The organism is Collinsella sp. HCP28S3_E9 (genome assembly GCF_052065455.1).
In the GTDB taxonomy this organism is placed as follows: domain Bacteria; phylum Actinomycetota; class Coriobacteriia; order Coriobacteriales; family Coriobacteriaceae; genus Collinsella.
Genome location: NZ_JBQHTZ010000016.1, coordinates 1 through 45,167 on the forward strand (window position 1 = coordinate 1; position 45,167 = coordinate 45,167).

A 45,167-nucleotide genomic window follows, 5' to 3' on the forward strand; every position below is an offset into this window, starting at 1 on the left:
GCGGCTTCTACGAGCATACGAGGCGCCAGATGATCGATCGTCCCCAGCCCTTCTGGGACTATTGGCAACGGCAGGGAGCGGCTACGTCAATGCTGGTCTAACAGAGAGTTGCGTAAAAAGCCGCGAGCGCGTTTGTAAACAATCTGTTGCGCCGTCCCTCTGGGGCGGCGTTTTTTATGCGTCGCCTTTAAAGTTATGCCCTGCACTTTAGAGTATGAAAGTGCTTGCTGCTAAAACTTTACTGGAGGGCATCTATGGCACCAGCTCTGTCCGATTTTCAACCACAACCAGCGCTTCAGACCTCAGCGGCGGCGCAAGCCGCCATTGGCGACGGTCTGGTCAAAGAGGCTCAGGCTTTTGCCGATGAGCTTGCCGCATGGCGTCACGATCTGCATCGGATGCCCGAACTCGGTAACGACCTCCCACAGACCTCTGCGTATATCCAAGCGCGCCTGAACGAGATGGACATCCCATTTTCCACGCTCGTCGATGGTTCCTGCGTTGTGGGCCTTGTCGGTGCCGGTGCCGCCGCGGCCCAGGGCAATGGCGTCTGCACGGACGAACAGGCCGGTACGGTCGTTATGCTGCGCGGCGACATGGATGCCCTGCCCGTTGTCGAGGAATCCGGCGAGCCCTTTGCATCTACCAATGGCTGCATGCATGCTTGCGGTCATGATATGCACGCGACGGCGCTGCTTGGTGCGGCGCGCCTGCTCAAGGCTCGCGAGGCCGCGCTTGTCGACGCCAATGCCACCGTCAAGCTGTTGTTCCAGCCGGGCGAGGAGACCTTTGAGGGGGCACGTGCTGCCATCGCCGACGGCTTGCTCGAGAACCCGCGTCCTCAGGCGGCTTTTGCCATGCATGTCAACAGCCAGTCGCCGCTTGGCCTGGTGCTCTACGGCAGCCCGGCGCTTTCGGGCGTGTACGGTTTCCGCATTACGCTGCAGGGCAAGGGCGGCCACGGTTCGAGCCCCGAGATCTGCATCGACCCCATCACGGCAGGCGTGCATGTGCACCTGGCGCTCCAGGAGCTTATCGCTCGCGAGGTGCCGGCGGCCAAGGAGGTCGCGCTCACCGTGGGTAAGTTTGCCGGTGGCCAAGCGGCCAATGTGATTCCCGACACCTGCGTGCTCGAGGGAACATTGCGCGGCTTTGACGTTGAGCTCATGGAGCACCTCAAGACCCGCATTGCGGAGGTCGTCAAAGGCGTTGCCACGACTTATCGTACGCCGGCGACTATCGAGACGCTCTCGGATGTTCCCCCGCTCGTGCTCGATGACGATATGACCCAGGCTTCGTTTGGCTATGTGGGTGCGACGTTGCCCAAGGCCGCCTTCCTGCCTCTGTTCCATGCCATGGCGAGCGAGGACTTTGCGCTTATCTCGAGCGAGATACCGAGCGCGTACTTTACGTTCGGTGCGGCTGTGACCGATACGGACGAGCACTTTGCCCAGCACCATCCCAAGGCACGCTTTAGCGATGCCGAGTTGCCGCTCGGCGCCGCGGCTTATGCGGCGGTCGCCCTGGGCTATATCGCCGACCACAAGGAGTAATCCATGTCCCAGCAGCATAAATTCTTCCCCGGTTGGCTCGTCGTGGCCTCCGGCTTTGTCATCATGGCCACGTGTTACACGATTTTCGTTAACTGCATGAGCCTGTTTCAGCCGCTTATCGTGAGCGACTTGTGCATTTCCCTTGCTCAGTACAACATCTCCAACGCCATCTCAACCGTGGTGAGCGTTGTCGGCTCGCTTGTCATTGGCCATGTTGCCGACAAAGTGAGCGGTCGCATCTTGGGTTCCCTTACCGTTATCGCCACCTCTGCCGTTCTTGCCGGGATGAGCTTTGTCGGTGAGCTGTGGCAGGTCTACGTGCTCTTTGCCGTCTCGGGCTGCTTTGCCGTCGCCTCGACCCGCCTGCTCATTAGCCTTGTGACCGCCAACTGGTTTACGGCCAAGCGAGGTCTTGCGATCTCCATAGCACTTTCGGGCTCGGGCTTTGGAGGCGCTGTTCTGTCTCCCACCGTGAGCTCGCTTATCGTGAGCGTTGGCTGGCGTTCCGCCTTCCTGGTGCTCGCGGCTATCTGCATGGTGGCGGCGCTGCCCATCACGGCCTATTCCTTCCGCACCAAGCCTTCTGAGATAGGCCTTAAGCCGCTCGGCGAGAACCCGGGCGATCCGTCCGTCTCGACAGCTGGCGACAAGGACGAGCACACGGCTCCCGAGGTTAACGTCGGTTGGTCTCGCATCAAGAAGAGCCCGGCGTTTTGGCTGCTTGTCGTCGCCTTTCTCTTTATGGGCCTCGTTAACGGTGCCATCTTGCCCAACCAGATCACCAACATGACGAGCGTTACCGTCAACGGCGCCAAGATTGTCACGGGCGGTCACGACCCCGTGTGGGCGGGCACTGTGCTTTCGGCCTATATGGTCACCGTCGTTATCGCCAAGATTTCGCTCGGCGTCATTTACGATCGCTTTGGCCTACGTTTTGGCAACGTGTTGGGATCCGTTGCGTGCATTATCGCCTGCGTAGCCCTGTGCTTCCCCGCGACCGATCTTGGTCCCATCGTGGCTGCCGTGAGCTTTGGTGTCGGAACGTGCATGGGCACCATCACGCCCACTATCGCCGCGTCCAAGCAGTTTGGCATGGCCGATCTGGGCAAGGTCACGGGCGCCATTACCTCGCTCGAGATGGTCGGCGGCACCGTGGGTGCCATTGTCTCGGGCGTGCTGTTCGATGCCACGGGCTCCTTTGCGAGCACCTGGATCGTGTGCCTGGTGTGTTCTGTGGTCATGCTCGTATTCCTGCTGGCATCCGAGCCCATCGCCGCTAAGCTGCGTGCGAGCGTGGCGGGGGAGTAGACGTCCGTCGCTCTTTTCTGTTCGCCCCGTGTTCTGTCCGTGGCCGCCTTGGAAGCCGAATGGATGCTCGTACCATCATTCGGTTTCCAAGGCGGCCACGGACATACAAAATGATCCGTTTTCCTCTGTCCCCAACAGATCGTGTGATTCGAAGGGGGCGGAGGAAAGCGGATCGGCTGCAGCGGCGGCACGTCTGGCCGAACGAGCTCCCATACCCTCGTTCGGTCAGACGCGTCGCCGCGTTTTGTTTTTGTGCCGTATAATGACCACTACCTATGACGCGATACTAAAAGAAAGGTGTTTGCCCATGCAGGCACAGAAGGCGGAGGGAACCCGCGACCTTATCGGCGCCGAGATGCGCGCCTGGCAAAAGATGCAGCGGATCGCTGCCGGCGTGTTCGAGCCGTTTGGCTTTAAGCCCATCGAGACGCCCGCGATCGAGCAGGTGGACGTGTTTGTCCACGGCATCGGCCAGTCGACCGATGTCGTGCGCAAGGAGATGTTCCGCGTGTTTAGCGGCGCCAACCTGGAACGTGTCTTTACCGAGGGCACCGATGCCAAGCTCAAGCCCAAACAGCGCTTGGCGCTTCGTCCCGAGGGCACTGCCGGCGTGGTGCGCGCCGTCGTGGAGAACAACCTGGTGCCCCAGGGCTCCACGCCGTTTAAGGCCTACTATGCCGAGGCCATGTTCCGCGGCGAGCGCCCCCAGAAGGGCCGCCTGCGTCAGTTCCATCAGGTGGGCATTGAGTGGCTCGGTGCTCCCGATCCGGCTGCGGACGCCGAGTGCATCATTATGCTCATGGAGTTCTACAAGCGTCTGGGCTTCGATCTTTCCAAGCTCCGTCTGCTCATTAACTCGATGGGTGATGCCCAGTGCCGTCCGGCCTATCGCGAGCAGGTCAAGCAGTTCATTCTCGATCACGCCGACGAGATGTGCGATGAGTGCCGCGAGCGCGCCGAGCTCAACCCGCTGCGCGCCTTCGACTGCAAGAACGACCATTGCCGCGAGATCATGGCCGAGGCCCCGCTGATGGGCGACAACCTGTGCGACGAGTGCCGCGAGCACTACGAGCAGGTCAAGCGCTATCTGGATGCCGCCGGCATCGAGTATGTCGAGGACCCCACCCTGGTGCGCGGCCTGGACTACTACACCCGTACCGTCTTTGAGGTCGAGGCCCCCGGCGCCGGCGTCGGCTCCATCGGTGGCGGCGGCCGCTACGACGGCCTGGTCGAGCTCGAGGGCGGCAAGCCCACGGCCGGTGTCGGCTTCGCCGTCGGTTTTGAGCGCGCCCTGCTGGCCCTGCAGGCCTTTGGCAGCGACCTGGGTGCCGATGAGGCTCCGTGTGTCTACGTTGCCAACGCCGGCAAGGAACTGCGTCAGAACGTTTTTGCCATTACGCAGAAGCTTCGCGCCGCAGGCATCGTGACCGAGGCAGACTATCAGGGTCGTTCGCTCAAGGCTCAGTTTAAGCAGGCCGACAAGGTGGGCGCCAAGCTCATTTTGGTTTTGGGCGGCGACGAGCTTGCCGCCGGCAAGGTCAAGGTGCGCGACATGCAGAGCCATGACGAGGTGCTGGTCGATCTGGCCAACGTTGTCGAGGCGGTTCGCGAGCGTCTGTAGGGCATCATTTTGAGCTGCGGGTCCGCTAACGCGTCCCGCTCGCGGCGAACGATTGTTACGGGGGTGTTTCGCTTTTATGCGGAATGTCCCCGTTTGCATATGCCGCCCACCGAGAAATACGACCATTTGGGGCAAAAAGCCTTGCAATGCAGAAAATACTTTTGTGTGGTAAAGCGCAATCAGTGTCGAAAGTATTTCTCAAGTGCCTATAATGAATACCGCATGTTACGTGCATAGAAGGAGGAATGGGAGGAAACGTGGCTGAGAACCTAAGCAACCAGTCTGTACCCGAAGCCGCGGCGCGCGTCGCTGCCGTGGTCAACCGCCTCGTTAACCGAATCGGCTCGAATGCCGAGTCCAGGGAGCGTCTCGCCGAGATTGAGATTCCCGAGGAGCTGCGCGACAACCTTGCGCTGTTCCTGCGCCTGGAGCGCCGTGTGCTTAGCGAGTATGATCCCGAGATCGCGGACCTGTTCGACAAGATTCTGTCGGCCGAGATCGTGGCCAATGCCGGCAACCCCGGTAGCCGTGCCGCCGACGAGGCCGTCGACGAGCAGGGCGTGCCCACCGCCGACGAGCCCACTGCTGTGGCGTTTCGCGAGGTCGTCGATTTGATCGACAGCCTGCCGCTCGATAAGCAGCAGGTTATCGTCCGTGCCTTTACGAGCTTCTTCCATCTGGCAAACCTGTCGGAGGAGAACTACCGTGTGACGCAGCTGCGCGAGCGTGAGGCCGGTGCATCGACCGATACCGAGGTCGATCCCGCCAACGAACTCACCGTCGCCTATCACCAGCTGGTGGATGAGATGGGTGTCGAGGGCGCCAACGAGCTGCTCGGCAAGCTTGAGTTCCATCCCGTCTTTACCGCGCATCCCACCGAGGCCCGTCGCAAGGCCGTCGAGGGCAAGATTCGCCGTATCTCTAACCTGCTGGAGGAGCGTCCGCGTCTGGGCGGCTCCGACCTGGTGGAGAACGAGCGCCATATGCTGCAGGAGATCGACGCCCTGGTGCGTACGAGCCCCATCGCGCTCAAGAAGCCCACGCCGGTCGAGGAAGCCGATACCATCATCGACATCTTCGATAACACGCTGTTCGACGTCATCCCCGTCATCTATCGTCGCTTTGACGACTGGGTGCTGGGTGACAAGGCCGGTACCGTGCCGCCGCTGTGCCCGGCGTTCTTCCATCCCGGCAGCTGGATCGGTTCCGACCGCGACGGTAACCCCAACGTCACCGCCAAGGTGAGCCGTGAGGTCGCCGCCAAGTACTTCACCCACATGGTGCTCAAGCTCGAGGACAAGTGCCGCCGCATCGGCCGCAACCTCACGCTCGAGGCCACCTACAGCAAGCCGTCTGCCGAGCTCATCAACCTGTGGAACCATCAGGTCGAGATGAGTGCCCATTACACGGCCCGCGCCGAGCTTATCTCCGAGCACGAGCCGCATCGCGCCGTCATGCTCGTCATGGCCGACCGTCTGAACGCCACCGTACGCCGTATCACCGACACCATGTATCACAGCGCCGACGAGTTCCTGGATGACCTGCGCGTCGTCCAGCGTTCGCTGGCTGCCTGCGGTGCCGTCCGTGCCGCCTACGGCCCGGTGCAGACCATCATCTGGCAGGTCGAGTCCTTCGGCTTCCATATGGTCGAGATGGAGTTCCGTCAGCACTCCGTGGTGCATGCCCGCGCCCTCAAGGACATCCACGAAAACGGTATCCATGGCGACCTGCAGCCCATGACGCGCGAGGTCATCGACACCTTCCGCGCTATCGGCTCCATCCAAAAGCGCTACGGCAAGAAGATGGCACACCGCTACATCATCTCGTTTACCAAGAGTGCCCAGCATGTGGCCGACGTCTTTGAGCTGGCCCACCTGTCCTTCGCACACGAGGAGGACGTTCCCGAGCTCGACGTGATCCCGCTGTTCGAGCAGCTCGAGGACCTCGAGGGCTGTGTTGACGTGCTCGACCAGATGCTTACGCTGCCCGTGGTGCAGAAGCGTCTTGCCCAGACCAACCGCCGCATGGAGGTTATGCTGGGTTACTCCGACTCCTCCAAGGATGCCGGTCCTACCACGGCCATGCTTGCGCTGCACTCCGCGCAGGAGCGCATCGCCAAGTGGGCCGAGAAGAACGATATCGACCTGGTGCTCATGCACGGTCGCGGCGGCGCCGTGGGCCGTGGTGGCGGCCCGGCCAACAAGGCCGTACTGGCGCAGCCCAAGGGTTCGGTCAACTGCTTCTTTAAGCTCACCGAGCAGGGTGAGGTCATCTTTGCCCGTTACGGCAACCGCACGCTGGCTCAGCGCCATGTTGAGTCCGTTGCCGCCGCAACGCTTTTGCAGTCGGCCCCGAGCGTCGAGAAGACCAACACCGAGACCACGCAGAAGTTCTGGGATATGGCCGAGAAACTCAACGCCGCAAGCCACGAGCGCTATCTGGACCTGCTGAACACCGAGGACTTTACACCGTGGTTCTCGACCGTGACGCCGCTGACCGAGGTCGGTCTGCTGCCGATCGGCTCGCGTCCCGCCAAGCGCGGCTTGGGTGCCAAGTCGCTCGACGACCTGCGTACCATTCCGTGGATTTTCAGCTGGAGCCAGGCACGCATTAACCTGGCCGCTTGGTACGGCCTGGGCACCGCCTGCGAGCAGCTGGGCGATCTTGACCAGCTCAAGGCTGCCTACCAGGAGTGGCCGTTCTTCCGCACCTTTATCGATAACATCGAGATGTCGATTGCTAAGACCGATCAGCGCATTGCCAAGATGTATCTGCATCTGGGCGACCGCGATGATCTGTCCAAGAAGGTCTTTACCGAGATGCAGCTCACCCGTAAGTGGGTCCTTGCCATCGTTGGTGACGAGTGGCCGCTGCAGCGTCGTCGCGTGCTCGGCTGTGCCGTTCGCGTGCGTAACCCCTACGTCGACGCCCTGTCCATCGCCCAGGTCCGCGCCCTTCGCGAGGTGCGTATGAACCAGGACGAGATGGCCGAGGAGAAGAAGGCCGAGTACATGAGCCTGATTCTTTCGACTGTGACCGGCGTCTCGGCAGGTCTGCAGAACACGGGGTAATCGATAGCCCTGTGGCTCTCACCGGGGCCCGACGGGTTTCCCTCTGAATGCGTCCTCGCACTTGAAGCCCCCTTATCCTGCTCCTTCGGAGCTGCGGATAAGGGGGCTTCGTGCTGCGGAATGCATTCAGAGGGAAACCCGTCGGGCCCCTTCGTCCTCGGTCCTCTGGAATTAAAGCTGAGGAGAAGAATGGCGCGCTTCGCGCATAGCGTGGAGTGCGGCGAGGGCTTCTTGCGTCCTGCGGAGTGTGCCTAAAAGTAAACTGATGGCGGGCCCTGCGATGTCCGGTCTTCGGCGGATTACTGCTGGGGGAATAATGGCGCGCTTCGCGCGTTTGGAATGGGCTTCGTGCTGCGGAATGCATTCAGAGGGAAACCCGTCGGGCCCCTTCGTCCTCGGTCCTCTGGAATTAAAGCTGAGGAGAAGAATGGCGCGCTTCGCGCATAGCGTGGAGTGCGGCGAGGGCTTCTTGCGTCCTGCGGAGTGTGCCTAAAAGTAAACTGATGGCGGGCCCTGCGATGTCCAGCTTCGGCGGAAGGCCGCTGGGTGAGGGTGGTGCCTGGGGCGACGTGCAAAAAACGGAGTTTTCAGCAGCCAAAGATCGATGCATAAGGCCATAGCCGGCCCTCGCTGCTTTTGTTGATGATTTTGCAAGACAATTGGGCCTTGGCGATGCTCGTATATGGCTGGTTTCTCGCCGCATGTTATCCAGATGGGACGAGTCATGAGGACGATCTACCTTTTGAAAGACTTTTGACACGAAAATCTTATCTTGCGATGCTGAATACTCGCAAAAATGCACGCTCCGGAGGGGGCTACCATGTTGCGGTTCGAAACCCAATGCGTCATTCTATGCAGTATATTGACCTATTTATGCAAGATAGCTTACACGCGCATGCCACAGGATTGATGTTTGCCTCGGCGCTGCGTAATCCACCCTGCCCATAGCTTCTTTGACAGGAGACCGCGGTCCCGTTTGGGATCGCGTCCGTTTTGTTGTGGGACAAATATGAACGTTGTGTTAACGACTCGGTGGACGGTGGCGTTTTTCGGTGAGCGGCGTATCCTTCCAACGGTTTATCTAGTGTGTCAGTTGAAAGGAAGAGGGCGCTCGTCATTGTTTGAATGTGAACTGCCGTTTGACCACAAGACATTGCATCTGGAGCTCGAGGATAAGAACTTCGCGGGTGTGATGGAAGGTCATCAAAACGAGTTTAAGACTGCAAAATCGCAGGAAGAGCTGGTAGAGGAGTCGCTTGCCAACCCTTATGGATCGCCTTCGCTCGAGGAGCTTTGCGCTGGCAAGAAGGATATTGTCATCATTAGCTCCGACCATACGCGCCCCGTTCCCTCGCGTGTGACGATGCCTATTCTGCTGCATCACATCCACTCCGCTGCGCCTGAGGCGCGCGTTCGCATTCTGGTTGCTACGGGTATGCATCGTCCATCGACACACGAGGAACTCGTCAACAAGTATGGCGAGGAGATCGTTGCCAACGAGGAAATTGTCATGCACGTCGCGACCGACGACAGCATGATGGAAAAGATTGGCACCCTGCCTTCTGGTGGCGAGTGCATCATCAACAAGATTGCCGCCGATTGCGATCTACTGCTTGCCGAGGGCTTTATTGAGCCGCACTTCTTTGCCGGTTTTTCTGGCAGCCGCAAGTCCGTGCTGCCCGGCATCGCCAGCTACAAGACCATCATGTACAACCACAACGGCCAGTTTGTGAACGATTCCCATTCGCGCGCCGGCAACCTGTGCCACAACCACGTGAGCGAGGACATGTTTGCCGCTGCCGAGATGGCTCACCTTGCCTTTGTGCTCAACGTGGTGCTCAACGGCAAGCACGAGGTCATCGGCTCCTTTGCCGGCGACATTCACAAGGCGCACGAGGCCGGCTGCGAGTTTGTGAAGAGCCTTGCCGGCGTTGAGCCCGTCGAGTGCGAGATTGCCATCACCACCAACGGTGGCTATCCGCTCGATCAGAACGTCTATCAGGCCGTGAAGGGCATGTGCGCTGCCGAGGCCACACTTCCCGAGGGCGGCGTGATCATCGATGTCGCCGGTTGCGCCGATGGTCACGGTGGCGAGGGCTTCTATCACAACATCGCTGACAACGATCCGGCAGAGTTTGAGCGCGCCTGCATCGACCGTCCTAAGGACGAGACCCTGCCCGACCAGTGGACGAGCCAGATCTTTGCCCGCATCCTGGCGCATCACCCTGTGATCATGGTCACCGACCTGTGCGATCACCAGATGCTCAAGGATATGCATATGACGCCGGTCAACACCCTCGAGGAGGCGCTCAAGCTCGCCTTTGAAATGAAGGGTGCCGATGCCAAGGTAGCCGTCATTCCCGATGGCCTGGGCGTTGTCGTCGCTCAGCACTAGCGCGCGGCCTAAACGAATCGTTTGTAACCGACAAGAAAGATAAGGTTTTATGCTTACCAAACTCCTCTGCGAATTCGGTGCAACGGCCCTCATGATCATCTTTGGCGTGGGCGTACACTGCGATACCGTGCTTAAGGGCACCAAGTATCAGGGCTCCGGCCACATGTTTGCCATCACCACCTGGTCTTTTGGCATCTCGGTCTGCCTGTTTGTCTTTGGCGGCGCCGTGTGCATGAACCCGGCTATGGTGCTTGCCCAGTGCATCGTCGGTCTGGTGCCGTGGAGTAGCTGCATCCCCTTCATGATTGCCGATATGCTCGGCGGCTTTGTGGGCGCCGTAATCGCTTGGTTTATGTATACCGATGAGTTCAAGGCTTCCGAGGGCGTCGTCGACCCCATTGCCCAGCGCAACATCTTCTCGACCAACCCCACCACCGAGGGCACGAACTATGCCCGCAACTTCTTCTGTGAGGCTATCTGCACCTTTGTGTTCATCAGCGCCATCCTTGCTGCCGCTAGCCGCGCCGGCGAGAACGTTCTGATGCTCGCTATCTGCGTCGGCCTGATCGTTTGGGCCGTTGGCATGGGCATGGGTGGCATCACCGGCTTCGCCATGAACCAGGCACGCGACCTTGGTCCTCGCATGGCCTATCAGGTGCTGCCGATCAAGAACAAGGCTGACAACAACTGGAAGTACGGCCTGCTCGTTCCTGGCATCGCGCCGTTTATCGGTGCCGCTCTGGCCGCGCTGTTTGTGCACGGTTTCTTGGGCATGTTCTAGTCCAAGGCCGCATAGTTGTCCGCTGGCCGCATGGGGTAACTTCCCAGCGCGTCCTCGGACATGAAAGAACCCCTGCTGCGCACTTCGTGCGGCGGGGGTTCTTTCGTCCTGTGGAATGCGCTGGGAAGTCACCCCATGCGGACAGCTGAGGGGTCTTTGTTGCGTTTGTACAAGCAACCCAACATATTTCTGAATTTGGATGGGAGGGGCTTGTCGCTGTTGGGGGGCGTTGAAGTGCGAGTGACACGTTGGGATGCGCGGGCGCCTTGGGTTGGGGCAATGCTCTGGGATGAGCCTCTTACTTAGGTGAAGAGGGGTTTTATGGCTGATAGGTAGTCTTTGGCTACGTCGGCCTTGTCGGCTTGGAAGTTGTGCCAGGCCCACCATTGGACGGTGGCTACGAAGCTTGAGGCTATGTGGTGGAGGAGGAAGTTGCGATTCATGGTGCTGGCGGGGCCTGTGGGGTCGACAGGGACGGTTTCGGCTGCGCGCGACATGATGGTCTTGCGGAGACAGTCGGCGAAGACGCGCGAGCCGGCGCCGGCTACGAGGGCGCGTACGCCCTGACGACGATCCCAGAGGTTGTTGAGGATATGCTCGACCTGTACGAGCGGGTCATTGAGGGGTGTACCGTCATCGTCGAGGGCATGGGTGCAGATATCGCACACGAACTCAGCGAGCAGGTCATCTTTGCTCTTAAAGAGGCCGTAGAACGTTGCCCGACCTACATGGGCGCGAGCGATGATGTCGCCGACGGTAATCTTGCCGTAGTCCTCTTCGCGCAGGAGCTCGGAGAACGCCGCAACGATGGCAGCGCGGCTTTTTGCCTTGCGGGCATCCATGGCTATGCGTCCGCGTGAACGAGCAGACAGCGGAGCGTGCCGGAGCAACCCTCGTAGGGGCGTTTGCCGGCGCCGTAGCCGACGGCTTCGATGTGGTAGCGTGAGGGCAGTTGGTCGGACGTGCGCAGCGCGGTGACGATGGCGGCGCCCGTTGGCGTCACGAGCTCGCCGGCGACCGGTGCAGGCGTGAGGGCGATATTGCCTGCCTGGCACAGGTTGACGACAGCGGGGACGGGAATGGGCATGAGGCCGTGGGCGCAGCGGATGGTTCCGTGGCCCTCGGAGAGCGACTCGACCACAACATCCTCAATGCCCAGGTCGTCGAGGCAGATGGCGACAGAGCAGACGTCGACGATGGAGTCGACAGCGCCCACCTCGTGGAACATGACGGTGTCGGGCGTTTTGCCGTGAGCTTTGGCCTCGGCAGCAGCGAGTGCGGTAAAGATGGCGAGGGCACGACGCTTGGCGCCATCGCTTAGCTGTGAGCCGTCGATGATGGCGGTGACGTCCGCCAAAGAACGGTGGTGATGGTGGTGGGCGTGGTGATGGTCCTCGTGGCCATGGCCGTGAGCCTCATGGTCATGCTCGTGCGTATGCTCGTGGCAGTGCTCGTGTTCATGTCCGCCATGGTCATGATGGTGGTGCTCATGCTCGTGCGTGTGCTCGGCAGCTGCTTCGTTGCCAAAGAGCCAGGCCATATCGTGATCATGGTTCTCGAGCTCCTCTGCCAGCTGAACGTCAAAGTCGCAGGCGTCGATGCCATGCTTGTTTACGCGTGTAACGGCAATCTCAAAGCCGTCGACCGGCAGCGTGGCGAGCTGTTCGCGCAGGTGCTCCTCGCTGGCACCCAGGTCGAGCAGGGCCGCGACGGTCATATCGCCGCTGATGCCCGAGGTGCCGTCGATGATAAGCGTATGCTGATGGTTGGACATGGAATGCTCCTTAACGGGCGCAGGGTGTTCCGGCGCTCAGATGATTGATAAGACTTGCCTGGTAGGCGGCACCAAAGCCATTGTCGATATTGACGACCGAAACGCCGCTGGCGCAGGAGTTGAGCATGGCGAGCAGCGCGGCTATGCCACCAAAGCTCGCGCCGTAGCCCACGCTGGTGGGAACGGCGATGACCGGACAGCTTACCAGACCGCCGATAACGCTCGCCAGCGCGCCCTCCATGCCGGCGATGGCGATGACCACCTGTGCCTGGGCAAGTTCCTCGGCATGCGCGAGCAGACGGTGCAGGCCGGCGACACCTACGTCGTAGAGGCGGTCGACCTCGTTGCCGAAGAACTCGGCCGTCAACGCGGCTTCTTCGGCGACGGGCAAGTCGCTCGTGCCGGCGCAGGCGACAACGATGCGTCCGTTACCGGTAGGGGAGGGCTTGCCGCCCACGAGGGCGAGCTGGGCGTTCGGGACATATCCCAGGTCGATCCCGTTGTCGAGAAGCTCCGAGGTGCGGGCTGCTTTTTCGGCATCCAGGCGCGTAACCAGGGTGCGCTCCTGACCGGCATCGCGCAGCGCTTTGATAATGGCGGCAATCTGCTCGGCGGTTTTACCGGCGCCGTAGACAACCTCACCGGCTCCCTGGCGCACCCCGCGCGAAAGATCGAGCTGCGCAAAACCCAGATCGGCGGTTGGCGCCGTTTGGATGCGCGTAAGGGCGACTGCCGGGGTGACTGCTCCGTCGGCAACATCGCTCAGTAACTGCTCAAGATCTCGCTTATCCATATATCTTCCCTTCGACGGCGCAAAGTCTAGCACTCAAAGGGTATGTTTCCGAACACTAAGACAAAATTGTTCGGAAACTAGATATAGGGGATTTGATTCTGTTGTTAGATGGATCGGCTAGTCACGCAGGATGATGTCCATGGCGAGCATCAGGTTGCGCTCGTCGATGGCAAACGGAGCGGCCTCGCGCGTCTTGGGCTTGGCGCAAAATGCGATGCCCGTGCCCGCGGCCTGAATCATGGGGATGTCGTTGGCGCCGTCGCCGATCGCCACGGTATGGGCCATATCGACACCGCACTCAACCGCCCAATCCAGTAGCTGGATGAGCTTGGATTCCTTGGTCACAATGTCTGCCGCCAGCTTGCCCGTGAGCTTGCCGTCTACGACCTCCAGCCGGTTGGCCAGGCAAAAATCGATGCCCGCAGCGGCCACGATCTTGTCGGCGACCTCGTGGAAGCCGCCGCTTACCACGCCGACCTTCCAGCCTTTGCTGTGCGCCGAGCGCACAAGCTCCAGTGCGCCGGGGGTAAACGTCACGCGCTCAAAGGTGCGCTCGAAAACGCTCTCGTCCAGGCCGGCAAGCAGGCCCACGCGCTCCTCGAGCGCCTGCTTAAAGTCGAGCTCGCCGCGCATGGCGCGTTCGGTGATCCGCGCAACTTGCCCGCCCACGCCTGCTTCCTCGCCCAACAGGTCGATGACCTCCTGGTTGATGAGCGTGGAATCGATATCCATAACGATGAGGCGTGCAGTCATGGTGGGCCTTTCCGAGTGCGGTTGTATTGTAGGCACATTGTCGCACGTGACAAGCGCGGGCGGGCAGTGCGGTGCGCCAATTGTTTCGTCTCCGTCAAGTCTTTGAGCGGGAGCCACTTTTTCGCGGTACATCGGCGCGGGTGCGATAAGATAGAACGCCATGTCCGGCTGCGCGGTTTACGCAGGCTGGGCAAATCTGTACGACGCCGCCCGGAACGACACGGGGCGGCACAGATCCATAAAGGAGGATCACTGGTATGAGCCAGACCCGTCCCATCGACGAGCATGCCATGCACACCCATACCTGCGGCGAGCTTCGCCGCGAGAACGTGGGCGAAGAGGTCACCCTCACCGGTTGGGTGAGCCGTCGCCGCGACCACGGCGGCCTTATCTTCTGCGACCTTCGCGACCGCGAGGGCATCACGCAGCTCACCTTCGACCCCGAGCACTCCGACGGCGATGCCTTTAAGATCGCCGAGACCATGCGTCCCGAGTGGCCCATCAAGATTCACGGCGTCGTGCGCGCTCGTGGCGAGGAGACCACCAACGCCAAGCTCGCGACCGGCGAGATCGAGGTCCTGACCGACCACGCCGAGGTGCTCAACACGTCCGTCACCCCGCCATTCCAGATCGAGGACGGCATCGAGACCAGCGAGGACACCCGTCTGCGCTATCGCTATCTGGACCTCCGTCGTCCCGAGATGATGGCCAACCTCAAGCTGCGCTCCGACTTCACCTTTGCCATTCGCGAGGCGCTTCACAACCGTGAGTTCATGGAGGTCGAGACGCCCTCCCTGTTCAAGTCCACGCCCGAGGGCGCCCGCGACTTCATCGTTCCCAGCCGTATTCAGCCGGGTAACTTCTACGCCCTGCCGCAGTCCCCGCAGCTCCTAAAGCAGCTGCTCATGGTCGGTGGCGTCGAGCGCTACTACCAGGTTGCCAAGTGCTTCCGCGACGAGGACTTGCGTGCCGACCGTCAGCCCGAGTTCACCCAGGTCGATATCGAGATGTCCTTCGTGGACCAGAACGACGTCATGAGCGCACTCGAAGAGGTCCTGGCCGACGCCTTCGGTCGCATGGGTGTCGAGATGCCCACGCCGCTGCGTCGCATGGACTACTGGGAGGCCATGGACACCTATGGCTCCGACAAGCCCGATACCCGCTATGGCATGCATCTGGTCGATCTGACCGACATCTTTGCCAACTCCAAGTTCAAGGTCTTTGCGACTGCCGCAAACGAGGAGGGCTCTGTCGTCAAGGCCATCAACGCCAAGGGCGCCGGTGCCTGGGCACGTGCCAAGATCGATAAGCTCGCCGGCGTGGCCTCCACGTTTGGCGCCAAGGGTCTGGCCTGGATCGCTTTCCGCGAGGACGGCTCCATCAACAGCCCCATCGTCAAGTTCTTCTCGGACGAGGAGATGGCGGCTCTGCGCGAGCGCATGAACGTCGAGCCTGGCGACCTCGTGATGTTCGCCGCCGGCCCGCGCCTGCTCTCTGACGAGATCCTGGGCGGCATGCGCTCTCACATGGCCAACGCACTCGAGATCAAACGCGAGGGTCACGACTTCCTGTGGGTCGTCAACTTCCCGCTGTTCCACTGGGATGAGGACCGCAAGGCCTATGCAGCCGAGCACCAGCCGTTCACTCTGCCGACCGAGACCGACATCGCCAAGATCGAGGCCGACCCGTTGGCTGCCGGTTCCTGCACCTACGACTTTGTCATGGACGGTTTTGAGGCCGGCGGCGGTGGCATGCGCATCCATAACGCCGAGATGCAGATGTCCATGCTCAAGCTCCTGGGCTTTACCGAGGAGCGCGCCGAGTCGCAGTTTGGCTTCCTCATGGAGGCGCTCAAGTTTGGTGCGCCCCCGATGGGTGGTTTTGCCCTGGGTCTGGACCGCGTGTGCATGCTGCTTACCGGCTCCGATTCTATCCGCGACGTCATGGCGTTCCCCAAGACGGCCAGCGGCTCCGACCTTATGTCGGGCGCCCCGAGTGCCGTTTCCGGCGCCCAGCTCAAGGACGTCAGCCTGCGCTTGATGTAGGCGAGCGGCTACATATTGTCTCTAACGAGGGAAGGACGCGTGCCTTCCCTCGTTTTTTATGCGCGGGCGTTGCGAGGGCATAGGGTGACCGGACGTCGCGGAAAGTGCGTCCCGGAATCTGCGTCCAGAATGGGCCGCGCTTTCCCAAAGGGGGTCCTCTGGGAAAGCGCGGCCCAGAATTCGACAAAATAATGGGGCACAGTTTCCGGTTGAGCCTTCTGGCGGAAACTGTGCCCCATCGTTGACACTCGAAGTGGGATGTGGTTTCCGTCCCGCTCTCGACAAGCATCTAACGCTACAATAACTACCACGTGGCTGGGTTTGGCCGGCCAAATGTGCAATGCTGCGGGAGGGGACATGGTCGAGTTTACAAAGACGATTAAAGATCCGTTGGGACTACATGCCCGCCCGGTTGCGCTTCTCTATGACATTATCGCCAAACATCGTAGTGACGTGTCGGTCAGCATCGGCGATCGCCACACGGATGGCCGCGATATCATGGGACTCATGGCCCTCTATGGTGAGTGCGGTGAGAGCGTCGTCTTTCATGTTTCGGGCGCGGATGAGGCCTCGTGCGTCACGTCGATCAGAAACCTCTCGCTCTAAGCGTAACAATGTGAAAAAGGGAGAGTTCCCTCTGTTTCATACATTGGTATGACAAGGCACCGCAAAGAGACCGTCTTTGCGATGCCTTTGTTTAATATGGGAAACTTTTTCGAAAACTGAATAGAGACCCTTTCCAAAAAGTTAACCACGTGTTAGTTTACTATAGCAAACATAGACGCGGTTAACTTTTATCGCGTCGATGTTGAGGACGAACCGATGTTAGGAGCTCACTCATGTCTTGCGGACCGCAGATGCCGGCCATGCCGCTTTCGATGGTAAAAGCGGGCGAAACCGTGCACGTTTCTCGTGTAAAGGGCGATGAGGACATAAAGCACCGTCTCAAGGACCTCGGCTTTATCGAGGGCAGCGAGATCCACGTGGTGAGCTCGAGTGGCGCCAATATCATCGTCACGGTGCTGGGCGCACGCTTTGGCATCGATTCCAAGGTTGCCATGCACATCATGACCGTCGGTTAATCCGCAGCATTTCATAAAAACCGAAAGGGGGACAAGAGGATGAAGACGTTGGGTGACGTTAAGGTGGGCGAGAGCTCTACCATCGTCAAGCTTCACGGTGAGGGCGCGCTTCGCCGCCACCTTATGGACCTGGGGCTCATCAAGGGCACTTCGTTTAAGGTCGTGAAGGTTGCACCGCTCGGTGATCCGGTCGAGATCAACGTGCGCGGCTACGAGCTTTCCATCCGCAAGGAGGAGGCGGCCGTCGTCGAGGTCCAGTAAGGGCCCACGACGTATATTTCTGCAGATTAAGTTAGATATTTCTAACTTAATGCAGTAACTTTGAAGCACATTATCCATCCTGCGCGGAGAAAGCAGCGCGGGCAAACAAGGAAGAAGGATTGAATGGCGGATTCTCAGATCCATGTCGCGCTGGCGGGTAACCCCAACTGCGGCAAGACCACGCTTTTCAACCTGATCACCGGCGCCAACGGCTACGTTGGCAACTGGCCCGGCGTCACGGTTGAGAAAAAGGAGGCCAAGCTCCTGAGCGACAAGAACGTTACCATCACGGACCTCCCCGGCATCTACTCGCTTTCCCCCTACAGCCCCGAGGAGCAATGCTCGCGCGATTACCTCATGAGCGGCGAGCCCGATGTGGTCGTCCAGGTGGTCGACGCCACCAACCTCGAGCGCAACCTGTACCTGGCGCTTCAGGTTATCGAGACCGGCCTACCCGTGGTCGTTGCCCTTAACATGGCCGACTTGGTCGAGAAGAACGGCGACAAGATCGACACGGACAAGCTCTCCAAGAAGCTCGGCTGCCCGGTCATGATGATTTCGGCCCTTAAGAACAAGGGTATTAAGGAACTGTTCGAGCAGGTTAAGAAGTCCGCTGCTTCCAAGGGCCAGGTGCCGGAGCACAAGTTCGATTCCTCCATCGAGGACGTTCTGGACCACATCGAAAACAACCTGCCGGCGAGCGTTCCCGCCAACAAGCGTCGCTACTACGCGGTTAAGCTGTTCGAGCGTGATGCGGACGCCTGCAAGCTCATCAACCTCACCAAGGAGAAGGCCGCTCGCGTGGAAGAGCTGGTCGCCCAGTGCGAGCAGGACTGTGATGACGACGCCGAGTCCATCATCACCGGTGAGCGCTATGGCGTCATCGCGCACATCATCGACGAGTGCCTCACCAAGGCTCCGGCCAAGATGAGCACCTCCGAGAAGATCGACCGTGTGGTTACCAACCGTATCCTGGGCCTGCCGATCTTTGTGGTCATCATGTTCTGCGTGTACTACATCGCCGTTTCCACCTTAGGTGGCACGGTGACCGACTTCACCAACGACCAGCTCTTTGGCACCGACGGTTGGTATGTGCTCGGTCAGGGCCGCGACGCCTACGATGCAGCCGTCGAGGCTGCGGGCGACGATGCCGACTCGGTTGACCCGGCGCAGTACGGCCCCTATGTCCCGGGTATCACCACCGTGGTGCACGATGCCCTTGTGGCGGGTGGCACCGAGGACGGCGGCCTGGTCGATTCGCTGGTCTGCGACGGCATCGTCGGCGGTTTGGGCGCCATCTTTGGCTTTGTGCCGCAGATGTTCCTGCTGTTCGTCATGCTGTCCTTCCTGGAGGATTGCGGCTATATGGCCCGCGTTGCCTTTATCATGGACCGCGTGTTCCGCCGCTTTGGCCTGTCCGGTAAGTCCTTTATCCCCATGCTCGTGTCCTCGGGCTGTGGCGTCCCCGGCGTCATGGCCACCAAGACCATCGAGAACGAGAAGGACCGCCGCATGACGGTCATGACCACCACGTTTATTCCCTGTGGCGCCAAGCTGCCGATCATCGCCCTGCTCATGGGTTCCATCATCGGCGATTCTTCCACCACCGCGGCGTGGATCAGCCCGCTCTTCTACTTCCTGGGCGTCTTCGCCGTCATCGCCTCGGGCCTTATGCTCAAGAAGACCAAGCTCTTCGCCGGTCGCCCGACGCCGTTCGTTATGGAGCTTCCTGCCTACCACTTCCCGGCGATCCGCTCTTGGGCACTGCACGTGTGGGAGCGCTGCTGGGCCTTTATCAAGAAGGCCGGCACGGTCATCTTCGCATCCACCGTCGTGGTTTGGTTCCTCTCCAACTTTGGAAGCTACAACGGTTCCTTTGGCTTCCTGCCTGCAATGGACGGCATCTCCGAGGAGTTCATGGACTACTCCGTGCTTGCCATGCTCGGTAACCTGGTCGCTTGGATCTTCGCTCCGCTCGGCTTTAGCACCTGGCAGGCAACTGCGCTGACTGTCTCTGGCCTTGTGGCTAAGGAGAACGTCGTCGCCACCGCCGGCTCGCTGCTGTCCGTGGCTGATGCCGCCGAGACCGACCCGAGCCTGTGGACTGCGTTTGCCGGTATGTTCCCCACCATGGGCGCTTGCGTTGCCTTTGGCGCGTTCAACCTGCTGTGCGCTCCGTGTTTTGCCGCCATGGGTACTATCCGCAACCAGATGGACTCCGGCAAGTGGACCGCGATTGCCATCGGTTACGAGTGCGCCTTCGCTTGGGTGATCGGCCTGTTCATCAACCAGTTCTACAACCTGTTTGTGTTGGGACAGTTTGGTATCTGGACGATTGTGGCCATCGTTCTGCTGGTTGCGATGCTCTTCCAGATCTTTCGCCCTATCCCTGCGCATGCATGGACCGACGAGGACGAGACCAACACTGCTTCCGCCGCAGTTTCCGCTTAAGTCCGAATAAGGATTAGCCCCTTTCCACGAGCCCGGGTGTCCCAGCGACACTCGGGCTTTTTGGCGGTGGGGGAGATGTGGCGTTTCCGCAGATAAAACCGACCAAAATAAACCTGTCCCTTTTTGGTAGGTGGAAAATAGGATAAAGTAAGTGGTGGTTAACTAGAGGAGGCTTGCTATGGCACCAATCGATATTGTTGTACTGGCTGTTATCGGTATTGCGTTTGTCGCGGTATGCGTGCGCATCTACCGCAAGGGCACCTGCGCCGACTGTGCTCAGGGTGGCGTTTGCACAGGACATTGCTCCAACAAAAAGACGTGCGCCGCACTTAAGGGCGTGGACAAAATCGCCGAAGACCTGGGCCGCGGTATTCATTAGCCGAACAGCGCTTGGGCATGTATGACTGCAGATACGGCAGTTGCTGATACGATAGGTGTGTTAGCAACTGCCGCCGAGCGGCTTAAACGAAAGGAAGCCTGTATGGAGTCCTGTGCCTACCCGATGCTCTTTAGCCCGATCAAGGTCGGTACGACCGAGGTCAAGAACCGCGTCTTTATGCCGCCGGTATCTACCAACCTAGCCGATCACGGCTATGTGACCGACGACTTGGTCGATCATTATCGTGCCCGTGCCAAGGGCGGCGTGGGCCTCATCATTACCGAGGTCGTGACGGTTGAGCCCACCTATACCTATCTGCCGGGTGACATGTGCTGCTACGACGACACGTTTATCCCCGGCTGGGAAAAGCTCGCCGCGGCCGTCCACGAGTATGGCTGCAAGATCATGCCGCAGCTCTTCCACCCCGCCTACATGGCCTTTAACATTCCGGGTACGCCGCGCCTGATCGCTCCGTCCTTTGTGGGCCCGTCCTATGCCCGCGAGGCACCGCGCCCTATCACGGTCGATGAGATTCACGAGCTCACGCATCAGTTTGGCGACGCTGCCGTACGTATGCAGAGGGCCGGTGTCGATGGCGTCGAGGTCCATGCGGCACACGCCCACGGCATGCTCGGCGGCTTTTTGACTCCGCTCTACAACAAGCGTACCGACGAGTACGGCGGCTCGCTCGACGCCCGTATGCGCTTCTTGCTCGAGGTCATCGCCGAGATTCGCGAGCGCTGCGGCAAGGACTTTATCATCGACGTCCGCATCTCGGGCGATGAGTACACCGATGGCGGCCTGACCCTCAACGACATGATCTACGTCTCGCGTCGCCTGGAAAAGGCCGGCGTCGACATGATTCACGTGTCGGGCGGCACCACCATCAAGCGTGGCTCCGCGATTCCCGCCGCCGGCACGCAGCAGGCCTCGCACGCCGCCTGCTCGCGCGAGATTAAAAAGCACGTCAACATTCCCGTCGCCACCGTCGGACGCATTAACGAGGCCTGGATCGCCGAGGAGCTGATCGAGGACGGCGCGGCCGACATCTGTATGATGGGCCGCGCCAATCTGTGCGATGCCGAGTTCTGCAACAAGGCAGCCGCTGGCAACGCCGACGAGATCCGTCCCTGCATCGGTTGCCTGCGTTGCCTGAACGGCATTATGTTTGGCAAGCGCATCTCCTGCACCGTCAACCCGGACGTGGAGCGCGACGAGGCTGGCTACGAACCCGCCGCCGAGGCCAAGAACGTACTGGTTGTGGGCGCCGGTCCCGCGGGCATGGAGGCAGCCTACATTGCCGCCAAACGCGGTCATAACGTGGTGCTCGTGGATAAGCAGGACGAGCCGGGCGGCGAGATGCGCATCGCAGCCGTTCCGCCGGCAAAGCAGGAACTCACCCGCGTGATCAAGTATCAGTACCGTCGCCTGGCCGAGGCCGGCGTAAAGTGCGTCTTTGGCACCGAGCTTACTGCCGAGGACATTCAGCGTGACTACGCCGGCTACGAGGTTGTCCTGGCCTATGGCGCCGAGCCTATCGCTCCGGCCTTCATGCAGGGCTTTAAGCAGGTTATGACGGCTGACGACCTGCTGGGCGGCAAGGCTTTCCCGGGCAAGAAGATCGTCATCGTGGGTGGCGGCACCGTTGGCTGCGAGACGGCCGATTACCTGGCCCCATTGGTCAACGACCTGTCGCCGGCCAACCGCGACGTCACCGTCATCGAGATGACCAAGACGCTCGCCGCCAACGAGGGTGGTGCTGGTCGCGCGGTGCTCATCACGCGCATGCTCTCAAAGGGCGTTCACGTGCTGACCGAGGCCAAGGTGACCGAGATTACCGAGGACACTATCAGCTACGAGAAGGATGGCGAGATCCACACCATCGCCGGTGCCGATACGCTGGTGCTTGCTATGGGCTATCGTCCCAATACCAAGCTGGCCGACGACCTGGCGGCAGCCGGCGTTACCACTCACGTGCTGGGCGATGCCAACAAGTGCGGCAACATTCGCGACGCCATCGGCGATGGCTACAAGGTCGCCTGCGAGCTCTAGTCAACCCCTTGTTGCATGGGGACAGGTTGCTTTGCACCAACTTGGTGCATGTGAACCTGACCCCATTGCACCATTTGATAAAACGCAAGCGGCGGCCGTCCCGTGTTTGGGCGGCCGCCGCTTGCGTTTTATCAAAGAAAGATCATTGCCGAGCCTTAAATGCCTTTTGTCTGTGTGCCTTCCACAATCATGTTGCGGTTGTAGGCCAGGTGCAGATACATCGTATCGTGAGCGGCGGTGGGGTTGTGCGCCTCGATGGCGTCGGCCGCAACGTGGTGCGTGTGGATGGTCTCCTCGACGAGCTTTTTTGCCCGTTACGTCGATAAAAAGGGGAACGGACGCCTTGAACACACCCATCAGACGGGTAACGACGAGGTTGCCGCCATCCCAGGGCGGCTTCATGGAGTAGCGCCCGTACGCATCGAATTTATCCTCTCATACATGTGCGGCATCAAGAGCCCCGAGTTCATACGAGCTCAGGGCTCTTTTCGTTTGGATTGCAGACGTATTGACAGACGAAAACAGTCTGCGTCCGGTATTGAGCCATACGAAAGCGAAATTATGCGTCTTAATTCCGTACGCAAATCAAGACGAAAACCGTTTGCGTCTCGGATAAATCAGTACGCAAACGGTTTTCGTCTTATATCTTGAAGGCCTACAGGCGAAACGATTCGGCACCGGTGGAGGTCGACCGGTTTGAGTATGGCAGGCTGACGCTCGAAGGCAGCAACGTAACGTTCGACGCGCTCACGTCGGCTCGCCAGGACTTGAGTTTTCACACGCTCGAGCATAAGTGTGTTGAACATCTCGGCATTTCTGAGCTAACGCCGGATATTATGCGCACGCTTCGCTTGCTCGGCAAGGACGGCTATACCAACGCTGCGGCGATTTTGGCGGATAAGAATGATTTTCCGGGCATCGACTGCGTCCGTTTTGGTGATACCGAGGATGTGATCTTGGATCGCGAGGCGGCGACAAATATATCCGCAATTGATCAGGTGGACAGGGCGGTGGCTATGTTTGCACGCTACTACCGTTATGAACGTATCGAAGGGATGGAGCGCGTCCAAACCGATCGAATTCCTCTCGAGGCGTTTCGCGAAGCTGTCGCAAACGCTTTGGTGCATCGGACGTGGGACGTTCGAGCTATAGCAACCCGCATAGCGCGCCTTGATCATCAACCGTCCGTATTTCGCAGCAACTTATAACAGGCTCGGGGTGCCAATTTGGGGTGCAGTAGTGCTGCGCCACGAAAAGGGCCTATCTACTACGTTTAAGCCGCAGGGGTCAACCATAGTCGGCTTTTTCGAAAATCGACAAGCTGCCTACCTGCGGTTTTGTTTTCACGGTTTTTGGTATGGCCGAGGCTATCCGTGTTAACGTAGTAGATGGGCCACTTTTGTGGCAAGGGGCCGATCTGCGGGCTAGGGTAGCTAAAAGAGCCCCGTCCCAAAAAGACTGATTGGGAGCTGGGGCGTGTCGATGCGATAGTATTGCATGGTGGTATTTGACTAACCGAGGGTTTATCCGAGGGCTTTATGGAACAGCACCAGCATAATCAAAGCTTGCAAGATCAGGCATACAATGCACTGCGCTCCAAGATCATCTATGCCGAGCTCAAGCCCGGCACGCGCCTTTCGGCGATTGGTCTGGAAAAGGAGACGGGAATCGGGCGTACGCCCATTCGCGAGTCCTTTGTGCGCCTGCGTGAGCAGGAGCTGGTGGAAACGCGTCCCAAAAGCGGCACCTACGTCTCTAAGATCAGCATGGAGCGCGCCGAGAACGCCTGTTTCTTGCGCGAGAAACTCGAGCGAAGCGTACTCATTAAATGCTGCTCGGTCGCCACGCCCGAGCAAAAGCATCGGCTCGATCAGATTCTTGCCGAGTCCGAGTCGCTCGACCATGGCGAAACGCGTCGTTTCTTTGACCTGGACAACCTGTTCCATGAGACGTGTTTTGAGATTGCCGGCCGTCATATGTTGTGGGATTGGATGAAGAGCGTCAATACGCATTTTGAGCGATACAACTGGTTGCGTATGGTGTCGCAGGATCTAGATTGGGAGCCGATTCGTCGGCAGCATCGCCGGATTCTCGAGGCCATTAAGAGGGGCGATACCGACGCGGCGAGCTATCTGGCCGAGACACACCTGCACCTGATGCCCGAAGAGCAAGGTCCGGTTATCGCCTTACATCCCGATTATTTTGAGCTGTCCAAAGACTCGGCTATCTAGCCCATTATCGCATCTGCTCGAGACGCAAAAACGATGCTGCTCACCTACAGCGTTTTGCAACCGAGAATTTTAAAAAATGCCTAAAATGGCTCAGACTGCCGACAATGGGGAAACGGGGTGCGCTATGGCGCAGATGAGAATCAAGGACATTGCCGTCGAGGCGGGTGTGAGCCCGGCCACGGTCTCGCGCTATCTCAATAACCGCCCCGGGCAAATGACTGAGGAAACCCGTGCTCGCATTGCGGAGGTTATCGAGCGTACCGGCTATCGCCCACGTGCCGCCGCGCGCAATCTGCGCAGCTCGCGTACCAACCTCATCGGCGTGATCTTGGCCGACATCGCCAACCCGTTCTCTAGCGCCATGCTCGAGGGCCTTTCCGCCAGCGCCGCCGCGCGCGGCTGCTCGCTCATGACAGCCATTAGCGGCAACGATCCCGCCAAGGAGGCCGAGTCGCTCACCAGGCTTATCGACGCTGGCGTGGACGGCCTGGTCGTCAATACCTGCGGTGGTAACGACGAGGCGATCGTCGCGGCAGCGGGACGCCTGCCCGTTGTGCTGCTCGACCGCGACGTTGCCGACGGCGGTGTCGATCTGGTGACATCTAACAACCGTGAGCTGGTCGCCGGCCTGGTAGACGCCTTGACCGCCGCTGGCAGCGAGCACCTGTGCCTGCTCACCGAGGCAAGCGACGACAGCCCCGTCCGTCGCGAGCGCGCCGAGGCCTTTACCGACGAGCTTTCGCGCCGCGGCCTTTCCGGCGAGGTCGTCACCCTGGCCGACGGGGGCGCCACGGGCGTCGGCCGCCTGGACAAGACCATCCGCGGCTATGCAGGAAAAGAGCTCGGCCTCATTACCGTCAACGGCCTGGTTTTCCTGCGCCTTACCGAGGCGCTGGCGCAGCTTGGTCCCTCGCTGCCGGCGGGGCTCAAGATCGCGACGTTTGACGACTGTCCCTGGAACCATGTGCTCTTTGGCGGAGTCACCACGGCCGCGCAGGACACCCTCACCATCGCCGAGCGCGTGGTCGATCGCCTCTCCGAGCGTATCGACGTTGTTACCACCACCGTGGGCGATGCCGCAAAGCTGGCGCCCGAACGCATCGAGGTTCCCGGCCACATCGAACACCGCGCTTCGACCTCGCGCTAGCCGCTCGTTCGTAACTGCCTGTTCGAGCACGTTTTTTGGGCGCTTGATACGCTTTAACCCTGCGGAAACATTTTTCTGCGATAGTATCTGCGATATAGACCAGTCGAAACCCGCCCGAAAGAAAGGGGAGCGACATGAACCAGCAGAACATCGATTACGTACTCCGTTCCGTAGAGCAGCGTGACATCCGCTTTGTGCGTCTGTGGTTTGTCGACATTCTCGGCCGCCTCAAGAACTTTGCCATTAGCCCCGAAGACCTCGAGGTCGCTTTTGAGGAGGGTATTGGCTTTGACGGCTCCGCCATCGAGGGCTTTGCCACGCCCGAGGAAGCCGACATGCTCGCGTTCCCTGACGCCTCGACCTTCCAGATCCTGCCGTGGCGCCCGAGCCATAACGGCGTCGCCCGCGTGTTCTGCGATGTGTGTACTCCCGATCGCAAGCCGTTTGCCGGCGACCCGCGCGACGCCCTGCGCCGCATGTTCTATAAGGCCGAGAAGGCCGGCTACCTGCTCAACGTGGGTGCCGCGCTGGAGTATTACTACTTCCCCGACGAGCACACCCCCGAGCCGCTCGACAACGTGGGCTACTTCGACCTTTCGGTGAGCGATGCCGCTCGCGACCTGCGCCGCAATACGGTGCTCACGCTCGAGAAGATGTCCGTGCCCGTGGAGTACACCTTCCACGCCGCCGGCCGCTCGCAGCACGGCATTAGCTTGCGTCACGCCGAGGCCCTGAGCATGTCCGACGCCATCACCACGGCCAAACTCATCATTAAGCAGCAGGCCTACGAGAGCGGTTGCCACGCCTCCTTTATGCCCAAGCCGCTGGCGGGCGAGGACGGCAGCGCCATGTTTTTGCATCAGTCGCTGTTCGACCACGACGGCAACAACGTCTTTTGGGGCGAGGACGACGAGAAGTACCACCTCTCCGATATCGCCAAGCACTATATGGCCGGCATTCTGGCACACGCGCGCGAGATCAGCGCCATCACCAACCCCACGGTCAACTCGTACAAGCGCATCACCACGGGCGGCGACTCCGTGCCACAGTACGCTACGTGGGGCCTGCGCAACCGCGCGAGCATGGTCCGCATCCCGGTCTACAAGCCCGGCAAGCAGCTGTCCACACGCATCGAGCTGCGCAGTCCCGATCCCATGGCCAATCCGTACTTGGTCAACGTCGTCACGCTGGCGGCTGGTCTGGACGGCATCGAGCGCAAGCTGGAACTCCCGCCCGAGGCAACGGCCGAGACGCTCAAGCTTACCGACCGTCAGATGGTCGAGGCCGGCTATACGCCGCTGCCGCGCTCGCTCAAAGAGGCGCTCGACGTGTTTGAGGACTCGCAGTTTATGAAGGATGCCCTCGGCGAGCACATCCACAGCTTCTTCCTCAAAAAGAAGCGCGACGAGTGGCATAAGTTTGAGTCCACGATTACCGAGTGGGAGATCAAGCATTATCTGGCGAACTCCTAATCGCGCTGGTTCGTTCCAGTACGATTGAGCTCATTTCCTTGGAGGTCGATATGTCCGAAAAGAGTGCCCTGTTCATGGCGCGCACGACGCGCTTCCACGAGTTTGCCCGCAGCTTGACGACCACCCTGGGTGTCGAGGTGAGCCTGGCAACCCCCGATTCGCCGACTGCGGCGCATGACTTTGACCTGCTGATCCTCGATTCCGATGGCATCCGCAGCGACCGCATCGATCAGATTGCCAAATGGCTCGACGACCGCGGCGGCGTTCCCATGTTGGTAATCGTCGACGACGAGGCGCTCGGCACCCTGCGCCTGCCCAATCACGCGCATGCCGACTTTGTATGCCCCACGGCGACACCCAACGAGCTTAAGGCTCGTGCGCAGCGCCTGATGGGCGAGGAGGAGACCATCACCGCCGACGATGTGCTCAACATCGATAACCTCGAGATTAACCTGGCTACCTACCAGGTGACACTCGACGACGAGCCCATCGACCTGACGCTGATGGAGTACTCGCTGCTGAGCTTTTTGGCGACGCACCCCAACCGCGCCTACAGCCGCGAGGTGCTGCTGCACCGCGTGTGGGGCTTTGAGTACTGCGGCGGCACGCGCACCGTCGACGTGCACATTCGACGCATCCGCTCTAAGGTGGGCCCGCAGATCGCGGCGCACATTACCACCGTCCGCGGCGTGGGCTATCTGTTTAAGGACTAGCTTTTCACCGCAAAGGGGGCAGGCGCCTTCGTGGTGGTTTTGCCGCATGCGTGGATCCCTTTCGAGTTTGCAGCAGAACTTAAGCATTCCTTAAAGATTGCGTTCTCATACACGTTCGCCCGCATATTGGGGTACAACTCAACGTGAACAATGATGGCCCGCCACATGTTTGGCGGGCCTTTGGTTATTAGACGAAAGGATCGCAGCTATGAGCGAGAACGATTCCCAGCGTCCCCAGGATGCGGGCAACGCCGGCGAGACCCAGCAGCAGCCGCGCGTGCAGGTGGAGTCGACGCCTGCCGACGGCAACATTCCCTACGTGCAGGCCTACGACACACGGACCGGCCAGCCGCTGGGCGGTCAGCAGGTTGTAAACAAGCACACGGTGGTCAAGACCAAGACCAAAAAGCTGCCGATCTTTATTACGGCGCTCGCCGGCTGCGCCTGCGGCGCCCTGCTGGTCATCGCGCTCATTATGAGTGGCACGCTCAACATTGGCGGCGGAAAGAATGTCGTGACGGCGGGTGCTTCGGGTTCATCGACGCAAAAGATTACGATTGACTCCGAGGACACCACGCTTGCCGAGGCCGTTTCTGCCAAGGCCCTGCCCTCCGTCGTTTCCATCACCGCCACTTCGAGCGGTAGCCAGAATGGCTCGCTTTCGCAGTCTGCCGACGAGTCGGATGGTTCGGGCAGCGTCGGTTCGGGCGTGGTGCTCGATACCGAGGGCCACATCCTCACCAACAACCATGTGGTCGATGGTTACGATCAGTACGTGGTTACCATGGACGACGGTACCACCTACGAGGCCGAGTTCGTGGGCAACGACGCCTCGAGCGACCTGGCCGTCATCAAGCTCAAGGATGCTGACGCCTCCAAGCTCACGCCGATCGAGATTGGTGATTCCTCCAAGCTTAACGTGGGCGAGTGGGTCATGGCGATCGGCTCGCCGTTCGGCAACGAGCAGTCTGTCTCCACGGGCATTGTGTCGGCGCTGTATCGCTCCACGGCCATGAGTTCTACCAGCGGCAACACCATCTACGCCAACATGATCCAGACCGATGCCGCCATCAACCCGGGCAACTCCGGCGGCGCGCTCGTTAACGACAATGGCGAACTCGTGGGTATTAACTCTCTTATCGAGAGCTACTCGGGCTCCAGCTCGGGCGTGGGCTTTGCCATTCCGGTCAACTATGCCAAGAACATCGCCGACCAGATCATCGACGGCAAGACGCCGGTTCATCCGTACCTGGGCGCCACGCTTTCGAGCGTCAACGCGCTCAACGCCCGCACTAACAATCTCGGCACCGATAGCGGCGCGTATGTGGCAAGTGTCGTCGAGGACGGTCCTGCCGCCAAGGCTGGCATCCAAGAGGGCGATGTCATCACCAAGCTGGGTGACGATGAGATTACGAGCGCCGATGGCCTGATTATCGCGCTGCGCAGCCACGAGGTGGGCGAGAAGGTCGAGATCACGCTCGTGCGCGGCAAGGAAGAGAAAAAGGTCACGGTCGAGCTGGGTTCTGATGAGGAGCTGCAGAACCAGCAGCAGGACGACAGCGCGACCGACACCGGCAACGGCGGCATTACCGACGAGCAACTGCGCCAGTACCTGGAAGAACTGCTGGGCCAACAGGGTCAGGGGCAAGGCTACGGTCAGGGTTTCTAACGAGCTGTATCGCACATATCGAAGCCAGAGGGGCTGTTCCGCCAGCGCGGGACAGCCCCTCTTCTCTTATTGATCCGTTGGGGATGGAGGAAAACGGATCATTTAGAAATGGCAAGGGCATGGTTCGGAAGGGCTTGGACAGTTAGTTCAGATTTGTATATAACGGGTGCGGTCTGAGGCGTGTTTTGAGCGGTTTTGAAATGAAAGACGGGCCGAGATGGGTGTCTCGAAGACGGAAGCAAACCTAATTTGCCGTTCAGAACGATTGATTGGGGCGAAAAGCCGATATTTCAGCTCGATTCGGCGCGCGTAATTATACAAATCTGAACTAACTGTCCAACCCTGGTCCGGTCGCTGCCAATTCGGTGCGGTTTGAGACTGCTATTCGGCCCCATCGCGACCGGTGGTACTCTTGTATCCGTTTGAAATCGAGCGAAGGAGTGCCGCTATGGAGCAATCGAGCCTGTTTGGTGACGGCGTGGACATCGATACCGAAACGCCAGCGAGCACGGATACCGCCGCGCCGGCCGATACCCGTGCCCAGGCGGCAGCGCGCGCGGCTGAGTTGCGCCACGAGCTCGATTACCACGCCTACCGCTACTACATGCTCGATGCGCCCGAGATCACGGACGCTGCCTTTGACAAAATGCTCGTTGAACTGCAAGAAATCGAGGCTACCTACCCTGACCTGGTGACGCCCGACAGCTATACCCAGCGCGTGGGCGGCTACGTGAGCGAGCAGTTTACGCCGGTCAAGCACATGGCGCGCATGTATTCCATGGACGATGCCATGGATCTGGACGAGCTCGACGCTTGGCTCCAGCGCACCGAGGATGCGCTCGGCGCCGGTAGCGTCACCTATACCTGCGAGCTCAAGATCGACGGCCTGGGCGTCGCGCTTACCTATCAAAACGGCACTTTCGTGCGCGCCGCCACGCGCGGCGACGGCACCACGGGCGAGGACGTGTCTCTCAATGTCCGTACCATCAAGGATGTGCCCATGCACCTATCCGAGCCGGCGCTCGCTCACATGGGCGCCGACCGCGAGCGCACCATCGAGGTACGCGGCGAGGTCTATATGCCCAAGGGCAGCTTTGTCCGCCTGAATGAAGAGGCCGATGCCGAGGGCCGCGACCCCTTCGCCAACCCGCGCAACGCCGCTGCTGGATCCTTGCGTCAGAAGGATCCCAAGGTCACGGCGCGCCGCGATCTGGCCACCTTTATCTATGCCATCGCCGATACCGACCCGCTGCACGTCCACAGCCAGCGCGAGTTTCTGGACTGGTTGCGTAGCGCCGGCTTTAGCGTCAACCCTAACGTGGCTCGTTGTGCCACGCCGGCCGAGGTCCACGAGTTTTGTGCCCAGGCGCTCGAGCACCGCGGCGACCTGGATTACGACATCGACGGCGTGGTCGTAAAGGTTGACAGCTTCCAGCAGCAGCTCGACCTAGGCTTTACCGCCCGCGCGCCGCGCTGGGCCATTGCCTTTAAGTTTCCGCCCGAGGAAAAGCAGACCATCCTGCGCGAAATTCGCATCCAGGTGGGCCGCACCGGTGTGCTCACGCCGGTCGCCGAGTTCGACCCGGTGACGGTTGCCGGCTCCACCATCGCGCGCGCCACGCTGCACAACATCGACGAGATCCGCCGCAAAAACGTGCGCGAGGGCGACACCATCATCGTGCACAAGGCGGGTGATGTGATCCCCGAGGTCGTGGGTCCGGTGCTCGACAAGCGTCCGGCCGATTCGGTCGACTGGCATATGCCCGAGATCTGCCCCGTGTGCGGTAGCCCCGTGGTCCACGAGGATGGCGAGGTGGCTTACCGCTGCGTGTCCATCGACTGCCCCGCACAGCTCAAGGAGCGCCTGCTCCACTGGGTGAGCCGCGGTTGTATGGACGTCGATGGCCTAGGCGACGAGATCGTCGACAAGATGATCGCCGCCGGGCTGATTCACGACGTCGCAGACTTCTATCAGCTCACGGTCGACGACATCGCAGGCCTGGACACGGGGCGCACCTATGCCAGCTCCAACAGCAAAAAGGGCGTTAAGAAGGGCGACCCCATTCCGGTAGGCCTCAAGACGGCCGAGAAAATCATCGCCGAGCTCAACAAGTCCAAGAGTCAGCCGCTCGGTCGCGTGCTGTTTGCCCTGGGCATCCGTCACGTGGGCAAGAGCGTGGGCGAGGTCATCGCCGGGCGATTCCTGTCGATTGACAAGCTTATCTTGGCGAGCGAAGAGGACATCGCCGAGTGCGAGGGCATCGGCCCCAAGATTGCGGCGAGCGTCAAGCAGTTCCTGGCCGTGCCCGAGAACCTTGCCGTCCTGGAACGTCTGCGCCAGGCGGGCTTTTTGCTCGAGGTCGATTTGGGCGCCGCGCACGCGCAAGCCGCAGCCGACGCTGGCGTGGCAGGCGAGCTCGCCGACGCACAGCCGCTCGCGGGTCTGACCTTCGTGCTCACCGGCACGCTCGTCAACCGCACGCGCGACGAGGCGGGCGCGGCGCTCAAGGTGCTCGGCGCCAAGGTCTCGGGCAGCGTATCAAAGAAGACGAGCTATCTGGTTGCCGGTCCCAAAGCGGGTTCCAAGCTTACCAAGGCCGAGCAGCTGGGCGTACCCGTGCTGGACGAGGACGCACTCGAGCAGATCTTGGCTACCGGTGAGGTGCCCCAGGCTTAAGGCATCAATAGTCAAATTGAAGAACCGCCCGAAAGCGCGATGCCTTCCGGGCGGTTCTTACTTTGTTGGGGAAACCGGCATCGTGATCTGCGTCACGTAGGTCGCGGGGTCGTCGCTGATGATGTCGTCAATGAGGGCGATTTCGCATTGCCCCGCTACGCTGCTAACTTGTCAAAAGCCCCGCGCCGGTTGAGCACCGTAAACGCGACAACACAGATGACTGCCGACAGAATCGACCCGCACGGCGAGGCGATGCCCATGGGAAACAGCGTGTCGGAATAGGCGTTCGACAGCAGCCACGCGCCCGGCACGCGAATGAGTGCCACGGCAAGCACGTTGTGCGCAAAGCCGATGTAGCTCTTGCCATATGCAGCGAAAAATCCGCTAAAGCAAATGTGGATACCGGCAAAGATTGCATCGAAAATGTAGCTGCGCATATAGCCGGTGCCGGCCGCGACCACCGCGGGGTCTTTGGCGAAAAAGCCGATAAACGCCGGCGCCACCAGCCACATCAGCACCGTGATCAGGCAGCCGTACACCACCGAGATGGTCATGGCGTCTTTGAGCACCTGACGCGCACGGTCGCCCTTGCCCGCGCCGGCGTTTTGCGCCGTGAGTGCGCTGACGGTGGCGCCCATGGAACTCGGTACAATGAACAAAAAGCTGATCATCTTTTCGACCAGGCCCACGGCGGCGGCGTCGACCAGGCCGCGATGGTTGGCGATGACGGTGATAAACATAAACGCCACCTGGATGCAGCCGTCCTGTACGGCCACGGGCACGCCGATCTTAAGGATGCCGCCGAGCACCTCGGGCTGGGGGCGCAGGTCGCTGCGCTTAACATGGATGTTCGTGCGGCGGCTCTTAAGCCACACGAGCGCGAGGGCAACGCTTGCCGTCTGGGCGGTTACCGTGCCGAGCGCCGCGCCCACGGGGCCGAGTCCCATGTGGCCGATAAACAGAAAATCGAGTGCGATGTTGATGATGCACGCCACGCCAATCACGTACATGGGCGAGCGCGAATCGCCCAGGCCGCGAAAGATGGCCGAGAGAATGTTGTATGCGGCGATAAACGGGATGCCGACAAAGCAGATGCGCAGGTAGGCGGCGGTTCCTTCGACTGCCTCGGCTGGCGTGCCAATAAGTGCCACGATCTGCGGGCACAGTGCGAGCAGGATGGCTGCCAGCACTACCGAGACACCCATAAACAGCGTGATGGTGTTGCCGATGGCGGTCTCGGCGCGATCGAAGCGGCGCGAGCCCACGGCGTGGCCGACGATAACCGTCGTTCCCATGGCCAGACCCACGAGCGTCACGGTAATGATATAGAGCGTCTGCGCACCATTGCCCACGGCGGTGATGCCGGCGGCACCGCTAAACTGCCCCATCATGTACAGGTCGGCCATGCCGTAGAGCATCTGCAAAAAGTACGAGAGCATATAGGGCAGGGCAAAGACCGCGATGGTCTTAAGGACATTGCCGCGTGTGAGGTCGTGTTCCATAGGTGGGGCTTTCTGGCTGGGTCTGTTTCCGTACCAGTGTAGTGAAAACCCTATAACGATTGTAGAGTCAAGGTTTGTGTGTTGAGGATGGGCTTGGAAAGCCGGTCTTGTTCGAAGCGACCTGTCCTGTCGTACGGGTGTGGCATGATTCTCTCGTGGGGTATTATGTTTTTCGAAGAATAAAACGCCGCGTGAGGGGAGGGCTGCGTGGACGGGCACGTGCAGCATGACGGTTTTGGCCGCGATATCAACTACCTGCGCATTGCCGTTACCGACAAGTGCAATTTCCGCTGCATTTACTGCATGCCGGCCGATGGCGTGGCGCCCCGTGCACACGACGAGTTACTCAGCGCCGAGGAAACCGCCCGCTTTGTTCGCTTGGTGGCGGGGGAGGGCATTCGCCGCGTGCGCCTGACGGGCGGCGAGCCGCTGGTCAGCCGCCGTATTATTCCGCTTATTCGCGACATCCGCGCGATCCCTCAGATCGAGGACATCTCGCTCACCACCAACGGCGCCCTGCTGCCCAAGCTGGCGCCGCAGCTCAAAGATGCCGGGCTTAACCGCGTCAACATCTCGCTCGACACGCTCGACCCTACGCTCTTTGGAAAGATCACGCGCCTGGGTCGGCTCGAGCAGACCATGGCCGGCATCGACGCGGCGCTGGCTTGGGGCTTTGAGCCCGTTAAGGTCAACTGCGTTGTTGTGCGCCGGCTCAACCAGGATGTGGCGGCCCTCGCGCGGCTCACGCTCGACCGTCCCATCCACCTGCGCTTTATCGAATATATGCCCATCGGCGACGAGCACACGAGCTCGCATTGCGCTGTGGACCCGCATGCGCCCGCGCTCAATCCCGAGCTGTGGGACGCGAGCGATACCGTGCCGAGTGACGAGCTGCGGGCGCGCATCAATGCCGGGGCCACCGCGACGGGGCTGGGCGAGCTCGAGCCGCTCGACATCAACGACGCTCCTGCCGGCGCGGGCCCTGCGCGCTATTGGCGCTTTCCGGGCGCGGCGGGAACGGTTGGCTTTATTAGCGCCATGTCCAACCATTTTTGTGCGAATTGCAACCGTCTGCGCCTGACGGCCGATGGCAACGTGCGTCCATGCCTGTTTAGCGATGCCGAGTATTCGGTGCGCGACGCCCTGCGCCGTGGTGATGATATACAGGTACTTTCGATTTGGCACGATGCCGTGGCCCACAAACCGCAGGAACACGCGATAATTGAGGGCACGCAACGATTTATGTCCCAAATCGGAGGATGATCATATGGCCAAGAGCAGGTACGCCGACGCCACCAAGGCCGCTCGCAGGGCCGCGATGTCTGCCCACAAAGCCACGGCCGCGGCGAATGCTGGCAACGCCGACGCGTCCGCGCAGCCGACTTCCAGCGCGGCCACCGAACCCGCCCGTGACGCACGTCGCAACGAGCTGACGCACGTGGACGCCAAGGGCGAGGTGCGCATGGTCGATGTGTCCGACAAGGCCGAGACCCATCGCATCGCCATCGCCGAGGGCACCATCCTCATGCATCCCGAGACACAGGCCATGGTACTGCAGGACCGCGCCAAAAAGGGCGACGTGCTTGCCTGCGCGCGCGTGGCGGGCATCATGGCCATCAAACGCACGAGCGACATCATTCCCATGTGCCATCCGTTGCTCATTACCAAGAGCAAGTGCGACATTGCGCCCATCGCTCCGGCGGGGACGCCGGCCGAGGATATGCCCGAGGGCTGGGCACCGGCGCGCGCGGACGGGCAGGTTGGCTTTCACGTACTGGTTACGGCCGGCGTGACGGGCAAGACGGGTATCGAGATGGAGGCCCTGACCGGCGCGAGTGCTGCGTGTCTAACGATCTATGACATGTGCAAGGCGGTTGATCGCGGTATGGAGATCGTCGACGTGCGCCTGTTGCACAAGGAGGGCGGCCGCTCGGGCGTGTGGGACCGCGCAGAGCGTCAGGCCGCTGCTGTTGAGGCCGTGGCCACTGACGGTGCCGCACCCGCGAGCTCACCCGTCGCCGTCGCGCCCGCAGCTCCGACACCGGCCGTCCCCGCGATCGCGTTTATCGGCTACCAAAACTCGGGCAAGACCACGCTCGTCGAGAAGGTTATCGCCGAGCTCACCCGTCGCGGCCTGCGCGTGGGTTCGCTCAAGCATCACGGGCACCACGGCTTTGATATCGACGTGCCCGCTAAGGATACCTGGCGCCATCACCAGGCCGGATCCAAGCACGTGGGCCTCATCTGCGCCACGCGCTGGGCGGAGTACGCCGACACGCGCGAGGGGGACGAGATGCCCGCGCGCGAGCTGCTGTCGCGTTACAACGATGTCGACGTGGTGATCATCGAGGGCTACAAGACCGAGGGTTTCGACAACATCGTGGTCGCGCGCTCCGGTGTCGACCGTCTGCGTGGCAAGAGCTCGCTCGACCTGGTCGACGGCCGCACGCTGGCCCTTGCCTGCAACGAAGCCCTGGCACGTCAGGCCTTCGACGCAGGCTTTGCGACCCGAGCCATCAACATCAACGACGCCCGCGCCATCTGCGACCTTATCCAAGACCACCTTTAAGGCTTGGCGCTGAACCTGCCAAAAAGGGACAGGTTTATTTTGGCAGGTTTTATCTGGGCAAACGTCATTTCCACCACAGAGGGGCCAGGCATCTTTGTGGTGGTTTTTGCTTTGGTAGATTTTTGTGACATGCCTTACAATCTACCAAGTAGTTCATGACGGGCGAAAAACGGAGAGAAGGGTCCTGATGCGTCCTTAATGTTTCATGCGGATAGATTGATTTGACAGACGGCGACGAATGTCCACCGCCCGTATTCGTATGAAACGAGGAGTCTCCGTGCTCGTATCTCTTCTCTCAAAACCTCGCCCTTCGTTGTCCGCGCAGGCTAAGCACCTGGTGGCAATGCGCTTCCTCATATATACCGGCTTTCAGACCAGCTACTTTATCGGTGTTATCGGAACACTCACCTATGCGGACGGCGCTTCGGTCGTTGCGACATCGCTGGCCGTCCTGTTTATGAACGTCTTCGTGATCCTGGGATCCTTTGCGGGTGGAGCGGCGCTTGACGCTTGGGGTCCGTGGCGGCATTTCCGGGCGAGTATCTTCGGCACGTTGGCAACCGGCGCGGCAATCCTCGCCTGTGGCAGCGCGACCGGAACAGTCCTTGCCGGCGCGGTGCTCCTGGGCTTTGTGATAGGATTCGCCCAGCCCGTCGCCACGTCCTATCCGGCGTATCTCACCGACGACCCCGTCGAGCTCAAAGACATCAACTCCGCCATCGCCATGCTCTCCAACGTGAGCATTATCGTCGGCCCCACACTGGGCGGCTTTGTCGCGGCGGCTGCATCGTCACACGCGGTGTTTTTGCTCATGATGATCTTTACCGTACTGGCGCTCGTCGCCGGTTGGGGCTTTAGGCCGCAAGCAGGTCGCGTCGCCGCGCGCGAAAGTGCTCCCGCGGATAGCAGCACAACGGCAAGTACTGCCAATCAAAGCTCCGACTCCAATAAATCCACCCGCGTCACCTTCGTGACCAGCATCAAGACAGTCTTTACCAACAGCGTCCTCGCCCTGCTGTTCTGCATTATTTTCCTTTCGAACTTTGGCTATGGCGCCTTCGATCCACTGGAGTCATTCTTCTACCGTGATGTTCTGCATGTCGGTGTCGAGTGGATGGGCTGGCTCTCGTCTGCCTGCGGCGTGGGCGCGGTGCTGGGCGCCGTGGTCGCGCTCCGCTTGCCGCCGCACCTGGTCAACCTTAAGACGCTGCTCGTGGCGCTTCTGTCCGTGGGCCTGGGAAGCCTGCTCTACGTGGGAACGCCGTACGTGGGCGTAGCTCTCGTCGGCCAGATTGCCCTGGGCGTGGCCTGGGGCGTCGTCAACCCGCTCCACAACACGATCGTGCAAACGACGGCCCCGCTCGAACAGCTCGGTCGCGTCAACTCGGTCATGGGCTTTGGCAACATGTTCGCCGGCGTGGCGCCGCTGGCGATTGCCCCGTGGCTGGCGGCGACGTTTGGCGTGCAGCAGACGCTCATCGGGGCGGGTATGGTCGTGACAGCGGTTCCCGCGGCACTGCTGCTGTTTGGACGCCGGCATTTGGATCGTGCCGCAAAGCAGTAAAAAACATCACAACATTCGATGAAAATCGCGATTTTGCCGAATAACGTCGAATGTTGTGATGGTTTGCGCCCCGGGTCATGCCATCCTGCGGATCCGGCCACCACAAAGGGGCCAGGCACCTTTGTGGCGGTTTTCGCTATGGACGGTGCGGTTTCGCTGCAGAACCGCCGGCCCGCCGCCTGCCAACCGCCGCCCTCGTTACGTTTTCGCTGCATTTGGGTAAAGCGCCTGCTCCAAGCCGGCGTTGCCTTGTATACTAGAGCGGTTTAACTGTTATGCGGAAGGGAGCGCCTATGGCACTCAGCGAGAAAGACGTGCGCGGTATCGCCGAGTACGCAAAGATCGCACTGACCGATGACGAGCTCGCCCAGATGACGTCCTACATGAACGATGCCGTCCAGATGCTCGAGCCCGTCTTGCAATATGACTTGCCCGACGTGGAGCCCACGTTCCATCCCATCGGAAGCCTGTCCAACGTGATGGGCGATGACCTGCGCGAGCCCGAGCGCGACCTGCCGCTCGACGTCGCGCTCGAAAACGCCGGCAGCGCGCGCGACCGCTACTTCCGCGTGCCGTCCATTTTGGGAGAGGGGGAGAGCGAGTAATGGCGCAGAGCTTCGATTCCCTTACCGCTGTCCAGATTGCCGCGGGTGTTGCCGCGGGCGACTTTACCGCTACCGAGGTGGCCCAGGCCTCCCTTGCCGCCATCGAGGCGCGCGAGGGCGGGGTCCAGGCATTCCTGCAGGTGGCGCCCGAGCTTGCGCTCGAGGCCGCCGCGCGCGTGGATGCCGATCGTGCCGCAGGCAAGCCGCTGCCCCCGCTCGCGGGCGTGCCGCTGGCCATCAAGGACAACATGAACCTTGTGGGCACGCGCACTACCTGCGCTTCCCGCATGCTCGAGAACTACGAGAGCGTCTACACCGCCACCTGCGTCCAGCGCATGCTCGATGCCGGCTGCCTGCCCATGGGCAAGGCCAACATGGACGAGTTTGCCTTTGGCAGCTCCACCGAGAGCTCGGCGTTCCACCGCACCAACAACCCCTGGGATACCGAGCGCGTGCCCGGCGGCTCCTCGGGCGGCTCCGCTGCCGCCGTCGCCGCGGGCGAGGTCGCGCTCTCGCTGGGCTCGGACACCGGCGGCTCCATTCGCCAGCCGGCGTCGCTGTGCGGCGTGGTGGGCTTTAAGCCCACATATGGCGCCGTGAGCCGTTACGGCGTGGTCGCCTTTGGCTCGTCGCTCGACCAGGTGGGCCCCTTCGGCCGCACGGTCGAGGATGTCGCGCTGGCCATGAACGCGCTTACCGGCGCGGGCCACGATCCGTACGACTGCACCAGCCAGGATTGCGCCGTCGATTTTACCGAGCATCTCAACGACAGCATCGAGGGTAAGCGCGTGGGTATCATCCCCGCGTTTATGGAGGCCGAGGGCCTGACGTCCGAGGTCAAGGCCGCTGTTCAGCGCGCCGCCCAGGAGCTGCAGAACCAGGGCGCCGAGCTGGTCGAGGTCGACCTGCCGCACCTGGATGCCGCCATCGCCGCCTACTACGTCATCGGCCCGGCCGAGGCGTTCTCCAACCTGGCCCGCTTCGACGGTATTCGCTACGGCTATCAGGAGGAGGGCTGCGCCAACCTGTCCGACCAGAGCTCGCTGTCGCGCGCCCACGGCTTTGGCGCCGAGGCCAAGCGCCGTCAGATGCTCGGCGCCTACCTGCTGAGCTCGGGCGTGTACGACAAGTATTACTACGCTGCGCAAAAGGCCCGCACGCTCATCACGCAGGACTACGACAGCGCGTATGCCAAGGTGGACACCATCCTCATGCCCGCCTCGCCGCGCACGGCCTTTAAGTTTGGCGAGATCAGCGACCCCACGCAGATGTACCTCTCCGACCTGTACACCATCTCGCTCAACATTTGCGGCAACGGTGGTATCTCGGTGCCGCTGGGCTTGGGCGAGGATACTCAGCTGCCCGTTTCTGCCCAGCTGGTGGGTCCGGCGTTTAAGGACCGTCAGCTGCTCACGTTTGCCCGCGCCCTGGAGCGCGGCTTTGCCGATGCCGCCACGGGTGCGCCCGCGCTTTCCGTCGCACCCGATTTTGCCGGGAAGGGAGGCGAGCTGTAATGAAGGAGCTTTCCGAGGTCCTGCAGGATTGGGAGGCCGTGATCGGCCTGGAGATTCATACCGAGCTCACCGCACTCGATACCAAGATGTTCTGCAACTGCAAGCTCAGCCACGATGACGAGCCCAACGCCAACGTGTGTCCGGTGTGCTTGGGCCTGCCCGGCGCCCTGCCGGTGCCCAACAAGCGCGCCATCGAGAGCATCGTTAAGGCCGGCCTCGCCACCAACTGCGAGATCCAGCGCCACTCGATGTTCTACCGCAAGCACTACTTCTATCCCGATATGGCCAAGAACTTCCAGACCACGCAGGGTCCGGTCGCCTTTGCCATGTACGGTCACCTGGACCTGGACGTGACTGGTCGCGGCGCTGCAGAGCGCCCCGATTGCGCGTTTGGCGAGGCCGAGGCCCAGAGCCTGGCGAGCGCCTCGGCCAACGCCGAGGGCCTGTCCACGTCCATGACGTCGACCATGCGCGAGGGCAATCAGCGTGCCGGCCATCTGGCCAGCTATGACGCGTCCAACCTGCAGATGCCCGAGCGTCGCGAGGACGGTTCCTACACGGTGCCCATCCGCATTCTTCGCATCCACATGGAGGAGGACGCTGCCAAGATGGTGCACGTGGGCGGTGCCGAGGGCCGCATTACCGCCGCGGCCGAGTCGCTTGTCGACTACAACCGCTGCGGCACGCCTTTGATCGAGCTCGTCACCGAGCCCGACTTGCGTACGCCTGAGGAGGCTCGCCTGTTTATGGAAAAGCTCCGTCGCATCTTTGTGACGCTGGGCATTTCGGACTGCTCCATGGAGAAGGGTTCTATGCGCTGCGACGGCAACGTGTCGCTGCGCCGTCGCGGCGAGACCAAGCTGGGCACCAAAACCGAGCTCAAGAACCTCAACTCGTTTAAGAGCCTGCACGACGGCCTTGCCTACGAGATTTGCCGCCAGGCCGAGGTGCTCGAGGAGGGCGGCATTATCTATCAGGAGACCCGCCACTGGGAGCCCAGCCGCAAGCGCACCGTGGTCATGCGTGTGAAGGAGACGGCCGACGACTATCGTCTGTTCCCCGACCCCGACTTGGCGCCGTTCGATCTGGACGACGAGTTCATCGATCGCTGCCGAGGTGAGATTCCCGAGCTGCCCGATGCCAAGCGCGCCCGTTTTGAGGCCGATTTTGGCATTAAGGCGGCCGATGCCGAGCAAATCGCCGGTGACCCGGAGTTTGCCGAGTTCTTTGAGGCCGCCGCTGCCGGTATGGCTGGCAAGGAGGCCCAGACGGTTGCAAACTTGCTGGTGAACGAGATGATCGCCTACCTTAAGGGCGCGGGCGTGTCGCTCGCCGAGTCCGGCATCGCGCCGGCTCAGGTGGCAGCGCTTGCCAAGCTGCTGGCGACCGATGCCATCAGCTCCAACCAGGCTCACGAGGTCTTTGAGGCCATGGCCCAGACCGGCGACGACCCCAACAAGATCGTCGACGAGCGCGGTATGCGTCAGGTGAGTGATGCCGGCGCGCTGCAGCCGATTGTGGACGAGGTGCTGGCAAACTGTGCCGAGCAGGCACAGCAGTATCGTGACGGCAACCAGAAGGTCATCGGCTTTTTGGTGGGCCAGTGCATGAAGGCGAGTCGCGGCAAGGGTAACCCAAAGCTCTTCAACGAGTTGCTGAGAACCTCGCTCTCGTAAGCGGGAACCGAGGGGCCGGGCGCAGGGCCTTGCCTCTCAATTTCGGACAGTCCTGACTCACGACGGAGGCGCCACTGGCGCCTCCTGTTCGTGCGGAACTCATTGAGAGGCAAGGCCCTGCGCCCGGCCCCTCGGTTCCGTGGCGACTCGGCCGTTCTGGTCAGTCGGGCTGAATGGAAATAGAGTGAATGGGCGCGCCGTTGGCGCGCCCATTGTTTTTGAAGGTAACTCATTTTGAGCAAGCGCCCGCCCTGCCGGGCTCCCGGGTTCCGTGGCGACTCAGCCGTTCAGGTCAGGCGGGGCTAAATGGAATTTGGTGAATGAGGGTGCCGTTGGCACCCTCATTTTTTTGTGGATGTGGCGCAGGGACGGTCCCTTGGTCACATTTTTGGGCTGTGGAAAGCGAAGCTTAATACTTTTCCCGAGAAGTGAACGACCTTATTTGGACCTCTGAAGCATCGACACTATTTGGACGCTGTTTCCTGCGGTTTTGCCGAGTTTTCCCTGCGGTTTTGTTACTAAAAAATGCGGATGCTTCAGGGGTCCGATTTTGCTCGTTCACTTCTCGGGAAAAGTATTAGACCTCGATTTGCTGGGACGGGGGAGAGTCTTTCTTGGATGCCGGAGATGTACGTTGCGGCAGACCGATTGTCGAAAGTCGGCCGGTCTGCACCCTAAGATTTCCAGAAAGTTAACCATTTTTGACCTTAATAGTTAGATAAATTATTTTCCAAAAGTGTGCTCTAGTAAACTTATTCACTCGGGTGCTGAGGCACCGTGCCGTGTCCAATGCGGCAAAAGGGAGAAGCAACATGAAGAAGCCGACGTTTAACACCCTGCTTGTCGGTGGCGGTTTTCTGCTTGGTACGGCTGGCATCAAGCTGCTCGCCAGCGCTCCGGTAAAGAATGCCTGCGTGCAGGGCATCGCGTGCGGCATACTGCCGTCGAGTACATCGTGGCGCACGGCATCACTTCGTTAATCGAAGGGCGTCGCGCCATCATCGGTTCCGCGCACTTTGACCGATACGGATCTTGCTGCGATCGTGCGCCTGCGCCGTATGAGCCAGGGCCTCGTTGATCGTCTGACGAGCTCCTACTCTAAGGTGATGCTCACCAACTCGGCGCTCTTGGCACTGGGCATTACCGGCGCGATTGCCTCGCAGGCATCGTCGCTGCTGCACAACGGCTCGACGATCGCCTACAGCCTGAGCAACGCGAAGGCTTACCTGCGTTAGCAGACGTGTTTGCCCACGTTATCTGGCCTGCGCCCAGACGGCATCGGTGTCGTCCGGGCGCAGGCCTTTTGCATTTGACCCCAATTGATAGCGTCTCTATATAGTGTTGCTATCGAGGATAGCAATTGAAGGGAGCGAGATCGACGTGGGTGCTGCTAGCGGCATGGCGCAGGTGAACGTTTGCGTGGATCGCCAGGTCAAGAACCGTGCCGAGGAGGCGCTGCGGCTTTCGGGCGGGTCACCGCCCGAGCTCATCAAAAAGGTGGTGGCCAAGGTAGCGCAGGGTGGCGGTTCGTGCGAAGAGGCGTTGTCGGCCGTTGACGACCAACCGCCTAGTGCTGGTGGCACCTCGCCGTTTGTCGCATCATGGGCGGCGGCGGATCAGCTTTACGCGGACCTGGGCATCGATACATCATCTGCGTCTGATGACCGCAGCTGGGACACAGTCTATCCCGAAGCCATGGATGAGCATTATCGCCAAAAGGGGATGATCCTGTGAGCGGAGGCCCCCTTAAGATCATGGTGGACGCCAACGTATGGGTCGATTCGTTTTGCGCCGAGCATACCGAGTCGCTTGCCGCGCGCGCGTTTATTGGGCAGGCGACGGAGACGGGGGCGTTGCTGTTTTTTCCGGTGCATATCGCCAAGGACGTGCTGTACGTTGTCCAACACGAGCCGAAGCGTAGCGTTCTTGCCGGCGGGGGAGCGCTCGACGAGGCATCTGTCCGTGCAATTGGCGATGCGGCGTTGGCGTTTGTTCGGAACGTGACCGAAAACGCCACGGCCGTGGGTGCAGATGCATCGGACCTTTGGCTGGCCGACAAATACTTAGCGCTCCATCGCGATTACGAGGACAACTTGGTACTCGCCGCGTGCAAGCGCGCGCAGATCGATTACTTGGTGACCAACAATCGCAAGCTGCTCGAACATGCCGATCTTGCAGCAAAGGCCCCGCGCCAAATGATGCCGATTCTAGCTTTGGCCGAACGTGGTGGCGCGGCTATCGGTTAGCGCGAACTGTTTGCGTGGCCTTCGGAACGTCGGTGCTCAGAAGGCCACGCATCCTTTAATTACAAAAGCGCTGCCTTGATGACGGGAGCTTCGGCGAGCTTCTCGGCGGCCTTTTCGTCGGAATCGTTTAGTGCTGCTAGACTGCGGTAGACCCACTCGTTGACCTGGGTGTTCTTGACGCCTGCGGTCTGCATAAGGGCGCCTACCTCGCGGATTGCTGCGAGCAGATCGGCTTTGGGACCTGCGAGCTCGACCTCGATGCCGTGGTAGGCGGCCACGCCGCGGTTCTCGCTCACGTGGTCGATAAAGCCCGCGACGGTCTCAAACTGCTGGGCGAGAGCTGCATCATCGTCAGCGTCCAGCGCGACGAGTGCGTTTGATACCGTGAGGGCGGGATGTCCGCAGGGGACAAAGCCTTCGATGACATCCATGGCTTCGGTAATGGTCGAGCCCAGGCCTGCGAGGGCATTGACGAGTTGCTGCTTGGTATCCATAACGGTCCTTTCGACGGGTCAATTTTGCTTGGGGAAAATATACGTGACGCGTTCAGTGGCAAAAATGCGAAGTATGGTGCACATTAGGGTCTTCACAGCTCGTGCATAGAGCAGCTGTCTGCCTTTAGAACGTGGTAAGATAGCTATCCACGAGCGGGGTTCACCCCGCGTGTTCCTTGAAAAGTCGACGGTTATCGGGTGTTTGCAGGCCCGATACCATCCAGACTTTCCCAACATTCGGGGGCGACTGGTTTCGACACGATAGCTCTGAGAGAGGAAGCAAGCCGAGGTCTCCTCGCCTCGTTAAACAGGGGTACCGTCAAATTGAATTGACAACAACTCTTCTTTTGAGCCTATGGCTCTCGCTGCTTAGTTTATAGCGGCGCGTCAACCCGGTGATTTCCCCGACACCGGCGCGACGTCATGTTAGGGGAATGCTCCCGCGCACGTAATCGGTATGGCGCGGGCTAAGACCGAACCGGTTGGGAAGCCGCGAGCGTGTCGCTGCGCGCAAAGCGTCCGAGACTAAACCAGCGACTGAGCTTGGAGATGCCAATCAGGGGGCTTTCGTGGACCGGAGTTCGATTCTCCGCGCCTCCACCAATAGCTACAGGCAGGTAGGTAAACGCACCTACCTGCTTTTTTATTACTTATAGATACCGCGGAGAATCGAACTCTATGCAGGGCGCGGGCGTAAAGAAAACGCGTAAGCGTTTTTAGCCCGCGGGCGAGGACGCCGGCAGGCGGCCGAAGCCGGTGCGGATTTGCG

The 45,167-nt window shown here is 60.7% G+C and carries 36 protein-coding genes and 1 other RNA gene; 31 read left to right on the plus strand and 6 right to left on the minus strand.

Annotated features, from left to right (window positions below; genetic code table 11):
• Positions 1–254 precede the first annotated feature (254 nt).
• From ACTNA2_RS07930 to larD, 6 genes are all read left to right on the plus strand, one after another.
• Positions 255–1,553 carry a M20 family metallopeptidase gene (locus ACTNA2_RS07930; protein ID WP_441049125.1) on the plus strand — a complete coding sequence of 433 codons (1,299 nt, stop codon included), beginning with the start codon at positions 255–257 and terminating at the stop codon, positions 1,551–1,553.
• A gap of 3 nt (positions 1,554–1,556) precedes the next feature.
• On the plus strand, positions 1,557–2,861 hold the full coding sequence (locus tag ACTNA2_RS07935; protein ID WP_441049127.1) for an MFS transporter: 1,305 nt from the start codon (positions 1,557–1,559) through the stop codon (positions 2,859–2,861).
• Positions 2,862–3,168: 307 nt separating this feature from the next.
• Positions 3,169–4,482 carry a histidine--tRNA ligase gene (hisS, locus tag ACTNA2_RS07940; RefSeq protein WP_427729192.1) on the plus strand — a complete coding sequence of 438 codons (1,314 nt, stop codon included), beginning with the start codon at positions 3,169–3,171 and terminating at the stop codon, positions 4,480–4,482.
• Between the two features lie 257 nt (positions 4,483–4,739).
• On the plus strand, positions 4,740–7,553 hold the full coding sequence (locus ACTNA2_RS07945; RefSeq protein WP_441049129.1) for a phosphoenolpyruvate carboxylase: 2,814 nt from the start codon (positions 4,740–4,742) through the stop codon (positions 7,551–7,553).
• A 1,117-nt stretch (positions 7,554–8,670) separates the two neighbouring features.
• Positions 8,671–9,948, plus strand: coding sequence for a nickel-dependent lactate racemase (gene larA / locus ACTNA2_RS07950; protein ID WP_427748316.1), 1,278 nt, complete (start codon positions 8,671–8,673; stop codon positions 9,946–9,948).
• Between the two features lie 49 nt (positions 9,949–9,997).
• Positions 9,998–10,729: a D/L-lactic acid transporter LarD gene (gene larD / locus ACTNA2_RS07955; RefSeq protein WP_441017382.1), complete on the plus strand. Its 732-nt coding sequence runs from the start codon at positions 9,998–10,000 to the stop codon at positions 10,727–10,729.
• 302 nt (positions 10,730–11,031) lie between these two features.
• Here larD and ACTNA2_RS07960 read toward each other — a convergent pair whose 3' ends face one another.
• The 4 genes from ACTNA2_RS07960 to serB all read right to left on the minus strand — a co-directional run bounded on the left by ACTNA2_RS07960 (position 11,032) and on the right by serB (position 14,049).
• Positions 11,032–11,571: a TetR/AcrR family transcriptional regulator gene (locus ACTNA2_RS07960; RefSeq protein ID WP_441049131.1), complete on the minus strand. Its 540-nt coding sequence runs from the start codon at positions 11,569–11,571 to the stop codon at positions 11,032–11,034.
• Between the two features lie 2 nt (positions 11,572–11,573).
• Positions 11,574–12,503 (minus strand): LarC family nickel insertion protein, encoded by a 930-nt coding sequence (locus ACTNA2_RS07965; RefSeq protein WP_441049133.1) that lies wholly within the window; start codon positions 12,501–12,503, stop codon positions 11,574–11,576.
• A 10-nt stretch (positions 12,504–12,513) separates the two neighbouring features.
• A complete protein-coding gene (gene larB, locus ACTNA2_RS07970; RefSeq protein WP_441049135.1) occupies positions 12,514–13,296 on the minus strand; it encodes a nickel pincer cofactor biosynthesis protein LarB in 783 nt (260 codons plus the stop codon).
• Positions 13,297–13,413: 117 nt separating this feature from the next.
• Positions 13,414–14,049, minus strand: a complete 636-nt coding sequence (serB, locus tag ACTNA2_RS07975) for a phosphoserine phosphatase SerB (RefSeq protein WP_427747576.1) — start codon at positions 14,047–14,049, stop codon at positions 13,414–13,416.
• A 257-nt stretch (positions 14,050–14,306) separates the two neighbouring features.
• Here serB and aspS point away from each other — a divergent pair, with 257 nt between their 5' ends.
• The 14 genes from aspS to ligA all read left to right on the plus strand — a co-directional run bounded on the left by aspS (position 14,307) and on the right by ligA (position 32,228).
• Entirely contained in the window at positions 14,307–16,094 is a 1,788-nt protein-coding gene (gene aspS, locus ACTNA2_RS07980; protein WP_441049137.1) for an aspartate--tRNA ligase, read from the plus strand.
• A gap of 357 nt (positions 16,095–16,451) precedes the next feature.
• Positions 16,452–16,700 carry an HPr family phosphocarrier protein gene (locus tag ACTNA2_RS07985; protein ID WP_441032208.1) on the plus strand — a complete coding sequence of 83 codons (249 nt, stop codon included), beginning with the start codon at positions 16,452–16,454 and terminating at the stop codon, positions 16,698–16,700.
• A gap of 233 nt (positions 16,701–16,933) precedes the next feature.
• Positions 16,934–17,176, plus strand: a complete 243-nt coding sequence (locus ACTNA2_RS07990) for a FeoA family protein (protein ID WP_229770688.1) — start codon at positions 16,934–16,936, stop codon at positions 17,174–17,176.
• Positions 17,177–17,215: 39 nt separating this feature from the next.
• A complete protein-coding gene (locus tag ACTNA2_RS07995; RefSeq protein WP_006234774.1) occupies positions 17,216–17,437 on the plus strand; it encodes a FeoA family protein in 222 nt (73 codons plus the stop codon).
• Positions 17,438–17,560: 123 nt separating this feature from the next.
• A complete protein-coding gene (gene feoB / locus ACTNA2_RS08000) occupies positions 17,561–19,888 on the plus strand; it encodes a ferrous iron transporter B (RefSeq protein ID WP_441049139.1) in 2,328 nt (775 codons plus the stop codon).
• Between the two features lie 178 nt (positions 19,889–20,066).
• Positions 20,067–20,267 carry a hypothetical protein gene (locus ACTNA2_RS08005; protein WP_117634210.1) on the plus strand — a complete coding sequence of 67 codons (201 nt, stop codon included), beginning with the start codon at positions 20,067–20,069 and terminating at the stop codon, positions 20,265–20,267.
• Between the two features lie 102 nt (positions 20,268–20,369).
• Positions 20,370–22,319, plus strand: coding sequence for an FAD-dependent oxidoreductase (locus ACTNA2_RS08010; protein ID WP_441049140.1), 1,950 nt, complete (start codon positions 20,370–20,372; stop codon positions 22,317–22,319).
• Positions 22,320–22,999: 680 nt separating this feature from the next.
• Positions 23,000–23,527: a hypothetical protein gene (locus ACTNA2_RS08015; RefSeq protein ID WP_441049142.1), complete on the plus strand. Its 528-nt coding sequence runs from the start codon at positions 23,000–23,002 to the stop codon at positions 23,525–23,527.
• 330 nt (positions 23,528–23,857) lie between these two features.
• On the plus strand, positions 23,858–24,550 hold the full coding sequence (locus ACTNA2_RS08020) for a GntR family transcriptional regulator (RefSeq protein ID WP_427719797.1): 693 nt from the start codon (positions 23,858–23,860) through the stop codon (positions 24,548–24,550).
• 124 nt (positions 24,551–24,674) lie between these two features.
• Positions 24,675–25,697 (plus strand): LacI family DNA-binding transcriptional regulator, encoded by a 1,023-nt coding sequence (locus ACTNA2_RS08025; protein ID WP_441049144.1) that lies wholly within the window; start codon positions 24,675–24,677, stop codon positions 25,695–25,697.
• Positions 25,698–25,831: 134 nt separating this feature from the next.
• Positions 25,832–27,169: a glutamine synthetase family protein gene (locus tag ACTNA2_RS08030; RefSeq protein WP_441049146.1), complete on the plus strand. Its 1,338-nt coding sequence runs from the start codon at positions 25,832–25,834 to the stop codon at positions 27,167–27,169.
• Between the two features lie 50 nt (positions 27,170–27,219).
• A complete protein-coding gene (locus ACTNA2_RS08035; protein ID WP_427728642.1) occupies positions 27,220–27,882 on the plus strand; it encodes a response regulator transcription factor in 663 nt (220 codons plus the stop codon).
• Positions 27,883–28,090: 208 nt separating this feature from the next.
• Positions 28,091–29,551: a S1C family serine protease gene (locus ACTNA2_RS08040; protein WP_441049148.1), complete on the plus strand. Its 1,461-nt coding sequence runs from the start codon at positions 28,091–28,093 to the stop codon at positions 29,549–29,551.
• 448 nt (positions 29,552–29,999) lie between these two features.
• Positions 30,000–32,228, plus strand: coding sequence for an NAD-dependent DNA ligase LigA (gene ligA, locus ACTNA2_RS08045; protein ID WP_441049150.1), 2,229 nt, complete (start codon positions 30,000–30,002; stop codon positions 32,226–32,228).
• A 155-nt stretch (positions 32,229–32,383) separates the two neighbouring features.
• Here ligA and ACTNA2_RS08050 read toward each other — a convergent pair whose 3' ends face one another.
• Entirely contained in the window at positions 32,384–33,730 is a 1,347-nt protein-coding gene (locus ACTNA2_RS08050; protein WP_441049152.1) for an MATE family efflux transporter, read from the minus strand.
• Between the two features lie 207 nt (positions 33,731–33,937).
• On the opposite strand from ACTNA2_RS08050, the gene moaA reads away from it, so the two are divergent.
• The 10 genes from moaA (at position 33,938) to ACTNA2_RS08100 (ending at position 43,904) form a co-directional block, all read left to right on the plus strand.
• A complete protein-coding gene (gene moaA, locus ACTNA2_RS08055) occupies positions 33,938–34,993 on the plus strand; it encodes a GTP 3',8-cyclase MoaA (RefSeq protein WP_441049153.1) in 1,056 nt (351 codons plus the stop codon).
• Positions 34,994–34,997: 4 nt separating this feature from the next.
• Positions 34,998–36,299, plus strand: a complete 1,302-nt coding sequence (gene mobB / locus ACTNA2_RS08060; protein ID WP_441049155.1) for a molybdopterin-guanine dinucleotide biosynthesis protein B — start codon at positions 34,998–35,000, stop codon at positions 36,297–36,299.
• 277 nt (positions 36,300–36,576) lie between these two features.
• Positions 36,577–37,863, plus strand: coding sequence for an MFS transporter (locus tag ACTNA2_RS08065; RefSeq protein ID WP_441049157.1), 1,287 nt, complete (start codon positions 36,577–36,579; stop codon positions 37,861–37,863).
• A gap of 293 nt (positions 37,864–38,156) precedes the next feature.
• The gene (gene gatC / locus ACTNA2_RS08070) at positions 38,157–38,468 is read left to right on the plus strand and encodes an Asp-tRNA(Asn)/Glu-tRNA(Gln) amidotransferase subunit GatC (protein WP_035136890.1); all 312 of its coding nucleotides are present in this window, start codon (positions 38,157–38,159) and stop codon (positions 38,466–38,468) included.
• The gene (gene gatA / locus ACTNA2_RS08075) at positions 38,468–39,982 is read left to right on the plus strand and encodes an Asp-tRNA(Asn)/Glu-tRNA(Gln) amidotransferase subunit GatA (protein WP_441049159.1); all 1,515 of its coding nucleotides are present in this window, start codon (positions 38,468–38,470) and stop codon (positions 39,980–39,982) included. Before gatC ends, gatA begins: the two co-directional genes overlap by 1 nt.
• Positions 39,982–41,658 carry an Asp-tRNA(Asn)/Glu-tRNA(Gln) amidotransferase subunit GatB gene (gene gatB, locus ACTNA2_RS08080; protein ID WP_368139013.1) on the plus strand — a complete coding sequence of 559 codons (1,677 nt, stop codon included), beginning with the start codon at positions 39,982–39,984 and terminating at the stop codon, positions 41,656–41,658. The genes gatA and gatB overlap by 1 nt, the downstream gene beginning before the upstream one ends.
• 812 nt (positions 41,659–42,470) lie before the next feature.
• The gene (locus ACTNA2_RS08085; RefSeq protein WP_441049162.1) at positions 42,471–42,638 is read left to right on the plus strand and encodes a hypothetical protein; all 168 of its coding nucleotides are present in this window, start codon (positions 42,471–42,473) and stop codon (positions 42,636–42,638) included.
• A 36-nt stretch (positions 42,639–42,674) separates the two neighbouring features.
• Positions 42,675–42,893, plus strand: coding sequence for a hypothetical protein (locus ACTNA2_RS08090; protein ID WP_195838627.1), 219 nt, complete (start codon positions 42,675–42,677; stop codon positions 42,891–42,893).
• 145 nt (positions 42,894–43,038) lie between these two features.
• Entirely contained in the window at positions 43,039–43,392 is a 354-nt protein-coding gene (locus ACTNA2_RS08095) for a hypothetical protein (RefSeq protein ID WP_441049164.1), read from the plus strand.
• Positions 43,389–43,904, plus strand: a complete 516-nt coding sequence (locus ACTNA2_RS08100) for a type II toxin-antitoxin system VapC family toxin (RefSeq protein WP_441049166.1) — start codon at positions 43,389–43,391, stop codon at positions 43,902–43,904. The genes ACTNA2_RS08095 and ACTNA2_RS08100 overlap by 4 nt, the downstream gene beginning before the upstream one ends.
• A 59-nt stretch (positions 43,905–43,963) precedes the next feature.
• Here the strand turns inward: ACTNA2_RS08100 and ACTNA2_RS08105 are convergent, their stop codons facing one another.
• Positions 43,964–44,398 (minus strand): hypothetical protein, encoded by a 435-nt coding sequence (locus tag ACTNA2_RS08105; protein ID WP_154518567.1) that lies wholly within the window; start codon positions 44,396–44,398, stop codon positions 43,964–43,966.
• Between the two features lie 239 nt (positions 44,399–44,637).
• Between ACTNA2_RS08105 and ssrA the strand changes: the two genes are divergently transcribed.
• Positions 44,638–45,001: a transfer-messenger RNA gene (ssrA, locus tag ACTNA2_RS08110) on the plus strand.
• Positions 45,002–45,167 lie beyond the last annotated feature (166 nt).

What these genes read in the sequence shown, in the direction of transcription:
- ACTNA2_RS07930 (WP_441049125.1), top strand. Translation starts at nt 255, where the DNA reads ATGGCACCAGCTCTGTCCGATTTTCAACCACAACCAGCGCTTCAGACC.
- ACTNA2_RS07935 (WP_441049127.1), top strand. Translation starts at nt 1,557, where the DNA reads ATGTCCCAGCAGCATAAATTCTTCCCCGGTTGGCTCGTCGTGGCCTCC.
- hisS (WP_427729192.1), top strand. Translation starts at nt 3,169, where the DNA reads ATGCAGGCACAGAAGGCGGAGGGAACCCGCGACCTTATCGGCGCCGAG.
- larD (WP_441017382.1), top strand. Translation starts at nt 9,998, where the DNA reads ATGCTTACCAAACTCCTCTGCGAATTCGGTGCAACGGCCCTCATGATC.
- ACTNA2_RS07960 (WP_441049131.1), bottom strand. Translation starts at nt 11,571, where the DNA reads ATGGATGCCCGCAAGGCAAAAAGCCGCGCTGCCATCGTTGCGGCGTTC.
- ACTNA2_RS07965 (WP_441049133.1), bottom strand. Translation starts at nt 12,503, where the DNA reads ATGTCCAACCATCAGCATACGCTTATCATCGACGGCACCTCGGGCATC.
- larB (WP_441049135.1), bottom strand. Translation starts at nt 13,296, where the DNA reads ATGGATAAGCGAGATCTTGAGCAGTTACTGAGCGATGTTGCCGACGGA.
- serB (WP_427747576.1), bottom strand. Translation starts at nt 14,049, where the DNA reads ATGACTGCACGCCTCATCGTTATGGATATCGATTCCACGCTCATCAAC.
- aspS (WP_441049137.1), top strand. Translation starts at nt 14,307, where the DNA reads ATGAGCCAGACCCGTCCCATCGACGAGCATGCCATGCACACCCATACC.
- ACTNA2_RS07985 (WP_441032208.1), top strand. Translation starts at nt 16,452, where the DNA reads ATGGTCGAGTTTACAAAGACGATTAAAGATCCGTTGGGACTACATGCC.
- ACTNA2_RS07990 (WP_229770688.1), top strand. Translation starts at nt 16,934, where the DNA reads ATGTCTTGCGGACCGCAGATGCCGGCCATGCCGCTTTCGATGGTAAAA.
- ACTNA2_RS07995 (WP_006234774.1), top strand. Translation starts at nt 17,216, where the DNA reads ATGAAGACGTTGGGTGACGTTAAGGTGGGCGAGAGCTCTACCATCGTC.
- feoB (WP_441049139.1), top strand. Translation starts at nt 17,561, where the DNA reads ATGGCGGATTCTCAGATCCATGTCGCGCTGGCGGGTAACCCCAACTGC.
- ACTNA2_RS08005 (WP_117634210.1), top strand. Translation starts at nt 20,067, where the DNA reads ATGGCACCAATCGATATTGTTGTACTGGCTGTTATCGGTATTGCGTTT.
- ACTNA2_RS08010 (WP_441049140.1), top strand. Translation starts at nt 20,370, where the DNA reads ATGGAGTCCTGTGCCTACCCGATGCTCTTTAGCCCGATCAAGGTCGGT.
- ACTNA2_RS08020 (WP_427719797.1), top strand. Translation starts at nt 23,858, where the DNA reads ATGGAACAGCACCAGCATAATCAAAGCTTGCAAGATCAGGCATACAAT.
- ACTNA2_RS08025 (WP_441049144.1), top strand. Translation starts at nt 24,675, where the DNA reads ATGGCGCAGATGAGAATCAAGGACATTGCCGTCGAGGCGGGTGTGAGC.
- ACTNA2_RS08030 (WP_441049146.1), top strand. Translation starts at nt 25,832, where the DNA reads ATGAACCAGCAGAACATCGATTACGTACTCCGTTCCGTAGAGCAGCGT.
- ACTNA2_RS08035 (WP_427728642.1), top strand. Translation starts at nt 27,220, where the DNA reads ATGTCCGAAAAGAGTGCCCTGTTCATGGCGCGCACGACGCGCTTCCAC.
- ACTNA2_RS08040 (WP_441049148.1), top strand. Translation starts at nt 28,091, where the DNA reads ATGAGCGAGAACGATTCCCAGCGTCCCCAGGATGCGGGCAACGCCGGC.
- ligA (WP_441049150.1), top strand. Translation starts at nt 30,000, where the DNA reads ATGGAGCAATCGAGCCTGTTTGGTGACGGCGTGGACATCGATACCGAA.
- ACTNA2_RS08050 (WP_441049152.1), bottom strand. Translation starts at nt 33,730, where the DNA reads ATGGAACACGACCTCACACGCGGCAATGTCCTTAAGACCATCGCGGTC.
- mobB (WP_441049155.1), top strand. Translation starts at nt 34,998, where the DNA reads ATGGCCAAGAGCAGGTACGCCGACGCCACCAAGGCCGCTCGCAGGGCC.
- gatC (WP_035136890.1), top strand. Translation starts at nt 38,157, where the DNA reads ATGGCACTCAGCGAGAAAGACGTGCGCGGTATCGCCGAGTACGCAAAG.
- gatA (WP_441049159.1), top strand. Translation starts at nt 38,468, where the DNA reads ATGGCGCAGAGCTTCGATTCCCTTACCGCTGTCCAGATTGCCGCGGGT.
- gatB (WP_368139013.1), top strand. Translation starts at nt 39,982, where the DNA reads ATGAAGGAGCTTTCCGAGGTCCTGCAGGATTGGGAGGCCGTGATCGGC.
- ACTNA2_RS08085 (WP_441049162.1), top strand. Translation starts at nt 42,471, where the DNA reads ATGAAGAAGCCGACGTTTAACACCCTGCTTGTCGGTGGCGGTTTTCTG.
- ACTNA2_RS08105 (WP_154518567.1), bottom strand. Translation starts at nt 44,398, where the DNA reads ATGGATACCAAGCAGCAACTCGTCAATGCCCTCGCAGGCCTGGGCTCG.